This window comes from Chitinophaga sp. RCC_12, from assembly GCF_041360695.1.
GTDB lineage: Bacteria > Bacteroidota > Bacteroidia > Chitinophagales > Chitinophagaceae > Chitinophaga.
In genome coordinates this window covers 1,038,086-1,088,776 of the sequence record NZ_JBFUPS010000002.1, presented here as the reverse complement: position 1 = coordinate 1,088,776, position 50,691 = coordinate 1,038,086, and the positions used below count along the sequence as shown (strand labels likewise).

Genomic DNA, 50,691 nt, shown 5'->3' with positions numbered 1-50,691 from the left:
CCAGGAACGTGGATAAATGGGGGACGGGTATTAAAATAAAAAAAAAGACCGCATCATTTATTTATGATACAGCCTCTTTTTTTTAATATTTTAATGAGTTAAATATCAGGTTGCCTTCAAGGTAATCGCTTCCACTGCTGCCCTTCTCGCCGGATACCAGCTGGCAGCCACGCCTATTACAATAATCGTAACAAATACCAACCCGAAATCTGCCGCATGCATACTCACAGGGTATGAATCCACCAGGAAAGAAGTCCCCTCCAGCTTAATAATCCCAAAATGCTGCTGCAACAAACAAAAGGTGATTCCCAGCCCAAAGCCCAGTACCGTTCCAATACCCGCAATAATCAATCCTTCGGCCAGGAAAATGCGCATAATCAGCGACTTACGTGCCCCCATCGCCTTCAGGATCGTAATATCTTTCTGTTTTTCTATCACCAGCATATATAACGAACCAATCATGTTAAAAGCAGCAATGATCATAATAAAACTAAGTATCACATATACTGCCCACTTCTCTGTTTGCATGATGGCATACAGCGACTGATTCTGCTCATACCGGGTTTGCACCTTGTACCGGCCACCCAGCAACTTTTCAAGTTGCACTTTCAGCACATTATCGTTTATCCCTGCCCGTGTCCCGATTTCCAGCGACGACATCTCATCGGCCCCCATCTGCAACAGGCCCCGTAAAAATTCAATGTTTGTAATAACATACTTACTGTTGAACTCCTGCTGAATCGCAAAAGTTCCCGCCGGATACAAAACGCCGTTGTTCAGCGCATCCTCCGGGGTCACAAAAGCATTCACATTCCGTCGGGGAAGATATACGGTTACAGGTGCAATGCTATGCACCACATCCACGCCCAGCGCACCTTCCAGCTCCAATCCCAGCACTGCCCGGTAGGCCACACTGTCGCCGGTGTCAAAACGTCCGCGGATAATATTGCTTTTTACATCGGTAACATAGTTATAACTGCTGTCCACTCCCTTCAATACGGCAATCGTAGGCTCGTCACCGTAACGGAGTACTGCCTTCTCTTCAATTACCCGGGAGAAATGGGCTACACCCGGCACCGCTGCTATTTGCTGCAGCTGCGCAGGCGTAAGGATAATTGTTTTACCGGTAACCGGCGCAATTTTCACTGCAGGGTAAAAAGAGGAATAAAGGGATTTTACCAGGCCCTCAAAGCCGTTGAACACGCTCAGTATCACAATCAGGGCGCCAGCGCCAACTGCAATTGCCACCACACTTACCCAGGCAATGATATTGATAGCATTGGTAGATTTTTTGGCCCGGAAGTAACGGGAAGCAAATTGCCAAACCATGTATTTGTAGGATTACGAATGAAGAATAAAGAATCCGTAACCCTTATTTCTTGCCATCCTTGATATTGGCGTCATCTTCCTTGATTTTCTTGAATAACTCTTCCATCTTAAATACGTAATCAAGCGTATCGTCTAAAAAGAAGCTCAACTCGGGGATCCTGCGCAATTGTTTGCCTAATCCTATTCCCAGTAACTTCTTGATCTCACCCATTCTTTCCTTGATCCGCTCCAGCATCTCTGAAGGGGCTTTGATCTGGAACATACTCAGGTATACCTTCGCCTCCAGCAGGTCTGGGGTCATCTTCACGGCAGCAACAGATATCATTCCCCCTTCCACTACATTAAATCCCAACCGCTGAAAAATACCACTCAGCTCCTGCTGCACTAGTTGTCCTATTTGTTTCTGCCTTTTAGTTTCCTGCATCTCATTCAGTTTTAATCGTTAGTAAAACAGTCTGTGTACGATAATAACATAATTACCCCGCCCCGCCAAACCATAACCGGCTGCCAGCAGCCCGTCAGTTGCGAAATTAACCATTTCCGGGAAAGAATAGCCGCATTTACACCCCCTCATACCTTAATTATGCTATTTTTGCCAGCAAGTTAAACAGACTACCAGGAATGAAGACATTCAAGCGATTACTAAGATTTGCCACGCCTTTGCACCATTATCTGCCGGAATATGTTATATATACTTTTATAGGTATCATATTCGGTATGGTCAATTTTGCTATGCTGATCCCGTTACTGACCGTTATTTTCAACCAGGTGGGCGAAATTCCACAGGCACTCCCTGAACCACATTTCACCTTTTCTATCAATTATTTTATAGACCTGTTCAACTATTATTTCTACAACTTTATCAGGGCCAGCGGCTCCAAACAAAGCGCCCTGTACTTCGTTTGTGCTGTGATAGGCGTATGTATCGTGATTGCCAACTTCGGCCGCTACATGAGCGCCAGGGTAATGGTACGCCTTAAAATGACCGTACTTTCCCGGCTACGTATACGCCTCTATGAAAAGTTTACGCAGCAATCACTGTCATTTTACAGCGATCAGCAAAAGGGAGATTTGCTTTCTTCCATGACCAACGATGTACAGGAAATAGAAAACAGCGTGATCAATGCCATACAAACACTGCTGCGCGACCCGTTCATTATAATCGGCTACTTCGCGGCACTGTTCTACCTTTCCGTAAAACTCACCCTGTTCACGATTGTATTTTTTCCTATCTCCGGTCTGCTGATATCTTATGTATCCAAGAAATTAAAACTAAAAGGAAAATTCAGCCAGGACCTGTTAGGAAAAATTCTTTCGGTAACTGAAGAAACACTTAGCGGTATCCGGATCATACAATCCTTCACCGCAGAGCGTTTCATGAAAAATAAATTTGGCGAGGTAAACAACCGGTTTGTGAAAGTGAGCAAATCGATGTACAATCAGCGCGAACTCGCTTCTCCTATTTCTGAAATATTAGGCGTGATCGTTATCGTAATCCTGGTAATTTATGGAGGCAGCCTGGTATTATCCGGCAGCGAACTGCTTACCGGCGCTACTTTCATGACATACCTCGTTTTCTATTCACAGATCATGCAGCCGGCAAAAAATGTGTCAACTTCCATTACCACTATACAAAAAGGAATGGTAGCCAGTGAAAGGATTTTCAAAATACTGGACGCCCCGGTAACCATTCACGAAAAGCATAATGCACGCGCTGTGAGCGGGTTTAATACCAGCGTGGAATACGATGATGTTTCCTTTAAATACGAACAGCAATATGTGCTGAAACATATCAGGCTTACTATTAACAAGGGACAAATGGTAGCGCTGGTAGGCCGCAGTGGTGCAGGAAAATCCACGATGGCAGATATTTTACCACGCTTCTATGATGTGAATGAGGGCGCAATTCGTATAGACGGCATCGATATACGTGACCTGAAAGTGCATGATCTCCGCAGCCTGATCGGCGTTGTATCACAGGAGGCCATTCTTTTTAATGATACGGTGCTGAACAATATTGCTTTTGGTCAGCCGAATGCCGACAGGGACGCTATAGTCACCGCTGCAAAGATTGCCAATGCACATGAATTTATTGAACACCTGGACAACGGTTATGATACCATTATCGGCGACCGCGGGCTGAAACTCAGCGGGGGCCAGCGTCAACGACTTACCATTGCACGTGCCATCTTCAAAAATCCGCCTATCCTCATATTGGATGAAGCCACTTCCGCACTCGATACTGAGTCCGAAAAACTGGTGCAGGCCGCACTGGATAAACTCATGCAAAACCGCACCACTATTGTGATTGCCCACCGGTTGAGCACCATACAACATGCCAGTGAAATCATTGTAATGGACCACGGGGAAATCAAAGAACGTGGTACACACGACGCATTGCTGAAACAACACGGCATCTATCACAAACTGGTGGAAATGCAGGAATTTAAATAGCTAATTGCTAACGTTAAAGAATATACGTAAACGGGCATGTTCTGCTTTGAGTGGAACGTGCCCGTTTAACCAGTCTCCGCATGGCTTTCGGTAACATTTTCTTCTTATCGAAAACCCGTAATAGGTATGGTTTTTGTTATTGAAGCGCCCTGACAATGCCAACACCAGCTCTTTGCAGCACTTATTTTTTAACCTTTAACATAGCGAACTCCTATGATATCTATCGTAATTCCTGTATTAAACGAAGGTGCTACCATACGCCAGGTTATTAAAACCGTAAAGAAAACGTCCCGGAAAATTGAGATCATTGTGGTAGACGATAATTCTACAGACAACACAGTGGAAGAGGCGATGAAAGAACATGTGAGAGTGATTACCAGCAGCCAGCGCGGGAAGGGAATATCTATGCGTGAAGGTATGATGGCTGCCAAACACGATATTATTGCCTATGTTGATGGCGACATCCTGACTTACCCCGACAATATTATAGACCTATTAACTGGTCCTATCGAAAAAGACGAAGCCGACTTCGTCAAATCCTACTTTGAAAGGCAGGCAGGCAGGGTCACCCAATTGGTGGCCAAGCCACTGCTGAGTATATTATTCCCCGAGATTGCTCATTTCCAGCAGCCGCTCAGCGGGATGATTGCTGCGCGCAAATCATTCCTTTCCCGTGTGCATTTTGAAAATGATTATGGCGTGGATATCGGTCTGCTGATAGATATGCATCACCTGGGCGCCCGCATTACAGAAGCAAATATCGGAAAGGTGGAAAATGCCATGCAAACCTGGGAACAGCTGAGCAAAATGTCGAGAGAAGTATCCCGCACTATTCTCCGCAAAGCGGAAAATATACCACAGGAAAATCTTGAAACACTGGGCAACATTAACCTGATACGGGAGCAAATGGAGTATTCCATCCTGGAGTCTATTGATAAACTGCAGAAGATGGTCATCTTTAACCTGGACCATGCCGTGTTTACACAAGACTACATCCAATGGGCTGCAGTGGCCTTCGGGCAGGAGGAAGGGCTACAGGAAATTGAAGCTTCCGGGCATGATCCGGTAACTACATTACATTTAAAAGCCACTCTTTTTGAAGGGCGCAATATTGCAGAATTACTGGAAGTAGCGGATGCCATTCCGTTGGTACCCGGCATCCGCGAAATAGTGCGTGAACTGAAAAAAAGAGGGTATGCTGTTGGCCTGATCACCGACGGTTTTGGTACCGTAGCCCGTCATATCAAGAATCAGCTGGGAATGGATTTCGTATTTGCCAATAAGCTGCACCTGGTTAACAGCGTGGCTACCGGCGAGTTTACTATTGCAGACTACTTCATGAAAGGAGAGGAATATTCCCGGAGTAATATGTTTCCTTACATCGCGCAGCAGTATCATATTAATACACAAAATATCATTTATGTGGGAGATGGAAAACGGGATAGTAAATTATTAACGGAGGCCGGCATCGGCGTTGCTTTTTGTCCACAGTATCCGGGCAATGTTGTAGAAAAGGTTGCCGATAAAATTATCAGCGGCTTATCATTAGTGCCGCTGTTGGATATTGCGCAGGCGAGCCCGGCGAAGTTTGGCATTAAATTGCCGGCTATCAGTAAAAAGCAGGCGCGTACAATTGGAGTCGGCAGCCTGATAGGTTTGGCCGGAGCGGGGTTAATTTACTTCGCCGTGCGACAAATACGTAATAAAAAAGAGATGGCCACCTGTTGATGATATTCATTCAACTATAAAGGAAAAGGCGCAGCGGATAACCGCTGCGCCTTTTCTGTCTTAATTAGTACTAAGACTATTTACTTTTAGCCAGTTTAGCTTCAATGCTCAATGTAGCGTGAGGAACTGCTCTGAGGCGTGCTTTATCTATGAGTTTACCGGTTACGCGGCAAATACCATAGGTTTTGTTTTCAATACGCATCATTGCTTTTTCCAGGTGATCAATGAACTGGATCTGACGGCTGGCCATCTGGTTCAGTTGCTCTCTTTCCTGGGAGCCGCTGCCATCTTCCATACTCATGTATTTGTTCTCTGTATCGTCGGTACCGGCCTCATCTTTACGGGTGATCAAGCCTTGCAGATAGATGAGCTCCTTTTTAGCCGATTCCAGCTTCTTTTGGATCAGTTCTCTAAACTCCTGCAGGTCTGAATCACTATATCTGTATATAGGACCAGTAGGTTGTGCCGGTTGATCCAGCACTGACTTGGTGAATTCAGGTTGATAAGTTACCAGGGTAGCTTTTCCACCTTTTTTCTCAGATTTTTCAGTTTTTTCGGGTTTTTCGGATCTTTCCGCCTTTACTGACTTTTCAGCCTTAACAACAGGCTTTTCGGCTGCTTTTTTTGTGGATTCTTTCTCCTTAGCAACTTCTACCTTAGTATCTGCTTTCTTTACTGCCATCGTTTTAAGTTCTTTTTCTTCTGACTTAGAAATAAATGGTTTCTCTTTTTCAGCGGAAACACTTTTCGTTACCACTTGCTGCTTTACAGCAGGCTCTTTTTTAACGGTCGATTTCGCAGGTACAGCAACTTTCTTGACGGATGATGTTTTACTGTTTGGTAAGGCAGAGGCCTTTTTCACTGCTTTTTTAGGCGCCGGAGCGACTTTTTTGGCAGTGCTTTTAGCTACCACGGCTTTTCCGGCTGCTGGTTTTGCTGCTGCTTTAGGGGCCGCCTTTTTAGGGGCTGCTTTTGCAGCTGCTTTTTTTGGAGCAGGCGCCGCTTTCTTTACCGGAGCAGGTTTAGCAGCTTTCTTCGCTGGTAATGCCTTTGCCACAGTCTTTTTAGCCGGAGCTGCTTTCTGGGTCGTTTTACTAGCAACCTTCTTTTTTGTTGCCATGGGGGATTAGCTTTTTTTGTTAACTAATACATTAAATTTAAGGTCATTTACCTCTATTTCTGTACCATCTTGTAATCGCTCCACTAATTCCAGGCTATCTGCCAAAATTTCCGTGCAAATATAATCATTATAGTTCACAATGGCCGACTTGAGCGTGTCTACACTTTCAATCGTTACGTCAATTCTGTCAGTCAAAGCAAAATCACTATCCTTACGGATCTTTTGTATTCGGTTTACCAGTTCCCTGGCATTGCCTTCATCTTGCAACTGGGGAGTAATAGTAATATCGAGCGCTACCGTTAAGGCGCCTTTATTAGCTACTGTCCATCCCGGAATGTCTTCGGAAATGATTTCAACGTCAGAGAGTTGGATTTGCAACTGCTCTCCCTCTACAACCAGGTTGAAATGGCCGTCGCGCTCAATGGTGGTAATTTCTGCCTCTGTAAACGCGCTGATTGCGGCTGCTACAGATTTCATCTTTGCTCCCATTTTACCACCGAGGGACTTGAAGTTAGGCTTAATCTTTTTCTTGATAAAACCCTCCGTTTCCGTAAGATAATCAATCCCTTTGACATTAACTTCACTTTTTATCAGGTCCGCTACCATTTCTATTTGCTCCTTCATCCTCCCATTTGCCACCGGAATTAAAATCTTCTGCAGAGGCTGGCGAACTTTAATGTTCACCTTTTTACGCAAGGATAATACCAGCGAGGAAATATCCTGTGCGAGCTGCATTCTTTCTTCCAGATCAATGTCTACCGCACCCTCATTTATCGCCGGAAAATCAGTGTGGTGGATGGAAGCAGCCTTGCTGCGGCCACTCACACTGTTCAGGTTGTTAAACAACCAATCGGTGAAAAATGGGGAAACCGGGGCCATCAATTGTGCAATTTTTTCCAAACATTCGTATAATGTCTGGTAAGCACTAATCTTATCATGCTCGTATTCTCCCTTCCAGAACCGGCGGCGGCACAACCGCACATACCAGTTACTCAGCTGCTCATCCACAAAACGCTCCACTGCTCTGCCTGCCTGCGTAGGCTCGTAATCGTCAAAGCTGCTGGTCACGTCTTTCACCAGGGTGTTCAACACGGAAATAATCCAACGGTCAATTTCCGGGCGTTCTTCTAAAGGAATGTATGCTTCCTTGAAAGTAAACTTATCAAGATTGGCATACATAGCAAAGAAATTATAGGTATTGTACAGGGTACCGAACAACTTGCGCTGCGCTTCTCCTATGCCTTTTACATCGAACTTTAAACTATCCCAGGGTGAAGCATTGGTGATCAGGTACCAACGTGTGGCATCTGCCCCAAATTTTTCAATGGTTTCAAACGGGTTTACCACATTGCCCAGGCGTTTACTCATTTTCTGCCCTTTCGCGTCCAGCACTAATCCATTGGAAACTACTGTTTTATACGCTACGCTATCAAAAAGCATCACACCCAGGGCGTGTAAGGTATAGAACCAGCCACGGGTTTGATCTACTCCCTCCGCAATAAAATCAGCGGGGAAAGCCTGTCCTTTATCTATCAATTCCTTATTCTCAAAAGGATAATGCCACTGTGCATACGGCATCGCGCCACTGTCGAACCAAACGTCCACCAGATCAGGCTCACGACGCATTGGTTTACCTGACGGGCTCACCAGGATAATATCATCCACATACGGCTTATGTAAATCCAGGATCCCTTCATGGAGATAGGACTTATTCACATCTCCACCCAACACCTGGTTCGCTTTGCGGATTTCGGCATTCAGTTCCTCAATCCCCCCGATACAGATCTCTTCCGTACCATCTTCAGTGCGCCAGATAGGCAGCGGCGTACCCCAGTAACGGCTGCGGCTAAGGTTCCAGTCGACCATATTTTCCAGCCAGTTGCCAAAACGACCGGTACCGGTGGATGCCGGCTTCCAGTTGATCGTTTTATTCAACTCTACCATTCTGTCTTTTACCGCGGTAGTTTTTATAAACCACGCATCCAGCGGGTAATACAACACTGGCTTATCAGTACGCCAGCAATGCGGATAAGTATGTTCGTATTTTTCTACTTTAAATGCACGGTTCTCTTTCTTCAGTTTCACAGCGATATCCACGTCTACATCTTTGTAATCGGGATCATCTTTATAGTTCTTTACATATCTGCCTGAAAATTCACCCACATTCCCGGTAAACTTACCGGTCCGGTCTACCAGTGTTAAAATGCCTATACCATATTTCTTACCCACCCGGTTATCATCAGCACCAAAAGCAGGCGCGGTATGAACGATACCGGTACCATCTTCCGTGGTAACAAAATCACCGAGGAGTACACGGAACGGATCACCTTCTTCCGGCTGGGCAAATGGCAATAACTGCTCGTAACGGATATTTTCAAGCTGACTGCCCTTAAAGCTGGTCAGTATCTTCCATGGAATTACTTTATCGCCTTCCTGATAAGCTGCAAAGTCAGCGTTTTCCCCTTCTGCTTTGAAATATTTGCCTAACAGCACTTTTGCCATTATCACATTTACCGGCAGGTGGGTATAAGGGTTAAAAGTATTTACCAATACATATTCTATATTAGCCCCTACTGTTAAACCCAGGTTTGATGGCAAAGTCCAGGGAGTGGTCGTCCAGGCCAGGAAAAACACCTCATCCGATCCCGCAGCATCAAAAAGGAATTGGGAATTACTTGCCTTTTGGGCTTTAAACATCGCCACTACCGTAGTATCCTTTACATCCTTATAGGTGCCGGGCTGGTTCAGTTCATGGGAACTCAAGCCGGTACCAGCCGCGGGCGAGTAAGGTTGGATGCTTACACTTTTATACAGGAATCCTTTTTTATAAAGCGTTTGAAGACACCACCAGAGTGTTTCAATATAGTTGTTCTCAAAAGTGATATAAGGATCTTTCAGGTCTACCCAGTATCCCATTTTCAGGGTCAGGTCATCCCACATATCTTTATATTTCAATACCTCCCGGCGGCAGGTATCATTATATTCAGCGACAGAAATCTTTTTACCTATGTCCTCTTTGGTAATCCCTAAAGTTTTTTCAACACCCAGTTCCACCGGCAAACCGTGGGTATCCCACCCGCCTTTACGCTTTACCTGGTAACCGCGCATCGTTTTATAACGACATACCAGGTCTTTTAATGTACGTGAAATAACATGGTGAATGCCGGGTAAGCCATTGGCGCTTGGAGGTCCTTCATAAAAAACAAAAGGAGTGGCGCCTTCGCGCACGTCCACACTTTTTTCAAAAGCCTGGTGCTGCTCCCAGTGTTGCAGTATATCTTTCTCTATCTGAGGTAAATTCAACTGGCTATATTCCTGATATTTGCTGGACATAAAACAATTCCCCGCCCTTTGATGTTATTTAGACAATAATTGATTAAAATTGTGCGAAGTTAAGAAAATACGCTGGCTCCTAAATAGCCATCTTTACTAAAAACCATGCTTTTTGAATATTTTTTATTGTTTTTTTTGTAATTTGCAATAAAGAATACAGAAGCTGCGTTTTTGGCATTGTTTTAGCTAACTTGCCAGGAAGAATTAGAAAAACCTAGTAGTTAATTTTAGCCCAACGGAAAAAACCATATCGAGTATGAAAAAGTTGACGTTAATATTTTGCGCGGTTCTATTCACTTCCGGCATAACTTTTGCACAGCAAAAAAAATCAGTTAAAAAAACAAAGATAGTTGCCAAAGCGGTGCAAGCACCTGAGGCAGTTAAGAGTTCTTTTGATCAGAATTTTGCGGGAACAGCGGCTGCTAAGTGGACAAAGACAAGTGCGGGACATTGGACAGCGAGTTTCCAAAAAGACAATATAAACACAATTGCAGAGTATGATGCAGATGGCAAATGGGTTGCCACAAGAAGCGCGTATGATGCTCAAAACCTTCCGGAATCAGTGGCTGGTACACTGAAAACAAAATATCCGGCGGCAACCATAAAAGATGGCTGGAAAATTGAGAGATCAGATGTAGCTGCATACTACAAAATCAATATTCAGGATAACGGTACGGACAAGGCAGTGTTGCTGAATGAAGCTGGTACCATCACTGAATAACACAAACAAGTATTTCATAGGTATAGGGATAAATAGGACAGACCCTGCTCTTTTGGGCGGGGTTTTTTATTTGTTATGACTCCTCACTTCTGTTTTTGCAGGCTATCATTTCCCAACATGTGAATTTTTCCCAACGGTAGAACCTGCAAATTCCACAACCACATATCAGCAGGTTGCTTTACCCAAACAAAAAAAGTCGCCCGCAGAAGCGAACGACTTTATAAAATCTGGTAGAAACTTTTCTGGCATATTGCACTTCAATGGTGTTTGATATTCATGCAAGTATGATTTATGGCTTTACTTACTTTGCCAGCCAAGCTTCTTCCAAGGTCAAATCTGATAAGGAAGCTTATAGGAAACGCAAATGGATATCTGCCTATCGTGTTACAAAGAAACACCTATATTTCATCTTCCGTTTTTCAAATCGGGAAAACAAATGATCGAAAAGGGAAAATACCAGCTCATTTGCCCGGCTTCAAACCTCTTTTCAGGGCCCGGGAAACGGTAAACCAATAAAACCGGACTAGCGATCCCTGGTAGAAATACTTCAAAACCCACTTATATTCACCCTGGAAATGTAATACAGACATAGGTTGCACCCTTCCGTCGATGGACCTACAATACACAGTCTCTCCCTTTAAAGTGATCGCCTTCCTGTCGCCAAAGGACTGGTAAACGCCGTTTTCGCTGTAAACAGCCGAAATGTTATGGTCAATGCCCAGTGAATTACCGATGGCATTGGAGTTCAGGTAGGGAATTCCCTTCTCTTTTACCCACATATAGAGCAGGGTCATATCTGAAATAGCCGTTCTTCCTATCTTTTCCTGCTGCATTTCGTAATGCCTGGCCAGGAAATGATCCTGCTTATTTCTCTCATAGGTTTCCAGCAGGTAATCAGTAAAACTATTGATCAGCGCTTTATTCCAGAACGAAAAATGTGGCGAAATCTGGTGTTCGCTGCCTTCTCCGTAAAACCCTTCACTCCCTATAAATATGCCTTGCAGCGATGTATCTTCCCGGATGTGCTGCAGGTTGTTTACCAGGTAAATGTCTGAGTCGGAAAGAATAAAAGCATCCTCACTTTTATGGGCTTCCGCAATGGCGAAATAACGGGCGAAACAACTTACTTCAAACTCAAACGAATTGACACTATAATGTTCATAAAGAGACAGGAATTTCTCATACCTGGCGTTGCCTTTCAACTTATCAGGACCAAGTACTGTAATGTTCAGGCTTAAACGCCGAGCTTTTCGTTCATATAATTTTAAATAGATGAGATCCCTGTTTTCATATATATAGATGTCATTCAACATGTGTGCTGTTTTATCATCTGCTATGAGTTTGAACAGATGATTAAAGATTATATGAAGATAGTTAGGTTATTTAACGCAGAAGTACTTCACCTTACGGAAAAATCATAGAAGTGACGTAGAAAGAAAGGAGAAGCTGTTGTTTAGCGCAGCAACAGTTCACAGGGTTTCAGCCCGGTGTGCTTTTTAAAGGCAGTGGAGAAGTGGGAAATGCAGGAATACCCCATCAGCATAGCTACTTCAGAAACGGACATTCCCTTTTCATACAAAAGCCCCTTGGCCTTTTCCATTCTCTCTTTCTGGAAGTAATCATATATGGTGGTGCCATACATGGCTTTGAAGCCTTTCTTCAGGTAACATTCGTTCATGGCCACCCGGCGGGCCAGGTCCCTGATGGTAATAGGAGAGTCCAGCTGCTCCAGGAGGATACCCCGGGCATTCTCTATTTTTTCACGGTCTTCCAGGTGGGTGAGGAAGCGGCAACCATAGCGCTCATCGGTGTCGTTCTGCATAAACTGGTCGGAGCTGTATAGTAACAGGTCCAGCGCCCGGCTTTGCAGGAATATATTTTTCAGCATGCCCTCGTAATCGTGATGTACCATTGTTTCCAGTACGGATTTGGACTTCGTACACGGTTGGATGGTTTTCACGAAAGGTTTGCGGGACTGATTTTCAAATAAGGAAAAGGTAGTGGTACCCTTTTGCAGCGATTGTATGAATGCAGGCTGGAAGCGAACGGTGATCAGATCTACTGATGGCACCCTGTCATTGCAGGCTTCCTTCTTTCCCTCTGAACAAAGCTGATCGGTACAGGAAGGATTTTTACAATATTTGCTGCCGGCAACACAATACCGGAGCTCAATGGCGGCAGATTGCCCCCTTTTGGCCGGCTGGTAAATGACCATCGCCACATCTTCAACAGGTAACGGCTTATCGTAAGTAAAACGTTGTAAGGTAAAATCAAGACAGTCAGGTACTGACACACTATCCTGCTCCGCCAGCTGTAACTGGTCGCTCATCGCGGGCTGCGGAATGGCCAAAGACAATATTTCCTGTATTTCTTTCACTTTATCTGTTTTTAAACGCCGTGCTGTTATAGAAGTCACAAATTTAGTGATTCGTTTTTTAAACAAATACGTTTTGACAATACAGTTACAAACACATCTATCCTTCTCCCGTTAAAACCGCGATTTACTTGGTATAAATTTCGTATATCCTTTAGGGATGGCAAAAAATGGCTTTAATATCCGCAGACTGGTAAAAATCATACTCATTGTAGCCGGTATACTTACCGTGCTGGTAGTGGGTACCGGCTGGTATCTCAATCAACACTGGAATAAGTTGTTGAAACGGGAGCTTCAGGGCTATGTGACCGATCTGTCGGACAGTTTGTATACCGTTAAGTTCAAAGACCTGCACCTGGACGTGCTTTCCGGCAGTGTCACTATCGACAAAGCCAGTATGACGGCCGATTCTGCGGTATATCAGCGGCTGCTGTCGCAACAAAGGGCGCCAGCCGATATTTACACTATCAGCGTTGACCGGCTGGAACTCAGGTACTTTAAGCCGTGGCGCTATTTCTTCGGAAAGCATCTCAACGCAGGAGTCCTTACTGTAACGGGTCCCAGTATTATCCTGGATCAAAATGCTACCGTAAAAGATACCAGTACCCCGAAAACAGCCTACCAGAATATCTCGGCCAAAATGAAATCCATTTTCATAGGCAAACTGGTACTGGACAGCACCAATTTCAAATATATTTTTACCCGGAAAGATTCTTCCCGGGTGATCCATCAATTCCACAATCTGAGGGTCCGGATCAATGATTTCCTGATAGACTCGGTTGCCCTGGACGACCCCACCCGTTTTTTATATGCCCGCAACTACGAAATCGGGATGAAGGACTACATGAACCGGACGCGGGATAGTCTTTACTGGATGTATATCCGCGGGATACGGTACGATGCGGCGGAACGTACCCTGCACGTGGGCCGGTTTGAACTGCAACCCCGTTATGATAAAACGGCCTTCCAGAAAAAAACAGGCGTGCAGCAAGACCGGTTTGAAGTGGTGTTTAATGATATAAGTCTGCGTAATCTTAATCCCCGCCTGTTGTTACAGGAACAACAGATCTGGGCCGACCGGGTAAATATTCAGAATGGCAGATTAGATATTTACAGGAACCGTATGATGCCTATGCCTCCCGGCAATAAACTGGGCCAATATCCCCACCAGTTGCTGGCAAAGCTGGATGTTCCCATAAATATAGATACGCTTACCGGCAATAATGTTGATATCAGATATACGGAATTGAGCCCGGTTACCGAACAAACCGGGTATATCGATTTCAGTCATGTACATGGTTTATTCCGCAACATCACCAATATCGATAGCCTGGTGGCCAAAAACAGGCACCTCACAGCCGACCTTGACGCGGTATTTATGAAAAGCGGTAAACTCACCGCCCGTTTTGATTTTGTGCTGAACGACAAGGGTGGCCGGTTTGGCGTTTCCGGCCGGCTGAGTAATATGAACGGCAAAGATCTGAATGTAATTACCCAGCCAATGGGGAAGATCGAAATCAGGTCGTGCGATATCCAGGACCTGACCTTTAATATCAACGGAGGTGAGCGAAGCGCCAGTGGCCATGTAAAACTGCTGTATCAGAACCTCAAAATTGCCGTTTTAAAGCAAAACAAGGATCATGATGGGTTTAAACGTAAAGGACTCATCAGCTTGGTGGCTAATGCATTGGTAATCAAGTCCGAAAATCCATCCAAAGACGAAAAACCCCGCACCGCCGATGTTACCTATACCCGCGACATCAAAAAGTCTTTTTTTAACCTGGTGTGGAAAACTTTATTTACAGGGGTAAAAGACATTGCTGGCGCTGGAAATCTCTAGTGGAAAAAATGGTGGATCCTCACCGCATAAAAACAGCCCTTCTTTTGTGGAAATGAGGCTTATTTTTCGTACATTTGCATGATTGTCTACCGATTTTATTTCTAATAGATTTTACACCAACATATGAGCGAAGAATTAGTGCAAGCACCCAGCCCCAGCAGCAACGGATATGATGCAGGGAGTATACAGGTATTGGAAGGACTGGAAGCCGTTAGGAAGCGTCCGGCCATGTATATCGGCGATATTGGCGTCAAGGGTCTCCACCACCTTGTTTATGAGGTAGTAGATAACTCTATCGATGAAGCATTGGCCGGGTACTGCAAAAATATTGATGTTACCATCCTGGAAGATAACTCCATCCGTGTAAAGGATGATGGCCGTGGTATTCCAACCGGCATCATTCCAAAGGAGGGTCGTTCTGCCCTGGAAGTAGTAATGACAGTACTCCACGCCGGCGGTAAATTTGACAAGAACACCTACAAGGTGTCCGGAGGTTTGCATGGTGTGGGTGTGAGTTGCGTGAACGCATTGAGCGACAGGCTTTATGTAACCGTAGAACGTGAAGGCAAATTATTTGAACAGGAATTTCACCGTGGCGCCCCACAGTATCCTGCACGTGAAATAGGTACCAGTGAAGTAACCGGAACCACCATTCACTTTAAACCCGATGGTGAGATTTTTAAAGATACCACCTACAACCGCGAAATCCTTGCCGGTCGTTTACGTGAGCTGTCTTACCTGAACCGCAAAATCAAGATTACTTTAACCGACGAACGTGAAAAAGATGAAGAAGGTAACTTCTTCTCTGAAATTTTCTACAGTGAAGGTGGTATCCGCGAGTTTATCCAGATGCTCGACAAAAATGGCCGCCGTAACCCGATATTGCTGAATCCTATTTATGTAGAAGTACATGAACCGGTTTCAAATGTAGCAGTAGAAGTTGCGCTGGTATATAACGACGCATTCAGTGAAAACATTTTCTCCTACGTAAATAATATCAACACCATTGAAGGAGGTACACACGTAGCCGGTTTCCGCCGCGCTATTACCCGCGTATTTAAATCTTATGGTGATAAAAATAAAATGTTTGAGAAGTCGAAGATCGAAGTTACCGGCGACGACTTCCGTGAAGGACTGAGCGCTATTATCAGCGTGAAAGTTCCTGAACCGCAATTTGAAGGACAAACCAAAACCAAGCTCGGTAACTCCGATGTAATGGGTGTGGTAGACAGTTCTGTTGCTGCAGTCCTGGAGGCATTCCTGGAAGAAAATCCACGCGAAGCCAAAACCATCATCAACAAAGTAGTATTGGCGGCACAGGCCCGTGAAGCTGCCCGTAAAGCACGTCAGCTGGTACAACGCAAAAGCGTAATGACCGGCAGCGGCTTACCAGGTAAACTGGCCGATTGCTCCGATAACGATCCTACCAAATGTGAACTGTACCTTGTCGAAGGAGACTCCGCAGGTGGTACAGCCAAACAGGGACGTAACCGTAACTACCAGGCCATCCTGCCGCTCCGTGGTAAAATCCTCAACGTGGAAAAAGCAATGGAGCACAAGATCTACGAGGATAATGAAATCAAAAACATCTTTACCGCACTGGGCGTTACCATCGGTACAGAAGAAGATGATAAAGCACTGAACCTTTCCAAACTGCGCTATCACAAGCTCATCATCATGACGGATGCCGACGTGGATGGTAGTCACATTGCCACACTGATCCTGACCTTCGTTTTCCGTTATATGAAAGCAATGGTAGAACAGGGTTACGTGTACATTGCACAACCACCGCTGTACCTCGTGAAGAAAGGTAAAGAACAAACTTACGCCTGGACAGAAGAACAGCGTAAAGAAGCGACCCAAAGGCTCGCTGGCGGCGGTAAGGAAGACAGCGTAACCATTCAGCGTTATAAAGGTTTGGGAGAGATGAACGCAGAACAGCTGTGGGATACTACCATGAACCCGGAACACCGTACCCTGAAACAGGTAACCATTGAAAGCGCTGCTGAAGCAGACCGCGTATTCAGTATGCTGATGGGTGATGAAGTACCTCCACGCAGGGCGTTCATCGAATCACATGCGAAGTATGCTAAGATTGATGCTTAATTACGTATATACGTTATAGTTATAAACAAAAAATCCTGCCGTTTCAGCGGCAGGATTTTTTGTTTATCTTCTGAAAATAATTTCTTTATCCTTCTCTCGTAAGAATATAATTTGCCAGCACCTGGTACAGGAACACACCTATCAGCAAAGCGGTAACCACTATATTAAAGGCATCATTAATGATGAATGCCAGCACAGTGCCCAACACGCCCAGCAGCGCCAGTCCCGCCGTATACCATGTAATAATCCGGCGGTTCCTTTTGCTTTCCGGTATATAAAATCCTGCCGCAGGCAGCAACATGATGCCACTGCAAAGACACAATGCCAGCAATCCCTGCAAGTGAGTAAACAGAAACGCCACACCTGCCGCTAACGACACGCACAAGAGGATCCCCACTACATTAGACACCTGTGTTTGCTCTTTACTGAGCGCATACCTGCCGTATGGATTGAGGCGCAGGAACAGGTTGCTCACCGGCGTAATCAGCCAGGTAGAAAGCGCCAGGAATGCCAACAGGACGTACACCGGGAAGAACACCTGGCTAGCGATCTGCGTCAATATAAAGATCGCAATGATAATGATCCATTGTGTACGGGCTTTTTGCCGCGCCATGAAAAAAGCGTAGTTCAGGAACTGCCGGTACAGCCAGTACCGCGCTTTCATGGCCTGCACCATGCCTTGCCGCGCCCATTCATTATTAGGATCCAGTTTCAATGACTCCCTGAAATGTTCCAGCGACTTGCGGTGATCACCGGCTTCCAGCCACTTCTGCCCGAGGTTGGCATGGGTATAAGCATTCTCAGGATTGTGCTCCAATGCTTCATGCAGGTTGGAAAAAGCCTCTTCCTTTTTCCCCAGCCGGAACAAGGCATGGGAGCGGAGATTAAGACAGGCTTCATCTTCCGGGCTAATTGCCAACCCTTCTTCCGCCTTGTGAAGTGCGGCTTCATATTCTTTCCTCGACAACAAAATCTGGCTCCACATAGCAAAATAATTCACCCGGTAGGGGTTTATAGCTACTGCATTGCTGATGGTCCTGATAGCTTCATTAAACTGATTTTTTGCAAAAGCAATCCTGGACAACAGGTACAGGAAACGATCATCGTATGGAGCAAAGCTGAGGGTATTGCTTGCTATCTGTGTTGCTTCTGCGGTGTTGCCTGTTTCCAGGTAACAGATCGCCAGCAGGTACAATCCGTCGGTATCGTGGGCATTGGTGCTCAGGTGCTGACGTAAAGCAGCAAAGGCATCTTGGAAGCGGCCTTGTTGAACTAAAATCTGAGCGCGCTGAATTAATACAGCCATAAACGTTATTTCTTAATATCCAGGTATTTCAATACATCATCATAAAGACCGGTTTCATTTGAATACAGCGCATAATTACGGGCAGTATTAAACCATTCCCTTGTGGTGGGTTTATGTATTTTAGCGGCTTTTAATAATTCTTTCTGTGTAATAGGTTGCGGTACGCCTTTTTGCAGGGCTTCCAGCAGTTTTTCTTCTATCGCAATATCCACAATTGCTTTGAGGTCGGCGCCGGAGTAACCCGGAGTGGCCTTTGCGAGTGCATTGTAATTAATATCGCTTACGGGTTTATTGCGTAACTGCAGCTTCAGAATTTCTTCCCTGCCTTCCGTTTCCGGTGGCGCCACAAAAATGATCCGGTCGAAACGGCCCGGACGGCGGAATGCGGGATCAAGGCTCCATGGTGCGTTGGTAGCGCCGATAATGAGAATATTTTCATTGCTGGCAGCAATACCATCCATTTCTGCGAGGAACTGGTTTATAATATGCGTTGCGCCCGACTGCCGGAGTGCCGCACGGTTGGCACCTAAAGCATCTACCTCATCAAAAAACAAAACACAGGGCTTACTCTGACGGGCAAGCTCAAACAGGCTATGCAGATTTTTTTCGCTGGTACCCACCCACATATCCAGCACATCATGAATACCTACGTTGATAAATTCTGCCTGTATTTGTCCGGCTGTAGCTTTAGCCAGGTAGGTTTTACCACATCCCGGGGGGCCATACAGCAAAATGCCGCCACCGGCTTTTTTTCCATAGGCTTTATAAAGATCCGGGAACTGCAGGGGCTTGATGATCTTCAGATCTATTTCCTGTTTTTCCCTTTCCATACCGCCTACATCTGAAAAATTAATTTCAGGTTTTTCCAGCATGAACAGGCTCTCGCTTTCTTCCTCTTCCTCATCTTCTCCGTTAAAAGAAACGGAGGGTTGCTGGGCTACCCGGAAAAGCCCGTCTAACGCTTCATCACGGAAGCCAGGATTTATTTGCAGTAAATGCTGGTATATTTCCTTTGCCGAGGGCATAGATTGTTCCTTCACCAGGATACGGCAATGCAGCAACAGCGCATCGAAATGATCCGGTTCACGGTTCTCCAGTTGCTCCAGTACTACAATGGCAGCGGAATATTTGTGCTGATGATAAAAAGTGCGCGCCAGCCCAAGCTGAGCGGCGGTATTGGATGACGACAGTTCCAGTACTTTCCTGTATTGTTCTTCTGCGGCGGTATATTCATAATCCTGCAGCAGTACCTGCGCCAGATGCATACGTAAAGGCACATTCTCCGGCGAAAACTGCACCGCCTCCTGTAATTGCTTTATTACTTCCGATGACATAATGTGCTTCTGTTTAATTATTCAGTAACCCCGTAATAATACGCAATTCGGCCGCAAAAAAAGTGTTAATTGTGCCTAACCGCCCCGTCAGCATAAAAATACACCTGTCACCTTACCCATATATATTTTATTTAATTAATAAATATTTATATATATTGCAGGCCTATTATCCCTATGCCAACAGAACCTAACCAGTATCCTATGTCAAATTAAATTAATTGCCGGCTGCACAGAAAGCGGCCGGCACTGGTTTCGTTCATCAACAGCGGCATACCTAAACTTAATGTTATGAGAATGAAATTCTTAATGGTTGCCGTTATTGCCGCTTTAGGAACGATGCTTTGTTCCTGTGATAAAAAAAATGAGACCACACCGGTCAGCAACTTCTCCTTTAAAATGGACGGTGTTCAATACCAGTCCAACGCCACAGAAGCATACCTCACTGATACCGTATACGCCGGTAAAAAGACCCTGGTAGTAGATGGTGTTACCAATAACTTCGGCCATCATATGGAACTGATGATCACCTTTCCGGATTCCCTGAAAGCTGGTACTTATATAGAAGATGTAGAAATGTCGCTGATGAATATCCAGGAAAAAGAGCCGGGTTACCTGAGTAAAAATATCAAAGTAATTATAACGAGCATTAATAGTAAACACGCGGAGGGAACATTCTCCGGTGTATTAATAAGTGGTGAAACAGAAAAACCTTTAACGGACGGGACTTTTAAAGTCGGGATTTACTAAACACATTTGATGAAACTTCTCACTTGCCCCTCCTTTAAAGGCGGGGCTTTTTACTTCGTAGGCACGTTAAGGTTATATTATATTGTTTGTTGTTTACCCTGGGTTAACAATTAATTCCTATCTCATTTTCAGCGGCTGTTAACATTAAAATCAAACAAACGCCTCGTTTCTGATAGTATCTAAACACCAAAAGACTACCAACGGCTCCTTTTTAGGATGTTTTATGCACTTCTTAACAATTCCGTAATAATCTGTTAACATTCTGGTTGCATCAGACTGTTTCCTTTGCACCTGTAAATACTTACAAAACAGTTTATGAAATCATTCTTTACGCTATTAGCTAGCTTCATTGTAATTCTATGTTACAGCGCGAACGCACAGGTGACCACTTCCGTTATATCGGGTAAAGTATCCGATCCGGGTGGACAGGCCATTCCCGGCGTTACAGTAGTAATAGTAAATAACAGCACCGGCGCCAAATCAGGCGTACAAACAAACACTGATGGCCGCTATAATCTGCCTAACCTGAATCCAGGCGGTCCTTACACTATCACTGTTTCATTCATTGGATATAAGAAAGAAGTAAAATCAGATGTTAACCTCGGACTGGGAACCACCAGTTTCAATTTTAAATTACAGGAAGAATCAACCGCACTGAGTGAAGTAGTGGTAACAGGTAACGCGGGTGCAGGTAAATCCGGTACCAGGGTAGGACAGGAGCAGATTAAAGCGCTCCCCACACTGAGCCGCAGCCTGCAGGATCTTACCAAAGTAACACCGCAGAGCAACAACAACTCCTTCCTGGGTACCAACTACCGTTACAACAACGTAACTGTAGATGGCGCCATCAACAACGACGCCATTGGCTTTAGCCCTTCACTGGGCGGACAAAGCAACACCAGCGGTCAGCCAGGCAGCAGCACCCGTACCAATCCGGTATCTGTAGATGCGATCCAGGATATACAGGTATTGCTGGCTCCCTTTGATGTGAAAGTTGGTAACTTCCTTGGTGGTAGCGTTAACGCTGTAACCCGCAGCGGTACCAACGAAGTACACGGTTCCATCTACGGATTTGGCCGTAACGCTTCACTGGTTGGTAAAAACAACGCCGGCGACGGTTCTAAGTTACCGAGCGATTTTCATGAGTACCAAACCGGTGTTCGTCTCGGCTTCCCTATCATCAAAAACAAATTGTTCTTCTTCACCAATGAAGAAATTACCCGTCGCGTAGATCCCGTGATCCTCGGCGCAGGCTCCGCTGATGGTGGTGGCATCTTAACAGAAAAAGACGCTGCTGACATCACCGCACTGATGAAAACATACGGCGTAGATCCGGGTACCTCAGGTAACACCAGCATCTATTCCAACTCCAATAAATTCTTCAACAGGATCGACTGGCATATCAATGGAAAGCACCAGTTGTCTGTTCGTAACAACACCATCACTTCTGAAGCCACCAACCTGGAACGCGATCAGCAAAACTTCCGTTTCAAGGGTATTGACTTCAAACAGGTAAATAACCAGACTTCCACTGTGGCTGAACTGAAAAGTAATTTTAACAGCGGTTTCTCCAACAGCCTGATCCTCGGTTATTCCAATGTACACGATTACAGGGAGCCATTGTCTGATCCGGCTACACCACAGATCCAGATCAAGGGAAGAACACCAGGTTCTACCATCTTCCTGGGTACCGACCGTGAAGCCAGTATCTTCAACATGAAGCAAAAAACTTTTGAGATAACCGACAACGTTACCCTGTTCAAAGGAAATCACACGATTACCCTGGGTACACACAATGAGTTTTACAACATCACCTATGGTTTTGTAAACTCCTGGAATGGCCGTTTAGACTACAACAGTGTTGAAGACTTCCTGGCTAATAATCCCGCACGTGTACGTGGTAACTATAACTACACCAACAACTCCCGTGATTACATCATGGCTAATCCTCCTGCTCAGTTCAAGGCCAACCTGCTGAGCGTTTACGGACAGGATGAGATCCAGTTGTCTGATCGTTTCAGGATTACGCCAGGTATCCGTTTGGATTACACGGGCATTCCCAACAAACAGCCATTGAGTGATAAAACCATTAAATCACCGGAAGATCCTAACTACGGTAACACTTACAGCTATACGAAACCAAAAGATATCAAAAACGACTTCCTGAATAACGTCCAGATCTCTCCGCGCTTAGGTTTCAACTATGATATTAAAGGCGATAACAGCCTGGTACTGCGTGGTGGTTCCGGCTTATTTACCGGCCGTATTCCTTTCGCATGGATCGGTTATGCCTATTATAACAATGGCGTTACTTACGGTGCCTACGATCAGAGAAGCAGCACCAAACCATTTGTTAACACGCCGCTGCCTGCAGCAAAACCGTCTCCTAATGGTATCGCAGACTTCGCATCTCAGAATGGTGTAGACGTTAAAAATGCAGCCGGCGCCACCCAGGTGGATATGATCGACAACAACTTCAAAATGCCACAGGTATGGAGAAGCAGCCTCGCATTGGATTACACTACCCACGACCAGTGGAAGTTCTCTATTGAAGGTATCTATACCAAGGTAATCAAGGATCTGATGTTCCAGCAGGTGAACCTGGCGGATAACCCAACTTACTTTGCATACGATGTAAACAAGCAACAGCCTATCTACACCGGTTCTAAAATCAATCCTTTATATACTAACGCTTACCTGTTATCCAATACCGATAAAGGTTACCGTTACAGCATCACCGGTCAGGTATCCAAATCGTTCCCTTTTGGTCTGAACTTCATGGTGGCTTACACTTACGGCCAGGCAAAAGATATCACCAATGGTATCCGCAACTCCATGGAATCGAACTGGCAGCTGAACCAGGCGCTGAATCCTAACAACCCCGGCCTTGCTTACTCTAACTTCGACATCCGTAACCGTATCGTAGCTACTGTTGCTTACAAACAGGATTGGGGTACTAAAGGCAAATGGGTATCTAACTTCTCTGCCTTCTTTAATACTTCTTCCGGAACACCGTTCTCTTATGGTTTAGTGAATGCTACCATCAACGGTACACCACAGCAGGTGAGCCTCACCTACATCCCGAAAGATGTGGCTGAAGCGACTAACTTCTTTACAGATAAAGCAGGCGGACCAACAGCTGCTCAACAGGCGAATGATTTCATGAGCTATGTTAACAGCAACAGCTACCTGAATGGCCGTAAAGGCCAGTTTACTGAACGTAACGGCGGCCGCACACCATGGAACACCCAGGCTGATTTCCGCTTCGCGCAGGACTACAACTTTAAAGCCGGTAAAAAAGTACACACCATCACGTTGACTTACGACATCGTGAACGTTACTAACCTGCTGAACAAAGACTGGGGTATTCAGTACTTCACGCCTAACACCTTTAACTCTATGGCGAGCGTTGGTTTGAATCCTACCGGTAAAGTAGTTAACAATTATCCTACTTATACTTTCAGCAAACCAGGCACTCCTTATTCAAAAGATTTCTTTGCATCCCGTCATCAGATGCAGCTGGGCCTGAGATATAGCTTCTAATTCAGCTTGTCTTAATAAAAAGTAAAAGAGGTTGTTCCATACGGAACAACCTCTTTTTTTGTATTACATCTCCGGTGTAATTATTTGATAGCAAATACTGCTCTTACTTCTGCACGGATCTTAATAGTTTTGAAATCAATATCACTCGCTGCTTCGGCACTATCTGCAGATTTAGCCATGTAGTTAGCCATTACAGGACGAACATCAGAATAGTTATCTGTATTCATTTCCTGAATTTCGATCACACCATCTGTTTTGTTACCAATAGCGGAAAGCATATACTCCGCTTTTTCTTTCGCGGCCTGTAAAGCTTTTATTTTTACTTCTTTACGGTATGCTTCCATTTTGCTGGAAGAATAAGAAGCTATCCTGGCATTTTCGATACCTTCAGCATCTACTGCAGCGAGGATTTCGTTGATTTTATCCAGCTTGCTTAATTTAAGACGGTATTGTTTGCGCGCCATAAATTCCAGCGGATCTTTCTTCTTCCTTAAAATTTCAAAGTTGTTACCATATACATTCTCAATGGTGAAATCGGCTTTCGGAATTCCTGCGTCAGATACGGCTTTCTGCAGTTGTTTTTCCAGTGTGCTGATGTCTACTTTGTTTTTTCCTTTGAGATATTCCCTTAAAGAGATGTTGAAATAAATTTCATCCGGTGTGATTTCCATTTCTGCGGATCCGTTTACTTCAATCTTTTTTACCGGCGGTTGCTTATCTGTTTGCTGTGCAAAAGTGCTCAGTGCAAAAAATAATCCTGCTGCTAATAACATTACCTTTTTCATGTGTCGATGTTTTCTATTGTTAAAAAAATTAGTGTTTGTTGTTATTTACACCCTCATGATGCGGGGCTTAAAAGTGTTTCCACAAAAAGGGATTTATAAAATTTTGTTAATGCAATAGTTACAGAAATAGAATTATACATTTCATATTAGTTATGAAACGATTACAGAGGAATTATGTTACAGGGGGAAGAATTATTTCCGGCTATCGGTCATGGCTTTCAGGAAGTCGTACAGGTCGTTCATATGACGGATACGGGATGCCACCAACATAAAGTTTTTACCAACCTGTTTTAGTTTGGCGTTGTTGGTACGGGTTTGTATATACGTTAATATATGATTGAACGTAGGAGATTCGAAGTAAGGAGAATCCGGGTTGTTGATAAAGTAGCAACGCAGGTTTTCTTCTTTCAGCATCATTTTTTCGAAGCCGAGCTGGATGGCCATCCAACGGCAGCGGATAGCGGTCAGCAAGTCTTTCACCGGTTCCGGCATAGGGCCGAAGCGGTCTATCATATCATTGGCGAAAGCCTGTAGTTTGCCTTCTTCTGTGATATTATCCAACTCCTGGTAAAGATTTAGTCTTTCCTGGATGCTTTCAATATAAGTATCGGGAATCAGTATTTCCAGGTCTGTGTCAATGGTACAGTCGCTCACGAAATCTTTCTTCTCTTCCAGCTGATCTTTAAACAGGTCGCGGAATTCATTTTGTTTCAGTTCGCGGATGGCTTCGTCCAGGATTTTCTGGTACATATCAAAGCCAATTTCAGCCATAAAGCCGCTCTGCTCACCACCCAGCAGGTTACCGGCGCCACGGATATCGAGATCGCGCATAGCAATCTGGAAACCGCTGCCCAGCTCACTGTGCTGTTCCAGTGTTTGCAGGCGTTTCCGGCTATCTGAAGGCAGCGTGCTCATAGGCGGCGCCAGCAGGTAACAGAAAGCCTTTTTATTACTGCGGCCTACGCGACCACGCAGCTGATGCAGATCGCTCAATCCGAAATGATGGGCGTTATTAATGATGATAGTATTGGCGTTTGGAATATCCACCCCACTTTCCACGATATTGGTACACACCAGCACATCGTACTTGCGGTCAATGAAATCGAGGATTACTTCTTCCAGCTGATGTCCTTCCAGTTGTCCATGTGCAGTAGCAATAGACAGATCCGGGCAAAGTCCCTGGATCAGGCCGGCCATTTCCTTCAGGCCTTTTACCCTGTTGTGGATAAAGTATACCTGTCCGCCTCTTTCGGCTTCATAATAAATGGCTTCGCGGATCAGGTCCTGGTTAAACACCTGCACTTCTGTTTCAATGGCCTGGCGGTTTGGCGGCGGCGTATTGATAACAGAGAGGTCGCGGGCGCCCATCAGTGAAAACTGGAGCGTACGCGGTATAGGCGTTGCCGTTAGTGTAAGGGTATCTACGTTATGCTTGATCTGCTTCAGTTTTTCTTTGGCAGAAACACCGAATTTTTGTTCTTCATCTACTACCAGCACGCCGAGGTCTTTAAACTTCACTTCTTTGCCCAGTAAAGCATGCGTACCAATAATGATATCGATCTTTCCTTCTTCAAGGCGCTTAAGCGTTTCCTTTTTTTCTTTGGAAGATTTAAACCTGTTGAGATAGTCAACGGTGCAGGGAAAGTCTTTCAGGCGGTCGGCAAATGTTTTATAGTGCTGGAATGCAAGGATGGTGGTAGGCACCAGTACGGCGGCCTGTTTACCATCTACAATAGATTTAAACGCTGCGCGGATGGCGACTTCTGTTTTACCGAAACCTACATCTCCGCACACGAGCCTGTCCATCGGCGCCGGCGATTCCATATCGCGTTTCACATCAGCGGTAGCCTTGCTCTGATCCGGCGTATCTTCATAGATGAAAGAGGCTTCCAGTTCTGTTTGCAGATAGGTATCCGGCGTGTGTGCGAAGCCTTGCTGGGCTTTACGTACCGCGTACAGTTGGATCAGGTCTTTAGCAATATCTTTTACCTGCGTTTTGGCTTTTTCCTTCAGCTTATCCCAGGCATCGCTGCCCAGTTTATTTACTTTAGGTTCCACGCCTTCCTTGCCGGTGTATTTACTGATTTTATGCAGGGAGTTGATATTTACATACAACAGGTCGTTGTTTTTGTAAATGATGCGGATGGCTTCCTGCATTTTACCCCCTACTTCAATTTTCTGGAGACCACTGTACATGCCCACACCATGATCAATATGCGTTACAAAGTCGCCCGATTGCAGCTCCCGCAAGGTTTTCATGGTAATCGCCTTATTCTTGTTGTAGGCTTGTTTTACCTTGTATTTATGGAAGCGCTGGAAGATCTGGTGATCGGTATAGCACGCCAGTTTCAGCGAATGATCAATGAACCCGCTGCTGATGGCAACCGGGATGGGGAAGAATACAAAATCTGCTTTGAGGTCCTCGAATATACTGCGCAAACGTTCCAGCTGACGCGGGTTATCTGAAAATATAAAGAGGGAATATTTATTACTGTTATGTTTACCGAGATCTTTGATCAGCAGGTCAAACTGCCGGTTAAATACGGGTTGCTCCTGTGTATCGAAGGCGATGAGCTGAGGCTGGTAGCCGTTGTCTGTCAGCCAGTCCTTATTACCAAAAACAATTGTTGGCTTTTGCAGCAGTTGTTCCAGTAGTGGGGTGGCTTTCACAAAATCCTCTTCCTTCAGCACCATTTCTTCATCTTCATCCACTTTCACTTTCTGACCGGTGAGCAGGAAATCATCCAGCCGCTGTTCCATTTGTTCTATCACGCCTTTTACATAGGAAGGATCTTTCATCCATACTACGGTATTGGCGGGCAGGAATTCGGTGAGTGGTGTTTTGCTGTGGTCTGCCGCATGGGTGTCCATGTTGGCGATTAAGGTTACCTGTGTGAGCCTGCGTTCACTAAGCTGTGATTCCGGATCAAACAGGCGGATAGAATCTATATCTTCTCCAAATAATTCAATACGGTAAGGCTTTTCGTTACCAAAGGAATAGATATCCAGGATCCCTCCCCTTACGGCATACTGACCGGGTTCATACACAAAATCGGTGGCGTGAAAACCCCAGCCGATGAGTTGTTCCAGCAGCGGATCTACTTTCAGTACATCGCCTACTTTCAGTTGCACCATATTGGCGCTGAACGCCTGGTTCCCGGCTACTTTCTCCCAGAGTGCTTCCGGATAGGTGACCAGGATCTTTTTCCTCACAGATTCCCCGGAAAATTTCATGAGTGCTTCCGTACGGAGCATACTATGGCTGCCGTTGATTTCATGGAACTGACCGGCTTTCTTAAATGAGTCGGGGAAATAGAAAATATCCAGTGCCTGGCTGAGTTGCTCCAGGTCGTTATGGAAATAGGCTGCCTCCTCTCTATCGTTTAAGATGAAGAGATGGTTTGCATCTGCATGCGCCCAGGTGCTGACTGCCACAAAATTTATTGCGCTTCCACTAATGGAGGAGAGCTGAAAGTATTGTGGGGTGGGTGATTGAATCCCCTTCACCAGCGACTGCAGACGCGCATCACGTTGAAATAGTTGTAATACAGCCTGTAAATTCATGAAGAATGCAAAGGTACGAAGATTTACCGATTTTGAGATTTGATCAGGGAAGATATTTAGAGGAGCCACTTCCGCTTTTCATAATAAAAAAAACAAATAAGAAGAGATCCCAATAGCAGAATGCTAAATTTTCACTATATTCAATAAGACCAAACTCAACTTCCATGCTGGACCTATGGCATACCGGAATCGTAACTAAGTTGGTGGATGAAACCCACAATACGCGCCGTTTCTGGATACAGGTACCGGACATGGAACGGTTTGATTTCAAACCGGGACAGTTTGTAACCCTGGACCTTCCCATTCACGAGAAAAAGAACAAACGCTGGCGTAGTTATTCCATTGCTTCCCATCCGGACGGCACCAATGTAATTGAGCTGGTAATCGTTTTACTGGAGGGAGGATTGGGGAGTACTTACCTGTTCAATGAAATAAAGGAGGGAAGCGAACTGTTGCTGCGTGGGCCACAGGGAGTTTTCGTACTGCCCGAACAGTTAGACAAGGAATTATTCCTGATTTGCACTGGTACCGGCATAGCGCCATTCCGTTCTATGGCGCATTACATTCATCTGCATGGCCTACCGCATGCGCCTATTCACCTTATTTTTGGCGTCCGCTACCAGCACGACCTGCTCTATGCCGCTGAGTTAGAGCAATTAGCGGCCTCCTTACCCAATTTCAACTACATTCCCACTTTATCGCGTGAAGAAAATTGGAGCGGCAAAAAAGGTTATGTGCATGCTGTTTATGAAGAACTACTGCAGGACAAGCGTCCTGCCAACTTCTTTCTTTGCGGCTGGAAGGCCATGATCGACGAGGCTAAGCAACGGATACAGGCCATGGGTTACGACCGGCATGATATTCACCAGGAATTGTATGGCTAAAAGCGGTATCCCATTCCAAATTCAGGAATGGACAGCGGAAAAGCATACCTGGAGGAAATGATATTTGTAAACCCCCATCTGGTTACCAGGTGCTTGCCAACGGCGCGGCGATAATTAATCTCAAACCATCCTAACCAGGTATAGTTGGTGGTGATATCGTCGAACATTAGTGAATCCCTCCCCAGGTAAATCATGCCAACCCCGAATTCTATAAAATGCTTTTTGGCGCCCATCACGTAGTTCAGACCAAAAGGAACGGTAAATGCGGCCGGCAGGTCTATATAGTGTAAGGCTTTATCAGCTTTGTTGTAATAGGCTTCATGGTAATCGGGAACCATCCCCAGTCCAACCCGGGCACCCAATCCTGTGCTGGTACCATTAAAACGGATGTCGTAGTTCAGTCCCGCAAAGATGGTGGGACCAAATAGGCTGGCGTATACCAATTGCGTAAAGTTGCGCGAATAGGGGTTTTTAGCAGGAACAATACTGTCGGCTGTGATGGAGGGCTGCGCTGTTTGCGCAGACAGGGAACTGCAAATAAAAAGGGCTGCAACAATTATATAGTTTCGTATAGGCATAAAGGGGTGCTTATACTAAATATAACGGTTGTAGCCCTTATATGTTACTAGCCGATTTTATTTAATACCAGTGCTTTCACTTCAGACAGTGGAATGCGTTCCTGCTCCATGCTGTCGCGGTGACGGATGGTCACTGTACCATCTTCTTTTGTCTGATGATCAATGGTTACGCAGAAAGGCGTACCAATGGCATCCTGGCGGCGGTAGCGTTTACCGATACTATCTTTCTCTTCATAATAACAATGAAAATGCTGTTTACATTCATTGATAAGCAGCTTTGCCACTTCTGGTAAACCATCTTTTTTAGTTAATGGAAATACTGCCAGTTTAATAGGAGCCAATTTAGGCGGAAATTTCAAAACCACGCGGCTATCTTCTTTTTCCGGTGTGCCCAGATCTTCTTCTGCATAAGCATTACAGATGGTCAGCAGGAACATACGATCCAAACCGATAGAAGTTTCTATCACGTAAGGAACATAGTTCTGATTGATTTCTGTATCGAAGTACTGAATTTTTTTCTTGCTGTATTCCTGGTGTTGTTTCAGGTCAAAATCAGTGCGGGAGTGGATACCTTCTACTTCTTTGAAACCGAACGGGAACTCGTATTCAATGTCCACAGCGGCATCTGCATAGTGCGCTAATTTGATGTGGTCCTTGAAATGATATTTTGCCGGATCAATGCCGAGGCTCAGGTGCCACTGCATACGTTCTTCTTTCCATTTCTCATACCATTCCTGCTGGGTGCCGGGGCGTACAAAGAATTGCATTTCCATCTGCTCAAATTCGCGCATGCGGAAAATAAACTGGCGGGCTACAATTTCATTTCTGAAAGCTTTACCAATTTGTGCAATACCAAACGGCACTTTCATTCTGCCGGTTTTCTGCACATTCAGAAAGTTTACGAAGATACCCTGGGCCGTTTCCGGACGCAGGTATATTTCGCTGGCTTCATCTGTTACGCTGCCCAGCTGGGTGGAGAACATCAGGTTAAACTGACGTACATCGGTCCAGTTGGAAGTACCGCTTACCGTGCATTTTATTTTGTTGCTTTCTATCAGTGTTTTGAGACCTGCAAAATCATTTTCTTTCAGCAGTTCATCCATCTGCGCCAGAAGGGCATCGCCGGCTTCCCGTGGTAATGTTTCTGCATAACCTTCAATCAGGTGATCCACGCGGTAGCGTTTATTGCTATCCTTGTTATCGATCATCGGGTCGCTGAAATTATCCACGTGTCCGGACGCCTTCCAGGTAGTAGGATGCATAAAGATGGCGGCATCGATCCCCACGATGTTTTCGTGCAACTGGGTCATGCTTTTCCACCAATAATCCTTAATGTTTTTCTTCAATTCTGAACCGTACTGACCGTAGTCGTATACGGCGCTGAGTCCATCGTAAATTTCGCTGGACTGAAAAACAAAACCATATTCTTTACAATGCGATATGATCGCCTGGAATTTATTCTGATCTGTAGACATAGTGGCGCAAAGATAAAGGGCTATTTTGAAAATACGTATGCGATTATTAAATAATTTATAAACTGGTGATTAGCCTTCCTGGACGGTCTCCGGCTCATGTGGAATTTCAATTTGTTTGATCCAAACCGCATAATCATTGGGATAAATCTGTGCACCGAAATATTGTACGTAATTGCGGGTAAATACGGCCCCAAAATACAGGATGGCCGCGGAATAGTATACCCATAACAGAATAATAACAATGGAGCCGGCAGCGCCGTAGGTAGAGCTCACCCTGCTGGCGCCGAGATAATAACCGATCGCAAACTTACCGATCATAAAAAGGATGGCTGTGGCAATAGCACCCACCCGTACGTCTTTCCACTTGATACGGGCATCGGGCAGCACTTTAAAAATGATGGCAAACAATGTAGCGATCACCACAAACGGCACTACAAAATCGGCCAGGGAAAAGAGGATACCTGATGTAAGCTTACCCGGAAGTAGGTTCACCACCAGCGCGGAGAATAATTCCACCAAACCGTTGATGGCCAGTGATACCAGCAAAATGAACCCCAGGCTTACCACCAGTGAAAACGATAACAACCTGTTCAGTATCATTCGTAACAAGCCATTCTTTTTAGGTTTGGATTTCAGTCGCCAGATGAAATTTATGGAGTCCTGGATTTCCGCAAATACCCCGGTGGCGCCAATGATCAGGGTAATGAACCCTACCATGGTGGCCCAGCTCATGTCACCGGAAAGAGAGGCGTTTTTAATCATGGACTGTATCTGTATGGCGGCATCATTGCCTACCAGTCCGCGGATCTGGCCGTAAATATTTCCTTCGATAGCATCCCTGCCCAGGAACAGGTCGCATAAAAAGATAATAATGATCAGCATGGGCGCCACGGAAAAGATCGTATAATAGGCCAGGGCGGCACTGAGCTTCATCACTTTATCATCTATAAAATCAATACCGGATTGCTTCAGTACCTGCCAGATGATTTTAAGCTTGCTCGGTTTTTTCATAGCAGCATTTTAGTAACAGTAAACAAAAAGTATGCAGGCTGTATTAAGACTTTAATTTAGGGTTGTTATGATGCCGTTGCGCATCACGGATATTCTTCTTCTCAAAATTCTTTTCCAGGGCCACCGTCATATCAATACCGGTTTGATTGGCAATACAAAGCAACACCCACATCACATCGGCCAGTTCATCTGCCAGCAGCTTTTTATTATCACTTTCCTTCGACGACTGATCCCCATACTTACGGGCCATGATACGGGCCACTTCCCCTACTTCTTCCGTAAGGATGGCCATGTTGGTGAGCTCACTGAAATAGCGCACACCGGTAGTATTAATCCAGTTATCGATTTTTTGCTGGGCTTCCTGAATGGTCATGAATTAGTTTTTATTTATTAAAGATAATGGATTGACTTTATTCCCGGTTGTGTGAATCTATGATGATCGTAACGGGACCATCATTTAACAATGCCACTTTCATATCGGCGCCGAAAATACCGCGCTGAATGGTAGTGCCCATATCCTGTTCCAGTTGCACGATCATTTTTTCGTACAGCGGAATCGCTACGTCCGGCTTACTGGCACGGATATACGAAGGGCGGTTTCCCTTTTTGGTGGAGGCGTGCAGGGTGAATTGGCTGACGAGCAGAATATCACCGTGAACATCTTTCACAGATACATTCATCACTCCTTCATCGTCGTTAAAGATCCGGAGGTTCACTATTTTAGCACTCAGCCACTGAATATCTTCTTCCGTATCAATATCTTCAATACCCAGCAGCACCAGCAGGCCGGTTTGGATTTCACCGGTTATGGCCCCGTCTACTGTAACAGATGCGGAACTGACACGTTGTATAACTGCTCTCATGGATTTTTATTTAACGCCGGAAAATTAAGGCAAATCGTTTGTATCTGTAACATATTACACTCCGTTTACGTTTAACGGACACCAAAATCAATGTTCTATGACCCGTATCTGTTACCTGTTTATCAGTGTACTTTTATTTACAGCCTGTACCACGTCTTCCGAGAAAAATCCCTGCGAGGGCATCGTGTGCGACTATATGGCTCCTGCCTGCAAATTCAAACTGGTAGAAGCAGGAACCGGTCGCGATCTTGTTTATGGTCCCTATGCCCGCATCCCCGTAGATAGTATCAAAATACTGATGCAGGATACTACTATAAAGGTTAAACAAGTGATAGATACACCCAGTAATACCGCCTTGTTATATTTTTATGTGCTGGGACCTCAAACCCTGCGGGTTGGCAGGCCGGCTAAGGTTACCCTGGATAAATTGACTTTCCTGTCAAGATCAGTTGGCTGCTGTGGTACAGAGCTATACAGTTTGCAGTTAAACGACAACCCTGTTGCAGTGCCCCGGGATTCCGCCGGTGTTTTCCTGATCCCCTATACTTTATAAATGCCTTTATAAAACGATGCCGCTGCACTACATGTTAACCGGGGGAAACCGCTGCCCCCGGTAAAAACAGCACTATTCGCCGTAATTTGTAATAAATTGCACTTCCTAAGGCATTTTTTATATTATAAATTAAATCAAGATGAATATCAATGTGACCCCCGAAATCACGTTCCGCACAGCCCGCAGCGGCGGCAGCGGCGGACAAAACGTGAATAAGGTGGAAACGATGGTGGAAGGCTATTTCGATATCATGGCTTCTGCCCTGTTAACCCAGGAACAAAAAACAGTGCTGACGGAGAAGTTGTCGAACCGTATCAACGCAGATGGCCTGCTCCAGGTAAAGTCGCAGACGGAGCGCACCCAGCTGGGGAACAAACAAACAGTGATTTCCAAAATGAATGACCTGATCAACAAAGCGCTGATACCACGCAAAAAGCGCGTACCTACACGGCCCTCCAAAGCCGCAAAGGAAAAACGTATCCAGTCGAAAAAGAAGCATTCCGATAAAAAGCAGCAACGGAGAGGGGGATTTGAATAAGCCAGGTCACCGGTCAATCCTCATAAATCCGCGATTCGTAATCCGTAATTCGTAATTTGCGTCAAAATATTTGGGAATTGAGTATTAAGAACCTGGCAGGACAAACGGTATTTTACGGATTGAGTAACATAGTGAGCAAATTGCTCAATTATTTCCTTACTCCTTTTTATCTGACCATCTTAACCCGTGCATCATTCGGGGAGATGTCCAACGTATACGCCTATATACCGTTTGCCAATATTGTGCTGACCTATGGCATGGAAACGGCCTTTTTCCGTTTCGCCAAAAAGGAGAACAAAGCGCATGTACTGGGTACTTCCACCATTTCCCTCTTACTTTCCACTATCAGCATTACCGTTTTACTGTTGTTGCTGCGGTCGCCGGTCATTAACTCGTATACCGGCGAGCTGGCAGGACTGAATGGCCATCCCACCTACTACACCTATGTGGTGCTGCTGATGGCATTTGATGCGCTCACAGCCATTCCTTTCGCGCAACTGCGGCTGGAAGGACGGCCAATGAGATATGCTGCCATTCGTATAGCCGGAATAGTTACTACCATCTTTTTCAATATTTTCTTCCTGGTCATTTGCCCGAAACTGTATGCTGCCGGCCATCACTGGTTGCCGGATCTCCAAAGCGGCAGCGACCAGACGGGGTATATTTACCTGAGCAACATGCTGGGCAGCGCCATTACGCTGGTGCTATTTCTGCCCCAGATCCGCAAAATAGAATGGAGGTTTGATACCGGTTTATGGAAACAAATGATGCACTATGCCCTTCCACTGATCGTTGTGGGAATGGCGGGCATGGTTAATGAAACGTTCGACAGGGCCTGGTTTTTACCGCAGTTCCTGCCAGGCGATAACATGGAAGCTAAAAAAGAAGTTATTGCGCTGTACAGCGCCAACTATAAACTGGCCATCCTGATTACCATGTTCATACAGGCATTCCGGTTAGGAGCCGAGCCCTTTTTCTTTAAACAGGCCGAAAGCGGCGATCCTAGGAAAATGTATGCACGGATCATGAAGCTGTTTGTGATCATGCTTTGCTTCATGTTCCTGTTTGTAAGTCTTTACCTGAATATCTGGAAGGCGTTCCTCCGGGTGCCGTTCTACTACCAGGGGATGCGTATTGTACCGGTATTGCTGCTGGCCAACATGTTCCTGGGCATTTATTACAATCTCACGATCTGGTTTAAGCTCACGGACCGCACCAAAACGGGCGCGGTGATTACCATCATCACCGCCGTGCTGGCCTTCCTGCTCAATTACTGGTGGATACCGGTGATGGGCTATTATGGCGCTGCACTGGCAACGATGGTATGTTATTTTGTACAAATGGTCATCTGCTATGTGTGGGGGCAGAAGTATTACCCCATCCCTTACCATCTTCCTAAACTAATTACCTACATGGGGCTGGCCGCCGGCATTTACTATCTATTCGGCTGGCTCAATGCCACGGTGCTGTCGCCGAAAGACATTTATGCCCTCAAACCCCTTCCGCTCGCAGTGGCCACGGCTTTCTTTCTGGCTTATGCCTGGTTCATTTTCCGTATGGAGAAGAAGGAGTTTGCCCGTTTACCGGTGATCGGGAAGTTTATTAAAGTAGGCTAATCCACCAGGAAAGGATTGTGTTTCTTTTCAAAACCTATAGTGGTGGCTGGTCCGTGGCCGGGGAATACCCTTACCTCATCCGGTAATACAAACATTTGCTCCCGGATGCTTTTCAACAGGGTGGCATGATTGCCTCCCGGCAGATCGGTCCGGCCAATGCTCTGGTAAAACAGCACGTCGCCCCCAATCACGAAATGCTGGCCCAGGCAATAAAAGGCTACACTTCCCGGAGAATGGCCAGGGGTAAACAATACCGTTAACTCATCGGCGCCAAAAAGAATCTTTTCCCCTTCTGTAAGGTAACGACCGGCCTCCGGGGAGGGATCAAAAGGAATGTTGTACATCCCCGCCGCCCGCTGGGAATTGTCCAGTACCGGCTGTTCCAGCTCATGAAACTCCGGACGCACTTTATACGTATCTGATACGAGCTTATTACCGAATATATGATCAAAGTGGCAGTGCGTATTCAATAATCTTATAACATTTAACCCGTGCGTTTGTATATATTGTAATAATTCTTTTCTTTCGTCCTGAAAATAACACCCTGGGTCTATAATTATACATTCCTTTTTTCCGTTAATAAGCAGGAAAGTGTTTTCTTGTAGTGGACCAAAAGTGAATTGTTGTATTTCAATCATTGTAACCCGATTTTTTTAGGCTAATTTTAAAACAGATCACAATATTATCAATACTTTCTGTATGAACAGATTTATTACCAGGTTATTATTCCACGGTACCCTATTACTTGGAACGATAGTATCCCAGGCCCAGACCAATACAGTAGAATTCGGACAAAATCGTGTGCAGTTCAAGAACTTCAAGTGGAGATACTATCAAAGCCGGCATTTCAACACCTATTTCGCCCAGAACGGGCTGGAACTTGGTAAGTATGCGGCACAGGTAGCCGAAAAGGAATTACCCCAGCTGGAACAGTTCATGGAATCCAACCCCAGACAGCGTATTAATATTGTGGTTTACAACTCTTTCGGGGAAATGAAGCAGTCCAATATCGGTATTGGCGTGGATTGGCAGAATACAGGAGGAGTGACTAAACTGGTGGGTAACAAAATGATCGTCTATTTCGACGGTAACCATGAAAACCTCCGCCGCCAGATCCGGCAGGGGATTGCCCGCATCATGCTGGAAACGCTGCTGTTTGGGGAAGATATCGGCGAATTTGCCGGTAATGCTGCCCTGATCGACTTCCCGAAATGGTTCACCGATGGCTTTATTGGCTATGCCGCCGAAAACTGGACCGCCAGGCAGGATGAGGAACTGAAGCTCATCATCATGTCCGGCAAATACAGCAACTTCAATTCCCTCGCATATGACCACCCCCTTTTAGCCGGCCAGGCGTTCTGGTACTATGTGGAAAGCAAGTACGGCAAAGATGCCGTGCCTTATCTCATGTATATCACCCGCATTAACCGCGGACTGAAAAAAGGCTTTGAGCAGGTACTTAACCAAACACCGAAGAAAGCTACCAAAGACTTCTTTGTATTTTATCAGAAAAGATTCCAGGAAGATAACCGCAGAAGGAAAACTTCTGCCAAAGGCCGTACTATCGTAGCCCAGGAAATTACGCCGAAAGCCGACTACTACCGCTTTAACCCGAATCCTAAAAATAATTCCTACGCAGTAGTTGAGTTTAAAAAAGGAGTTTACCGCGTACAGATCCAACTTGGCTGGAATAAGCCAAAAGTACTGCTGCATAGCGGTGTAATGCAACTGGCCAACCAGGTAGATCCAAACTATCCGCAGATGGCCTGGAACACCAAAGGCAACCGCCTGGCCGTTGTGTACGAGCACGAAGGCAAAACCAAACTGATGATCTATGACCTGATCACCCGCACGACTATACGCCAGGAACTGAACCAGTTTGACCGGATCATCGACTTTAAATACATGCCGGTACAGGAAAATACCCTGTTGTTGTCTGCCGTGAAAAACGGACACACCGACATCTTTACCTATAACATCAGCAACTCTAAAACAGACCAGATCACCAACGACGTGTACGATGACCTGGATCCATCCTTTGCCGCATTCCCCGGCAAAAGCGGTATTCTTTACTCTTCCAACAGGCCCGGCCCCAAAGGAAGAGGCAGCGATACTTCATTGCTGAACAATCCTTTCAACATCTTTATGGTGGACAACTGGAACAGGAGCTCTGAAAAGCAGATCACCCAGCTGACCGACCTGCAGTATGGCAACGCCAAACTGCCCATGCAGTATAACACCACCCACTTCACCTTTGTTTCTGATGCCAACGGTATCCGTAACCGTTATGCCGGCTTCTTCAAGTCGCAGGCAGATGGCGTGGATTCCCTCTTCTATGTAGGCTCTGAAATCCTCCATAACCCCGACCAGGAAGAACTGGATTCAGCGATGGCCGCCTATGGTTCTACCGCCCCGGATTCAGTAGAGGCGATCACTATCACCAAAGATTCTACCTATACTTTCCCTATTTCCAATTATCCTTACGGTATCCAGGAATCACGGATTACCGGTGAAAAGGGAGAAGTATCGGAAGTAGTGCAGTATGCGGATATCAAACGCCTGATGAAGCTGAAAGTAGATACCGTGGTGTTGAAAAAAAGGAATATAACGGCAAAAAACACCAATTTCAGGAAAGCCCAGATGCATGCCGACAGTTTACGTTTAGGTCTGCCTACTTACCTGGCGCCGTCAAAAGATACTTCCACACATCCTAATTTCTTCCAGAACGAGTTTGGGAATGAGCCGGCCGATACCAGCAACAATGCTAATACAGCCAACGAACCGGCGCTGTTTGAAAAAAGGAAAGAAAATGAATCGATTCTTAAAAAGTCGAAACTGTTCCCGTATAAATTCAAATTCGCTTCCGACTACCTGATCCTGCAACTGGATAACTCTATCCTGGTAAATAAATACCAGCCATTTACCGGTCCTCCCAGCGGTCCTATCCGCCTCACCGACCCGGTGAATGGGTTAATCCGCATTGGAGTAAGCGATTTGTTTGAAGATCTGAAATTCAACGGCGGCTTCCGTATTCCGTCTTCCCTGCAGGGATCGGAATACTTCTTTACGGCTAGTTACCTGAAGAAACGCTTCGACTATAAATTCACTTACTACCGTAAAGTGGATAAAAGCAGTGGATTTGCGATCCGTGACCAGTCTGGTCAGGACTCCGCTTTTGTTCCTACCAAAATGATCACCAACATTTACCAGGGTGAAATGAGATATCCTTTCGACCAGGTAAGGAGTATCCGTTTATCAGCAGGTATACGTACCGATAAACTGGTAGTGCAGTCAGAGAACAAAGAATCACTGATAGCGCCTGATTACAAGGAAACGTATGCTTTAATGCGCCTGGAATACGTATACGACAATACGATCAACCCGGCTATTAATATCTGGAATGGTACCCGTTATAAAATTTATGGAGAAACCAATGCACAGCTGACCAATGGCGGACTGAATGAGTTATTCAATCCGGGTCTTTCCGCCGGCGCCCAGGGCAGGTTTACCTATAACATGGGAGTAGATATCCGTCACTATACAAAGATTTACCGCAACTTTATCTGGGCAACACGTTTTGCAATGGATATGTCGTGGGGAACACGTAAACTGCTGTATTACCTGGGCGGTATCGACAACTGGCTGAACCCACAGATCAACACCAGGACCCCGGTAAACCTTAGTGAAAACTATGCCTTCCAGACCCTTGCGGGTAACCTGCGCGGTTACAAACAGAATGCAAGGAATGGTAACAATGTAATGTTGCTGAACACAGAGCTCCGTTTACCGGTGTTTGCCACTTTCATCGACAAACCAATCAACTCTGCGTTCCTGCGCAATTTCCAGGTTACCTCTTTCATTGATATTGGTACCGCCTGGAATAAAAAGCTGAGCTTTAAAGACGCCAATTATACTACTTATGACGATGGTCAGGGTATAACCACCCGCATCAAAGAAGGCTTCCTCGGACCTTTCGTAGGTGGTTATGGTTTTGGTGCACGCACCACCATTGCCGGCTACTTCCTCCGCGCAGATGCAGGCTGGCCTGCTGTAGCGTTTTTCAGAGGCAGCCCGATCTGGTACTTCGGTATGGGCGTCGACTTTTAAACGGATCGCCTTCGGCGATGGAAATTGTCTTGGAGCACTGATTACGCTGATTATACTGATTAACCTGATTTTTGTTTTTAGGATTTTATAAATGAAGAAGGGAGATACAAGCGAATTCGCTTATATCTCCCTTCTTCATTTATAAAAATCATATCAATCAAAAAAATCAGTATAATCAGCGTAATCAGTGCTCCAAGACAATTTCCATCGCCGAAGGCGATCCTACGCATGTTGCTTTTTCACCAGCGGGTACATTAAGCTCAGGAATATTCCCATACAGATGGTAAAAGCCCAGGCATGCCTGTTTTCCACGGGATGCAGGAAAATGTCTCTCATATCTCCCAGCAGCGTAAGCGGATCTTTTATAATATCCCAGCTGTTGTAACGCAGGTACCGGCCTATATACACGCCCATTCCGCAGAGGAACATCACCGGGAAAGTAAATAACCATGCGGGCCAGCGGCTATGCCGGTTGCTCCACAATTTCTCCATGCTGCGGATAGACATATACCCGAACATCATGCCGTTCCAGGCGAAGGAGAAAATCACAAACAGATCAAACCACAAGGGCACGCCGCCATCAAATAAATGGAACAGGTCCGTAAGGATGTAGGGGGCGTTGGGAATAAACAGCAGCCATACGATGAAGCAGCCGTACCAGTTATACCGGTTTTTGATTTGTTCCGGGTGCTTTTCCATCCAGCCGGTGATAGCGAAAGGAATGAAGGCCAGGAAAAGGTTCCAGATCAGCGATACCCGCAGATAGCTGCCGGTATGAACTACACGACAAAGAAGCAACGCCATACTGAACAGTACAGATGTATACAGGGTGTATTGGTGCCGGGAGCGGCCTATACGGTGTTGTAATAAACGAATGGTTCTCATCAATTGCATATGGTTACTTTTAGTCAAATTAAAATGTAGGGAATAAATACGACAGCCCCGATAATAACGGCTGCTACAGCCGCTATCAGTACAGCGCCGGCCGCTACATCCTTGATGAACTTCACTTTTGGATGCAGCTGTGGCGAAAGATGATCCATTATTTTTTCTATAACTGTATTAAGCATTTCTGTAATCCACACCAATGTAATGGCGAGGATGATCCAAATCCATTCCGGCGTTGCTATTTTATACCAGCAACCGGCTGCCACTACCACGATGGTAGCGAAGGCGTGAATACGCGCATGTGGCTCACTGCGCAGGAAAGCGGCAATACCACTGAATGCGTATCCGAAGCTGGCCAACCGTTTGCTGATATAAGAGTTTCCCATGTTTGTTTTTATTGCTGGATATTGGTGTTTTTCTGTCCTAACTTATCCCATTTAATGGTGGTGCTGAAATACATGATCAGGGCGAGGATGATAAAGAGTCCTAAGCTTCCCATCAGCAGTGCCTGATCTTCTGCACTGATAATCACGTAAATGAATCCGTAAAGGATGGCAAGCGTAGCCCCGATGCCGGCTGCAATGCGGCCGCTTTTAAAGGCAGCAGCCGTATATGCAATAATCAGACCTATTGTGAGCACACTGGCAATAAGATAAGCCATAGTAAAGTTAATTTGTTCTGAAATAGAGATGAGCAGGGTATAAAAAATACAGAGGGCTAACCCGATGAGGGCATATTGCAATGGATGAAGGGCGCGGCGTTGTGATAGCTCAATAAAATAAAAGACAAAAAAAGTTAACCCAATGATCATGACGGCATACTTTACCGCCCGCATAGACATCTGGTAGCTTTCGGCAGGCATGAATAACTTAATCCCGAAATCGGCGGAATGGATGTCAAATTTCTTGCCTTCCCAGCTTTGCGGATAGTTGCGGTTCAGGTGTTGTATCTGCCAGGTAGCGGCAAAGCCTTTATCGTCCACCCGGCGGGTTTTCGGCGGGAACGCTTCATCGAATGCGGGATCAGTCCAGCTGGAATTGATGCCTACCATGGTTGTTTTACCAATGGGAGAGAAACTGATCCGTCCGGAGCCTTTTATGCCCAGCTCCAGGGAGAAGTTACCGCCCAGGGCGCCGGCGTCGCCGGGGACAACCGATACCGGGGTTTGGATACCATTATCAAACAGGTCCTTGCTGACCAAACCGGGGTTAAATAAATAGGATTTACCATTCCACATCATCTGCACCTGGTTGCCAATGCCGCGCAAATCGCTGATGCCAATGAGTACTGACGCATGTTCCCAATCTAAGGCGGAAGGAGGGATATTAAGCGACAACAGCTCATTGCGGTTAAAAGTGCCGCTCAGCTGCAACCTGGCATTGTACACGGCTACATTGAAAATACCGCGGTGCAGTTTTTCGGGCAACAGCTCTCCGTTGATCCGTAAACTATCCGGCAGGAGATACACATAGGTTGCTTCGTCGGTTCCGGCTTTATACGGAATGGCCAGCACTGGTCCTGTAATATTCTGTTCGCCTCCCCAGCGGCTGCTGATTTCCTGGGTGGCTTCGTTTTGCCGGTCGCGGCGTTCCCAGATGATGTTTTGAATCAAGGCCGCCGGCACAAGCAGTACCAGCATCAATACAAAAATGATGATCGCTTTAATAGCGTAGGCGTAGCGGTCAAAAAAAGAAGGAGATCCGTTTGTTGAAGGTTCCATATTTTTTTATTTTTAAAAGTACTTTGTATTTCAAAGTAAAAAGACAAAAAAAATTTATTTAGTGAATTTGATCATATGCTCAAGCGCCGCGATATGGCCTTTAAAAGCTTTTTCGCCAGCCGCGGTAATGGCATAGGTAGTATTGGTTTTCCTGCCAATAAAGCCCTTATGCACTTTGAGATACCCGTTCTCTTCGAGTGTATTGAGATGCGATGCCAGGTTACCATCGGTTACTTCCAGCATCTGTTTGAGATCGTTGAAATTTACTTCCTCGTTCACCATTAATACACTCATAACGCCCAGGCGTATACGGCTCTCGAAAATCTTATTTAAGTTACCTATCGGGTTCATGCGATTGATTAAACTGTCCCTTTCCGTTCATATTTCCACCACATCAGCGCTCCATAAATGATGTGCAGTAAACCGAAACCTATAGCCCAAAAATAAAGACCATCGTTCAAATAGAAAAGATTAAGTATACCGAGAACAACTTCACAGATTCCCAGGTACCTCACATCGGGCAAAGTATATTTACTGGCATTGATGATGGCCAACCCATAAAATACCAGGCAGGTAGGGGCTATCAGTCCTTCCAGGTGGTTAAATAATAACCCGGCTATAAAAGCGCCGCCCGCTGCCAAAGGAATCGCTGTGTTGATCAGCACTTTCCGCGACGTTAAGTCCCAGATCGGTAAATTATTTTTCTTCGCCTTGCGCCAGGTAAAAAAAGTTCCGGCGATGAGCGCTGCCGCTAACACAGAAAACCCCAAAACAATTAACCGGTACTTCAGCACTATGAAATCTGAATGACTATGTACACCGGTAGTGTTCCACCTGAAATAATATTCATTCAGCCACATATTGGCAATAAATGCGCCGATCAGGCCACAGATACCGGCGGAGATACCGCTTAATCCACTCAGCGAAATGAAACGGCTGCTGCGTTCCATCATTCGCTTAATGTCTGTTAATGCCTGCAGATGTTGTTGGTCTGTCATACAAAAAAGTACTTTGCAATACAAAGCTAATAGAAAAATCCGAATCACAAAATATAATTTTTTGTTATAACTGCGTTACCTATAGGATACTGACTGTCCAGAATCGCAATAAATGATATAATATTGTTGTCAGATATGGTTGGCTGGAAAAGAATATTAGCAATAATCATCGGCGTAAGCGGCTGGGGTTCGGGTTTGATGGCGCAGCAGTACAAGGTTAGTGGAGTGGTTAGAGACGCGCACTCACAGGAAATCATTCCGTTCGCCACTCTTCAGTTTGTGCGTACCCAAACAGGTATGGTTAGCAACGCGGAAGGGAAATACCTCTTCGAACTAAATGTTATCCCATCAGATTCATTGCTGGTCAGGGTAATGGGATATAACATCCTTAAATTGCCGGTTAACAAAGATCAGAAAGAACAGGTCATCAACTTTGAGGTAACCCGCTCAGATGTTTCCCTGAAAACATACGAGGTGAAAGCCAACGTAAACTGGGCACTCATTCTCCTGAAACAAATCGTTAAACATAAACCGGAGAATAATTATAATCGCCTCGATAACTACAAATACGAGGTATATAATAAGCTGGAGCTGGATATGAAGAATCTCAACAAAGAGAAACTCGGCAAAAACCGCTTCACCAAACCGTTTGCGTTTATTCTTGATAACATAGACAGTACTTCTGAAGACAAACCTTTCCTACCCATTTTCCTCACGGAAACATTATCGGATTATTATTTCCAGTCGAGCCCCCGCAAAACAAAAGAAATCATCAAGGCCGCCCGAACGTCGGGGATAGATAATGAAAGCGTGACCAAATTCCTGGGAGGGATGTACCAGAATGTAAATGTATACGACAACTTCATCCCGGTATTCGATAAACTGTTTGTAAGTCCCATTCACCACAACGGCGCCTTCTACTACGATTACTCCATTGCAGATACACAATACGTCAACAGCCAGCGGTTTATTAAACTAAACTTCACGCCTAAACGCAAAGGAGAAAATACTTTTATTGGTGATATCTGGGTACATGATACCACTTACGCCGTACAAAAAACTACGCTGTCGGTACCCCGGGACGCCAACATCAACTTCGTCCGCAAAATCAGTATGGTACAGGAATTCCGGCAATTACCCGATAGCTCCTGGTTCCTGTATAAAGATAAATTTATTGCCGACTTCTGGGCGCCAAGCCCTAAGCCGGGGAAAACGTTTGACTTCATAGGCCGTAAAACCACGACTTATGATGACGTAATTACGAATGATACCGCTGCTACCAACATCTTCAGTGATAAAAAATATCCGGAAAATGTAATGGTGCTGGATAGCGCAAGAGCGCGGAAGGATTCTTTCTGGATGGATAACCGCCCGGAAAATCTCAGCAAAAATGAAGAAGGCATCTACAAAATGGTGGATACCCTTCAGAAAATGCCGCTTTTCCGGAGCTATTCAAATACGATCCGGTTCCTCGCTACCGGCTATAAGCCCTTTGGCCCTATTGAATGGGGACCTTACTATTACCTGTTTTCCCAAAACAGGCTGGAAGGTTTCCGTTTACGACTGGACCTCGGTACTACCCCGCAGTTCAATAAAGATCTGTACCTGTATGGCTACCTGGCCTATGGCTTCTCGGATCATGTATACAAGGGGAAAATGTCGGCGCTATGGCTGCTGAAAAGACATCCGCGTACCTATCTGTATGCATCTTTTACAAAAGATCTAGACAATGGCACCCACTACTATGATGAAGTAGGTACGGATAACATCTTTACCCTCGCCATCCGGAAAAATGGCGTACCGCAGAAATTCTTAATGGTGAATGAAAAACGGTTTGAATTCTTCAAAGAATACTACAGCGGTTTTTCCCACCAGATATCACTCACACACAAACAGGTGAGACCATTTGAACCGCTTCCAACCACTGCGTTTTATCCGAAAGCGCCCGACGGTCGCGATCCGCTGACCAGCATGGAGGTAGAACTGAAATTCCGCTATGCTTTCCACGAACAATTCCTGGAAGGGAATTATTACAGGATCAGCCTGGGTAGCAAATACCCCATTGCAGAACTGAAATTTGCTGCTGGTGTACCAGGCGTAGCCAACAGCGGACAAAAATATCAACGCCTTTCACTCAGCGTATCAGATTATGTAAAACTGCCGCCTTTCGGTTCTTTTTACTATAATGTTTTTGGCGGTAAAATTTTTGGTACGGTGCCTTATACTTCGCTTGAAGTACATCCCGGTAACGAAATTTACTACTACAATAAGTATGCTTTCAACATGATGAACCGCTTTGAGTTTATCAGTGATCAATACGCAGGCTTTAACGTAGAGCATACCATTGGTAATGGTATCTTCGGTTATATTCCACTGATTAAAAAACTGAAATGGCGCCAGTTCTGGACCGCCAAAGGCGTAATAGGTTCCTTATCGGAATCCAACAAACAACTGAACCTCAACAACGGCTTTGCATTCAAAACATTACAAGGTAATCCCTACCTCGAACTGGGTACGGGCATAGAAAATATTTTTAAATTCCTGCGGGTAGATTTTATCTGGAGAGTAACACCGGATGTAACGCCGGGAGAACCTGCCAACAAGCGTTTTGGCGTATTCGGTAGCTTCAAATTACAGTTTTAATCTGCTGCTCATGAAAGATGTAACACATACCCCGTTATTTGAATGCATCATGCAGGGAGAAATAGATGGTAGTTACTATGATCTGCATAATGACTATCAATGTATAAAAATACAGCTGGACTCAACAGAAAAGCTGCTACAGTTGAGATTTACAAACGATGATTTTAAAATTGTTGCAGAGTTCCACCAGGCAACTATCACCAATTTATCTTTTCACCCCGAAAGAACAGCGGATAGCAGTACCCTTGATCAGTTTTATCGGGGAAGATTTAAGTTCAATAACAACCTTCACGAAATAACCGCACAAGGCAAATACTATTACTATTTGTCTTTCCTCGGCAACGATGCGATAGAGCTGTTTGCCAAACGCGTTACCCTTTCTTTAAGCCGGCTGAATTCCTGAATTAATCTATCATTAAATATGATCGGCTGCTTCGCAGATAACACTGCAGGCCCATTTTATTTCTTCGGGCGTAATGATCAGGGGAGGCACGATGCGCATACATTCTGCGGCAAAGAGGAACCAGTCGGTGAGCACTCCTTTATCGATGCAATAATCAATTACCTTTTTATTTACCGGGAAATTTTCAAACTCCACCGCGATCATTAATCCTAATGAGCGTACCGATTTAATAGCCGGATGTTTCAGGTGCTCCAGGAACAGCTGACCTTTTGCATTCACTTCTTTCAACAGATCCTGGTCCAGCAAGGCCTGGAAGCCTGCACGGCCTGCGGCGCAATTTACAGGGTGGCCCCCAAAGGTAGTGATATGGCCTAATACAGGGCTGTTGGTCAATGTCCACATGATGTCGCGGGAGGCGATGAAGGCGCCTAATGGCATGCCTCCGCCGAGTGCTTTACCAAGCAGTAATACATCGGGCACAATACCAAATTGTTCGAAAGCCCACAGCGTACCGTTTCTCCCAAAACCACACTGAATTTCATCCAGTATCAGCAAGGCGCCGGTAGCCGAACATTTTTCGCGCAGCGCGTGTAGCCATTCCCGTTGTGGCACTATTACGCCGCCTTCTGCCTGCACACTTTCTGCGATCACCGCGGCGGTATTTCCGGTGATCAGCTCCAGCGACGCAAAGTTATTATACTCCAGGTGTTGGATACCCGGCAATAAAGGCCGGTAGGCATTGCGCCAGTATTCATCGCCAAGGATGCTCAGCGCTCCTTGTGTAGATCCATGATAACTACGGTTAAAAGCGGCAATTTCCGTCCGGCCGGTATACCGTTTGGCCAGTTTCATGGCGCCTTCCACGGCTTCGGCTCCTGAATTGGTAAAATATACGCAGTTTAACTGTTCCGGAAGATGCTGGGTGAGCAGGCTGGCAAAGGCCACCTGCGGCGATTGTACGAACTCGCCATACACCAGCAGGTGCATATATTGCTGCGCCTGTTCCTGTATGGCCTTTACTACAGCAGGATGGCAGTGCCCTACGTTACATACACTGATACCGGCAATCAGGTCGAGATACCTTTTCCCGTTTACATCCCACATATACATGCCTTCCGCTTTCACAATCTCCAATGCCAGAGGAGCATCGGAGGTTTGCGCTACGTGCTGCAAAAAAAGTTGCCTGTTATTCATATCACTAACTGCTCTGTTCTTTGCGAAGTTAGAAAACAACTGCTAATTAGTAATTGTTATATTTGTAACATAAGCACTAAAACATTTAATTATGGCGCACATTATTCCACTGAACGGAGTTACTCCTCAAATTCCTGAAGACTGTTACATTGCCCCCAATGCTACCATAGTAGGGGATGTAGTAATGGGTAAAGGTTGCACGATATGGTTCAACGCTGTTGTTCGCGGTGATGTAAACAGCATCCGCCTCGGCGAAAATGTGAACGTACAGGATGGTGCAGTGATTCACTGTACTTATCAGAAAACCAAAACGATTGTAGGCAATAATGTGTCTATAGGCCATAATGCCATTCTGCATGGCTGTACCATTGAGGATAATGTGCTGGTAGGCATGGGCGCCATTGTTATGGACAATGCCCGTGTAAGCAGCAACAGCATCATTGCTGCCGGCGCCGTTGTACTGAGCGACACGCATGTGGAACCCGGTACCATTTACGCTGGTGTACCCGCCCGCAAAGTAAAAGATATTGATATGGCCCTCATCAGCGGGGAAATCAACCGCATTTCAAAAAACTACAGCATGTACGCTTCCTGGTACCAGAACGCAGAGGAAGTAAAAGTACCTTAGTAATCATCTTACAAAAAAATGTTATATTGCAGGTAAATACCCTCCTATGAAAATACTCATATGCCTGCTGACATTGGGAAGCATCCTGTTTGCCAGCTGTTCATCGCAGAAAACAGGATGCCCTGCTTCCAACTACTACACCAAAGATATAAAGCAACAAAACCGTAAGGCTGGCAAACAAATGCGGCTGTTTTAAACCTATCCTATGCGCAAAGTTATCCCACTGGCCCTGGTGGCCATTATCATGTGCTTTACTGCCTGCAGAACACAAAAAAAAGGCTGCCCGCAACCCAAACGGAACTGGGGAGCAGAAAAAGTGCTGGACGAATTAGGTAAACCCAGAAAAGGCTGATCAGTATTGTTCTTCCTCAATGGTTTCCAGGATGGTAGCATAGCTCACATACCTGTCTACATCAATATGCCCTTCTTCCACGGCTACTTTCACCGCACAGCCGGGCTCATTGATATGTAAACAGTTGTTAAACTGGCATTGGGCAATATAAGGTTGCATTTCAAGGAAATAGTGGGAGAGTTCCGGCTTTGGAATATCCACGATCCCAAATTCCCTGACGCCGGGGGTATCTATCAAACAACCGCCAAAAGGCAGGTCGTACATTTCAGCAGAAGTAGTGGTGTGCAATCCCTTGCCACTCCAGCCGCTCACTGCTTTGGTCCGCAGATCGAGACCGGGCATCAGTACATTGATCAGGGAAGATTTGCCCACCCCTGAGTGCCCCGCCATTAAAGTGGTTTTGTCTTTCAGCTGCGCCCTTACCGTATCCACTCCGTTACCGTTCGCTGCCGAGATCAGTAATACCTGGTAGCCGATACTGCTGTACAGCTCTTCCAGTTCCTCAAATTTTTCGTTTTCCTTCTCTTTATAAATATCCTGCTTGTTGAAAACAAGTATCACCGGGATATGATAAGCTGCTGCCGTAACCAGGAAACGGTCAATAAAGCCCTGCGAAGTGCGTGGTTCCTTTACGGTACACACCAGCATCGCCTGATCCATATTAGCGGCTACAATATGTTTTTTATTTTTACCATGAGGGGAACTGCGTACTATATAATTCTTCCGGGGGCCTATTTCCGTTATCATGGCATTTTTGGCGTTGGCATCACTATCATCTTCCACAATTTCCACTACATCGCCCACAGCGATAGGATTAGTAGAAGTAATATCTTCATTCTTTTTGAAGATACCTTTCATCCTCGCCTGGAATGTTTCACCACTGGCCGTTTTAACCACATACCAGCTTCCCGTTGATTTATATACTGTTGCTTGCATAAGATCTCCAAAGGTAAGCGAATTTTGTTTTATGGGGGAGCGCCTTCGGCGCTGGAAATTGTCTTGGAGCGCTGATTACGCTGATTTTACTGATTAGCTTGATTTTTACTTTTTTGATTTTATAAAGATTTAAGGGAGATAGAAGCGGGTATATTCGCTCTTATCGCTCTTATCTCCCTTAAATCTTTATAAAATCAAAAAAATAAAATCAAAACATAATCAAATCAGTGTAATCAGTAAAATCAGCGTAATCCTGCTCCAAGACAATTTCCAGCGCCGAAGGCGCGCTATGGCAGGCTCTTGAAAAGCGTATACCGCAACACGGTTTCCAGCAGGATGCAGCCTAAGGCAATCATTGCCAGCAGGAAGAAGTGTTCTGCAAAACGTTTATAGGAAGTGATTTCCACCTTTGTTTTTTCCAGCTGGTCAATTTCACTGTAGATGCTCTTCAGATCGTTTGTATTGGTGGCCCGGAAGTATTTACCACCGGTTTCTTTTGAAATCTTTTTCATCAGTGGTTCGTCGATCTGCACATCCTGCATCACCATTTGCACGCTGCCATCAGACATGGGCATAGGAAACGGCGCTTTACCAATAGTACCCACACCAATAGTGTACACCCGGATCTTAAATGCCTTGGCGATTTCGAGCGCGGTGAGCGGATCTACGAGACCGGTATTATTCACCCCATCTGTGAGGAGGATGATCACTTTACTTTTAGCATGACTGTTACGCAAGCGGTCTACCGAAGTAGCGAGCCCCATACCGATGGCGGTACCATCCTGCAACATGCCGCTTTTCACCTGCATGATCTGGTTTTTCAGCACCGCATGATCCGTAGTGATAGGACATTGTGTAAAGCTTTCGCCAGAAAATACCACCAGTCCTATACGATCGCTGATGCGTTTATCCACGAAGTCGGAGGCCACTTTCTTCGCTGCCTCCATACGGTTGGGCTGCAGATCTTCCGCCAGCATACTGCCGGAGATATCTATGGCCATTACAATGTCGATACCTTCA

Annotated in this window: 41 protein-coding genes (1 of these 41 running past the window's edge); 17 read left to right on the top strand and 24 right to left on the bottom strand. The window is 45.4% G+C overall.

Annotation, left to right across the window (positions count from 1 at the left end; all coding sequences use genetic code 11):
* Positions 1-105 precede the first annotated feature (105 nt).
* Positions 106-1,329, bottom strand: coding sequence for an FtsX-like permease family protein (locus tag AB6805_RS09775; RefSeq protein WP_370909243.1), 1,224 nt, complete (start codon positions 1,327-1,329; stop codon positions 106-108).
* A 43-nt stretch (positions 1,330-1,372) separates the two neighbouring features.
* A complete protein-coding gene (gene rbfA, locus AB6805_RS09770; RefSeq protein ID WP_370909242.1) occupies positions 1,373-1,753 on the bottom strand; it encodes a 30S ribosome-binding factor RbfA in 381 nt (126 codons plus the stop codon).
* A gap of 197 nt (positions 1,754-1,950) precedes the next feature.
* On the opposite strand from rbfA, the gene AB6805_RS09765 reads away from it, so the two are divergent.
* Positions 1,951-3,783 carry an ABC transporter ATP-binding protein gene (locus AB6805_RS09765; protein WP_370909241.1) on the top strand — a complete coding sequence of 611 codons (1,833 nt, stop codon included), beginning with the start codon at positions 1,951-1,953 and terminating at the stop codon, positions 3,781-3,783.
* 213 nt (positions 3,784-3,996) lie between these two features.
* The gene (locus AB6805_RS09760; RefSeq protein WP_370909240.1) at positions 3,997-5,511 is read left to right on the top strand and encodes a glycosyltransferase; all 1,515 of its coding nucleotides are present in this window, start codon (positions 3,997-3,999) and stop codon (positions 5,509-5,511) included.
* Positions 5,512-5,587: 76 nt separating this feature from the next.
* Here the strand turns inward: AB6805_RS09760 and AB6805_RS09755 are convergent, their stop codons facing one another.
* Both AB6805_RS09755 and ileS read right to left on the bottom strand, forming a co-directional pair.
* Positions 5,588-6,631: a TraR/DksA C4-type zinc finger protein gene (locus AB6805_RS09755; protein ID WP_370909239.1), complete on the bottom strand. Its 1,044-nt coding sequence runs from the start codon at positions 6,629-6,631 to the stop codon at positions 5,588-5,590.
* Positions 6,632-6,637: 6 nt separating this feature from the next.
* Positions 6,638-9,964 (bottom strand): isoleucine--tRNA ligase, encoded by a 3,327-nt coding sequence (gene ileS / locus AB6805_RS09750; protein ID WP_370909238.1) that lies wholly within the window; start codon positions 9,962-9,964, stop codon positions 6,638-6,640.
* Between the two features lie 256 nt (positions 9,965-10,220).
* Between ileS and AB6805_RS09745 the strand changes: the two genes are divergently transcribed.
* The gene (locus AB6805_RS09745; protein ID WP_370909237.1) at positions 10,221-10,685 is read left to right on the top strand and encodes a PepSY-like domain-containing protein; all 465 of its coding nucleotides are present in this window, start codon (positions 10,221-10,223) and stop codon (positions 10,683-10,685) included.
* Positions 10,686-11,146: 461 nt separating this feature from the next.
* Here AB6805_RS09745 and AB6805_RS09740 read toward each other — a convergent pair whose 3' ends face one another.
* The gene (locus AB6805_RS09740) at positions 11,147-11,998 is read right to left on the bottom strand and encodes a hypothetical protein (protein ID WP_370909236.1); all 852 of its coding nucleotides are present in this window, start codon (positions 11,996-11,998) and stop codon (positions 11,147-11,149) included.
* A 140-nt stretch (positions 11,999-12,138) separates the two neighbouring features.
* Complete coding sequence (locus AB6805_RS09735) at positions 12,139-13,101, bottom strand: helix-turn-helix domain-containing protein (protein WP_370909235.1); 963 nt, start codon at positions 13,099-13,101, stop codon at positions 12,139-12,141.
* Positions 13,102-13,219: 118 nt separating this feature from the next.
* Here AB6805_RS09735 and AB6805_RS09730 point away from each other — a divergent pair, with 118 nt between their 5' ends.
* Together AB6805_RS09730 and gyrB are read left to right on the top strand one after the other, a co-directional pair.
* On the top strand, positions 13,220-14,899 hold the full coding sequence (locus AB6805_RS09730; protein ID WP_370909234.1) for a hypothetical protein: 1,680 nt from the start codon (positions 13,220-13,222) through the stop codon (positions 14,897-14,899).
* A 123-nt stretch (positions 14,900-15,022) separates the two neighbouring features.
* Positions 15,023-17,005, top strand: a complete 1,983-nt coding sequence (gene gyrB / locus AB6805_RS09725) for a DNA topoisomerase (ATP-hydrolyzing) subunit B (RefSeq protein WP_370909233.1) — start codon at positions 15,023-15,025, stop codon at positions 17,003-17,005.
* A gap of 85 nt (positions 17,006-17,090) precedes the next feature.
* Here the strand turns inward: gyrB and AB6805_RS09720 are convergent, their stop codons facing one another.
* Complete coding sequence (locus AB6805_RS09720; RefSeq protein ID WP_370909232.1) at positions 17,091-18,311, bottom strand: tetratricopeptide repeat protein; 1,221 nt, start codon at positions 18,309-18,311, stop codon at positions 17,091-17,093.
* Positions 18,312-18,316: 5 nt separating this feature from the next.
* Complete coding sequence (locus AB6805_RS09715; RefSeq protein ID WP_370909231.1) at positions 18,317-19,645, bottom strand: AAA family ATPase; 1,329 nt, start codon at positions 19,643-19,645, stop codon at positions 18,317-18,319.
* Positions 19,646-19,933: 288 nt separating this feature from the next.
* On the opposite strand from AB6805_RS09715, the gene AB6805_RS09710 reads away from it, so the two are divergent.
* Together AB6805_RS09710 and AB6805_RS09705 are read left to right on the top strand one after the other, a co-directional pair.
* Positions 19,934-20,392 carry a hypothetical protein gene (locus tag AB6805_RS09710; protein ID WP_370909230.1) on the top strand — a complete coding sequence of 153 codons (459 nt, stop codon included), beginning with the start codon at positions 19,934-19,936 and terminating at the stop codon, positions 20,390-20,392.
* A gap of 315 nt (positions 20,393-20,707) precedes the next feature.
* Positions 20,708-23,935 carry a carboxypeptidase regulatory-like domain-containing protein gene (locus AB6805_RS09705; RefSeq protein ID WP_370909229.1) on the top strand — a complete coding sequence of 1,076 codons (3,228 nt, stop codon included), beginning with the start codon at positions 20,708-20,710 and terminating at the stop codon, positions 23,933-23,935.
* Between the two features lie 80 nt (positions 23,936-24,015).
* On the opposite strand, the gene AB6805_RS09700 is transcribed toward AB6805_RS09705, so the two are convergent.
* Together AB6805_RS09700 and mfd are read right to left on the bottom strand one after the other, a co-directional pair.
* Entirely contained in the window at positions 24,016-24,720 is a 705-nt protein-coding gene (locus tag AB6805_RS09700; RefSeq protein ID WP_370909228.1) for an SIMPL domain-containing protein, read from the bottom strand.
* A gap of 192 nt (positions 24,721-24,912) precedes the next feature.
* Positions 24,913-28,284: a transcription-repair coupling factor gene (gene mfd, locus AB6805_RS09695; protein ID WP_370909227.1), complete on the bottom strand. Its 3,372-nt coding sequence runs from the start codon at positions 28,282-28,284 to the stop codon at positions 24,913-24,915.
* 164 nt (positions 28,285-28,448) lie between these two features.
* Here mfd and AB6805_RS09690 point away from each other — a divergent pair, with 164 nt between their 5' ends.
* Positions 28,449-29,168 carry a ferredoxin--NADP reductase gene (locus AB6805_RS09690; protein ID WP_370909226.1) on the top strand — a complete coding sequence of 240 codons (720 nt, stop codon included), beginning with the start codon at positions 28,449-28,451 and terminating at the stop codon, positions 29,166-29,168.
* Here the strand turns inward: AB6805_RS09690 and AB6805_RS09685 are convergent.
* From AB6805_RS09685 to dtd, 5 genes are all read right to left on the bottom strand, one after another.
* Positions 29,165-29,746: a hypothetical protein gene (locus AB6805_RS09685; protein WP_370909225.1), complete on the bottom strand. Its 582-nt coding sequence runs from the start codon at positions 29,744-29,746 to the stop codon at positions 29,165-29,167. The genes AB6805_RS09690 and AB6805_RS09685 overlap by 4 nt on opposite strands.
* Before the next feature lie 47 nt (positions 29,747-29,793).
* Positions 29,794-31,221, bottom strand: a complete 1,428-nt coding sequence (locus AB6805_RS09680; protein ID WP_370909224.1) for a glycine--tRNA ligase — start codon at positions 31,219-31,221, stop codon at positions 29,794-29,796.
* Positions 31,222-31,290: 69 nt separating this feature from the next.
* The gene (locus AB6805_RS09675) at positions 31,291-32,232 is read right to left on the bottom strand and encodes a YihY/virulence factor BrkB family protein (RefSeq protein WP_370909223.1); all 942 of its coding nucleotides are present in this window, start codon (positions 32,230-32,232) and stop codon (positions 31,291-31,293) included.
* A 43-nt stretch (positions 32,233-32,275) separates the two neighbouring features.
* Entirely contained in the window at positions 32,276-32,605 is a 330-nt protein-coding gene (locus AB6805_RS09670) for a nucleotide pyrophosphohydrolase (protein WP_079469839.1), read from the bottom strand.
* A gap of 37 nt (positions 32,606-32,642) precedes the next feature.
* On the bottom strand, positions 32,643-33,095 hold the full coding sequence (gene dtd, locus AB6805_RS09665; RefSeq protein ID WP_370909222.1) for a D-aminoacyl-tRNA deacylase: 453 nt from the start codon (positions 33,093-33,095) through the stop codon (positions 32,643-32,645).
* A gap of 97 nt (positions 33,096-33,192) precedes the next feature.
* Between dtd and AB6805_RS09660 the strand changes: the two genes are divergently transcribed.
* The 3 genes from AB6805_RS09660 to AB6805_RS09650 all read left to right on the top strand — a co-directional run bounded on the left by AB6805_RS09660 (position 33,193) and on the right by AB6805_RS09650 (position 35,802).
* Positions 33,193-33,648: a hypothetical protein gene (locus AB6805_RS09660; RefSeq protein ID WP_370909221.1), complete on the top strand. Its 456-nt coding sequence runs from the start codon at positions 33,193-33,195 to the stop codon at positions 33,646-33,648.
* Between the two features lie 139 nt (positions 33,649-33,787).
* Positions 33,788-34,186, top strand: coding sequence for an alternative ribosome rescue aminoacyl-tRNA hydrolase ArfB (gene arfB, locus AB6805_RS09655; protein WP_370909220.1), 399 nt, complete (start codon positions 33,788-33,790; stop codon positions 34,184-34,186).
* Between the two features lie 77 nt (positions 34,187-34,263).
* A complete protein-coding gene (locus tag AB6805_RS09650; RefSeq protein ID WP_370909219.1) occupies positions 34,264-35,802 on the top strand; it encodes a polysaccharide biosynthesis C-terminal domain-containing protein in 1,539 nt (512 codons plus the stop codon).
* Here AB6805_RS09650 and AB6805_RS09645 read toward each other — a convergent pair.
* Positions 35,799-36,440 (bottom strand): MBL fold metallo-hydrolase, encoded by a 642-nt coding sequence (locus AB6805_RS09645; RefSeq protein WP_370909218.1) that lies wholly within the window; start codon positions 36,438-36,440, stop codon positions 35,799-35,801. The two genes, AB6805_RS09650 and AB6805_RS09645, sit on opposite strands and share 4 nt — an antisense overlap.
* 61 nt (positions 36,441-36,501) lie before the next feature.
* Here AB6805_RS09645 and AB6805_RS09640 point away from each other — a divergent pair, with 61 nt between their 5' ends.
* Positions 36,502-39,909 carry a hypothetical protein gene (locus AB6805_RS09640; protein ID WP_370909217.1) on the top strand — a complete coding sequence of 1,136 codons (3,408 nt, stop codon included), beginning with the start codon at positions 36,502-36,504 and terminating at the stop codon, positions 39,907-39,909.
* A gap of 222 nt (positions 39,910-40,131) precedes the next feature.
* Here AB6805_RS09640 and AB6805_RS09635 read toward each other — a convergent pair whose 3' ends face one another.
* Genes AB6805_RS09635 through AB6805_RS09615 form a run of 5 tightly spaced genes read right to left on the bottom strand, consistent with a single transcriptional unit; the run spans position 40,132 to position 43,515 of the window.
* Positions 40,132-40,803, bottom strand: a complete 672-nt coding sequence (locus AB6805_RS09635) for a DUF1361 domain-containing protein (protein ID WP_370909216.1) — start codon at positions 40,801-40,803, stop codon at positions 40,132-40,134.
* Between the two features lie 14 nt (positions 40,804-40,817).
* Positions 40,818-41,183, bottom strand: coding sequence for a diacylglycerol kinase family protein (locus AB6805_RS09630; protein ID WP_370909215.1), 366 nt, complete (start codon positions 41,181-41,183; stop codon positions 40,818-40,820).
* Positions 41,184-41,191: 8 nt separating this feature from the next.
* Positions 41,192-42,517 carry a cell envelope integrity protein CreD gene (gene creD, locus AB6805_RS09625; protein WP_370909214.1) on the bottom strand — a complete coding sequence of 442 codons (1,326 nt, stop codon included), beginning with the start codon at positions 42,515-42,517 and terminating at the stop codon, positions 41,192-41,194.
* A gap of 54 nt (positions 42,518-42,571) precedes the next feature.
* Positions 42,572-42,868, bottom strand: a complete 297-nt coding sequence (locus AB6805_RS09620) for a transcriptional regulator (RefSeq protein WP_079469850.1) — start codon at positions 42,866-42,868, stop codon at positions 42,572-42,574.
* An 8-nt stretch (positions 42,869-42,876) separates the two neighbouring features.
* Complete coding sequence (locus AB6805_RS09615) at positions 42,877-43,515, bottom strand: hypothetical protein (RefSeq protein WP_370909213.1); 639 nt, start codon at positions 43,513-43,515, stop codon at positions 42,877-42,879.
* Between the two features lie 135 nt (positions 43,516-43,650).
* Here AB6805_RS09615 and AB6805_RS09610 point away from each other — a divergent pair, with 135 nt between their 5' ends.
* A complete protein-coding gene (locus AB6805_RS09610) occupies positions 43,651-46,158 on the top strand; it encodes a DUF5686 family protein (RefSeq protein WP_370909212.1) in 2,508 nt (835 codons plus the stop codon).
* A gap of 10 nt (positions 46,159-46,168) precedes the next feature.
* A complete protein-coding gene (locus AB6805_RS09605) occupies positions 46,169-46,561 on the top strand; it encodes a hypothetical protein (protein WP_370909211.1) in 393 nt (130 codons plus the stop codon).
* A 12-nt stretch (positions 46,562-46,573) separates the two neighbouring features.
* Here the strand turns inward: AB6805_RS09605 and AB6805_RS09600 are convergent, their stop codons facing one another.
* Positions 46,574-47,755, bottom strand: a complete 1,182-nt coding sequence (locus tag AB6805_RS09600) for an aspartate aminotransferase family protein (RefSeq protein ID WP_370909210.1) — start codon at positions 47,753-47,755, stop codon at positions 46,574-46,576.
* 91 nt (positions 47,756-47,846) lie between these two features.
* On the opposite strand from AB6805_RS09600, the gene AB6805_RS09595 reads away from it, so the two are divergent.
* Genes AB6805_RS09595 through AB6805_RS09585 form a run of 3 tightly spaced genes read left to right on the top strand, consistent with a single transcriptional unit; the run spans position 47,847 to position 48,735 of the window.
* On the top strand, positions 47,847-48,383 hold the full coding sequence (locus AB6805_RS09595) for a gamma carbonic anhydrase family protein (protein ID WP_370909209.1): 537 nt from the start codon (positions 47,847-47,849) through the stop codon (positions 48,381-48,383).
* 46 nt (positions 48,384-48,429) lie between these two features.
* Positions 48,430-48,579: a hypothetical protein gene (locus AB6805_RS09590; RefSeq protein ID WP_370909208.1), complete on the top strand. Its 150-nt coding sequence runs from the start codon at positions 48,430-48,432 to the stop codon at positions 48,577-48,579.
* 9 nt (positions 48,580-48,588) lie between these two features.
* Entirely contained in the window at positions 48,589-48,735 is a 147-nt protein-coding gene (locus tag AB6805_RS09585) for a hypothetical protein (RefSeq protein ID WP_370909207.1), read from the top strand.
* Here the strand turns inward: AB6805_RS09585 and rsgA are convergent, their stop codons facing one another.
* Together rsgA and AB6805_RS09575 are read right to left on the bottom strand one after the other, a co-directional pair.
* Positions 48,736-49,671, bottom strand: coding sequence for a ribosome small subunit-dependent GTPase A (gene rsgA, locus AB6805_RS09580; RefSeq protein ID WP_370909206.1), 936 nt, complete (start codon positions 49,669-49,671; stop codon positions 48,736-48,738).
* A 287-nt stretch (positions 49,672-49,958) separates the two neighbouring features.
* Positions 49,959-50,691: the 3' portion of a VWA domain-containing protein gene (locus tag AB6805_RS09575; RefSeq protein WP_370909205.1), read on the bottom strand. 278 nt of this gene lie beyond the right edge of the window; only the last 733 of its 1,011 coding nucleotides appear in the window; its start codon lies off the right edge, out of view; its stop codon occupies positions 49,959-49,961.

Bases quoted from the DNA above. Each gene is read 5' to 3' on its own strand.
- AB6805_RS09755 (WP_370909239.1), bottom strand. From the start codon at position 6,631: ATGGCAACAAAAAAGAAGGTTGCTAGTAAAACGACCCAGAAAGCAGCT.
- arfB (WP_370909220.1), top strand. From the start codon at position 33,788: ATGAATATCAATGTGACCCCCGAAATCACGTTCCGCACAGCCCGCAGC.
- AB6805_RS09670 (WP_079469839.1), bottom strand. From the start codon at position 32,605: ATGACCATTCAGGAAGCCCAGCAAAAAATCGATAACTGGATTAATACT.
- AB6805_RS09675 (WP_370909223.1), bottom strand. From the start codon at position 32,232: ATGAAAAAACCGAGCAAGCTTAAAATCATCTGGCAGGTACTGAAGCAA.
- AB6805_RS09710 (WP_370909230.1), top strand. From the start codon at position 19,934: ATGAGAATGAAATTCTTAATGGTTGCCGTTATTGCCGCTTTAGGAACG.
- AB6805_RS09590 (WP_370909208.1), top strand. From the start codon at position 48,430: ATGAAAATACTCATATGCCTGCTGACATTGGGAAGCATCCTGTTTGCC.
- AB6805_RS09745 (WP_370909237.1), top strand. From the start codon at position 10,221: ATGAAAAAGTTGACGTTAATATTTTGCGCGGTTCTATTCACTTCCGGC.
- AB6805_RS09700 (WP_370909228.1), bottom strand. From the start codon at position 24,720: ATGAAAAAGGTAATGTTATTAGCAGCAGGATTATTTTTTGCACTGAGC.
- rbfA (WP_370909242.1), bottom strand. From the start codon at position 1,753: ATGCAGGAAACTAAAAGGCAGAAACAAATAGGACAACTAGTGCAGCAG.
- AB6805_RS09605 (WP_370909211.1), top strand. From the start codon at position 46,169: ATGAAAGATGTAACACATACCCCGTTATTTGAATGCATCATGCAGGGA.
- AB6805_RS09600 (WP_370909210.1), bottom strand. From the start codon at position 47,755: ATGAATAACAGGCAACTTTTTTTGCAGCACGTAGCGCAAACCTCCGAT.
- AB6805_RS09705 (WP_370909229.1), top strand. From the start codon at position 20,708: ATGAAATCATTCTTTACGCTATTAGCTAGCTTCATTGTAATTCTATGT.
- AB6805_RS09690 (WP_370909226.1), top strand. From the start codon at position 28,449: ATGCTGGACCTATGGCATACCGGAATCGTAACTAAGTTGGTGGATGAA.
- dtd (WP_370909222.1), bottom strand. From the start codon at position 33,095: ATGAGAGCAGTTATACAACGTGTCAGTTCCGCATCTGTTACAGTAGAC.
- AB6805_RS09720 (WP_370909232.1), bottom strand. From the start codon at position 18,311: ATGGCTGTATTAATTCAGCGCGCTCAGATTTTAGTTCAACAAGGCCGC.
- AB6805_RS09640 (WP_370909217.1), top strand. From the start codon at position 36,502: ATGAACAGATTTATTACCAGGTTATTATTCCACGGTACCCTATTACTT.
- mfd (WP_370909227.1), bottom strand. From the start codon at position 28,284: ATGAATTTACAGGCTGTATTACAACTATTTCAACGTGATGCGCGTCTG.
- AB6805_RS09760 (WP_370909240.1), top strand. From the start codon at position 3,997: ATGATATCTATCGTAATTCCTGTATTAAACGAAGGTGCTACCATACGC.
- AB6805_RS09610 (WP_370909212.1), top strand. From the start codon at position 43,651: ATGGTTGGCTGGAAAAGAATATTAGCAATAATCATCGGCGTAAGCGGC.
- AB6805_RS09630 (WP_370909215.1), bottom strand. From the start codon at position 41,183: ATGGGAAACTCTTATATCAGCAAACGGTTGGCCAGCTTCGGATACGCA.
- AB6805_RS09685 (WP_370909225.1), bottom strand. From the start codon at position 29,746: ATGCCTATACGAAACTATATAATTGTTGCAGCCCTTTTTATTTGCAGT.
- rsgA (WP_370909206.1), bottom strand. From the start codon at position 49,671: ATGCAAGCAACAGTATATAAATCAACGGGAAGCTGGTATGTGGTTAAA.
- AB6805_RS09595 (WP_370909209.1), top strand. From the start codon at position 47,847: ATGGCGCACATTATTCCACTGAACGGAGTTACTCCTCAAATTCCTGAA.
- ileS (WP_370909238.1), bottom strand. From the start codon at position 9,964: ATGTCCAGCAAATATCAGGAATATAGCCAGTTGAATTTACCTCAGATA.
- AB6805_RS09660 (WP_370909221.1), top strand. From the start codon at position 33,193: ATGACCCGTATCTGTTACCTGTTTATCAGTGTACTTTTATTTACAGCC.
- AB6805_RS09680 (WP_370909224.1), bottom strand. From the start codon at position 31,221: ATGTCTACAGATCAGAATAAATTCCAGGCGATCATATCGCATTGTAAA.
- AB6805_RS09740 (WP_370909236.1), bottom strand. From the start codon at position 11,998: ATGTTGAATGACATCTATATATATGAAAACAGGGATCTCATCTATTTA.
- gyrB (WP_370909233.1), top strand. From the start codon at position 15,023: ATGAGCGAAGAATTAGTGCAAGCACCCAGCCCCAGCAGCAACGGATAT.
- AB6805_RS09775 (WP_370909243.1), bottom strand. From the start codon at position 1,329: ATGGTTTGGCAATTTGCTTCCCGTTACTTCCGGGCCAAAAAATCTACC.
- AB6805_RS09715 (WP_370909231.1), bottom strand. From the start codon at position 19,645: ATGTCATCGGAAGTAATAAAGCAATTACAGGAGGCGGTGCAGTTTTCG.
- AB6805_RS09645 (WP_370909218.1), bottom strand. From the start codon at position 36,440: ATGATTGAAATACAACAATTCACTTTTGGTCCACTACAAGAAAACACT.
- AB6805_RS09765 (WP_370909241.1), top strand. From the start codon at position 1,951: ATGAAGACATTCAAGCGATTACTAAGATTTGCCACGCCTTTGCACCAT.
- AB6805_RS09615 (WP_370909213.1), bottom strand. From the start codon at position 43,515: ATGACAGACCAACAACATCTGCAGGCATTAACAGACATTAAGCGAATG.
- creD (WP_370909214.1), bottom strand. From the start codon at position 42,517: ATGGAACCTTCAACAAACGGATCTCCTTCTTTTTTTGACCGCTACGCC.
- AB6805_RS09585 (WP_370909207.1), top strand. From the start codon at position 48,589: ATGCGCAAAGTTATCCCACTGGCCCTGGTGGCCATTATCATGTGCTTT.
- AB6805_RS09635 (WP_370909216.1), bottom strand. From the start codon at position 40,803: ATGCAATTGATGAGAACCATTCGTTTATTACAACACCGTATAGGCCGC.
- AB6805_RS09620 (WP_079469850.1), bottom strand. From the start codon at position 42,868: ATGAACCCGATAGGTAACTTAAATAAGATTTTCGAGAGCCGTATACGC.
- AB6805_RS09730 (WP_370909234.1), top strand. From the start codon at position 13,220: ATGGCAAAAAATGGCTTTAATATCCGCAGACTGGTAAAAATCATACTC.